Origin of the sequence: Pseudofrankia sp. EUN1h (assembly GCF_001854645.1) — a bacterium.
Classification (GTDB): Bacteria; Actinomycetota; Actinomycetes; order Frankiales; family Frankiaceae; genus Pseudofrankia; species Pseudofrankia saprophytica.
The window spans coordinates 57,672-104,220 of record NZ_MBLN01000079.1; the positions used below are offsets into that span (position 1 = coordinate 57,672).

31 protein-coding genes (1 of these 31 running past the window's edge) are annotated in these 46,549 nt (G+C 72.2%); 17 read left to right on the forward strand and 14 right to left on the reverse strand.

Annotation, left to right across the window (positions count from 1 at the left end; translation table 11 throughout):
* Together BCD49_RS32240 and BCD49_RS32245 are read left to right on the forward strand one after the other, a co-directional pair.
* A protein-coding gene (locus BCD49_RS32240) for an aldehyde dehydrogenase (RefSeq protein ID WP_007511927.1) crosses the window boundary here: on the forward strand, positions 1-791 show its 3' portion. 649 nt of this gene lie to the left of the window's left edge; the window shows 791 of its 1,440 coding nt (coding positions 650-1,440); its start codon lies beyond the left edge, outside the window; the stop codon is at positions 789-791.
* Positions 792-1,032: 241 nt separating this feature from the next.
* Complete coding sequence (locus BCD49_RS32245) at positions 1,033-2,181, forward strand: isopenicillin N synthase family dioxygenase (RefSeq protein ID WP_007511925.1); 1,149 nt, start codon at positions 1,033-1,035, stop codon at positions 2,179-2,181.
* Here the strand turns inward: BCD49_RS32245 and BCD49_RS32250 are convergent.
* Positions 2,159-2,791 (reverse strand): TetR/AcrR family transcriptional regulator, encoded by a 633-nt coding sequence (locus tag BCD49_RS32250; protein WP_083401836.1) that lies wholly within the window; start codon positions 2,789-2,791, stop codon positions 2,159-2,161. The two genes, BCD49_RS32245 and BCD49_RS32250, sit on opposite strands and share 23 nt — an antisense overlap.
* Before the next feature lie 60 nt (positions 2,792-2,851).
* Here BCD49_RS32250 and BCD49_RS32255 point away from each other — a divergent pair, with 60 nt between their 5' ends.
* Positions 2,852-3,715, forward strand: a complete 864-nt coding sequence (locus tag BCD49_RS32255; protein WP_007511920.1) for an alpha/beta fold hydrolase — start codon at positions 2,852-2,854, stop codon at positions 3,713-3,715.
* A gap of 144 nt (positions 3,716-3,859) precedes the next feature.
* On the opposite strand, the gene BCD49_RS32260 is transcribed toward BCD49_RS32255, so the two are convergent.
* Together BCD49_RS32260 and BCD49_RS32265 are read right to left on the reverse strand one after the other, a co-directional pair.
* Positions 3,860-4,462 carry an acyl-CoA-like ligand-binding transcription factor gene (locus BCD49_RS32260; protein ID WP_007511918.1) on the reverse strand — a complete coding sequence of 201 codons (603 nt, stop codon included), beginning with the start codon at positions 4,460-4,462 and terminating at the stop codon, positions 3,860-3,862.
* Complete coding sequence (locus BCD49_RS32265; protein WP_007511916.1) at positions 4,446-5,999, reverse strand: DHA2 family efflux MFS transporter permease subunit; 1,554 nt, start codon at positions 5,997-5,999, stop codon at positions 4,446-4,448. Before BCD49_RS32265 ends, BCD49_RS32260 begins: the two co-directional genes overlap by 17 nt.
* Positions 6,000-6,212: 213 nt before the next feature.
* Between BCD49_RS32265 and BCD49_RS32270 the strand changes: the two genes are divergently transcribed.
* The 4 genes from BCD49_RS32270 to BCD49_RS32285 all read left to right on the forward strand — a co-directional run bounded on the left by BCD49_RS32270 (position 6,213) and on the right by BCD49_RS32285 (position 16,661).
* On the forward strand, positions 6,213-7,628 hold the full coding sequence (locus tag BCD49_RS32270; RefSeq protein ID WP_007511914.1) for an FAD-binding oxidoreductase: 1,416 nt from the start codon (positions 6,213-6,215) through the stop codon (positions 7,626-7,628).
* 186 nt (positions 7,629-7,814) lie between these two features.
* Positions 7,815-8,609: a VOC family protein gene (locus BCD49_RS41310; RefSeq protein WP_007511913.1), complete on the forward strand. Its 795-nt coding sequence runs from the start codon at positions 7,815-7,817 to the stop codon at positions 8,607-8,609.
* 1,099 nt (positions 8,610-9,708) lie between these two features.
* On the forward strand, positions 9,709-13,083 hold the full coding sequence (locus BCD49_RS32280) for an AAA domain-containing protein (protein WP_027140666.1): 3,375 nt from the start codon (positions 9,709-9,711) through the stop codon (positions 13,081-13,083).
* Between the two features lie 32 nt (positions 13,084-13,115).
* Entirely contained in the window at positions 13,116-16,661 is a 3,546-nt protein-coding gene (locus BCD49_RS32285; RefSeq protein WP_083401830.1) for a BTAD domain-containing putative transcriptional regulator, read from the forward strand.
* A gap of 121 nt (positions 16,662-16,782) precedes the next feature.
* On the opposite strand, the gene BCD49_RS32290 is transcribed toward BCD49_RS32285, so the two are convergent.
* Entirely contained in the window at positions 16,783-17,043 is a 261-nt protein-coding gene (locus BCD49_RS32290) for a hypothetical protein (protein WP_007511906.1), read from the reverse strand.
* 198 nt (positions 17,044-17,241) lie between these two features.
* Here BCD49_RS32290 and BCD49_RS32295 point away from each other — a divergent pair, with 198 nt between their 5' ends.
* The 4 genes from BCD49_RS32295 (at position 17,242) to BCD49_RS32310 (ending at position 26,758) form a co-directional block, all read left to right on the forward strand.
* Positions 17,242-17,985, forward strand: a complete 744-nt coding sequence (locus tag BCD49_RS32295; RefSeq protein WP_007511904.1) for a class I SAM-dependent DNA methyltransferase — start codon at positions 17,242-17,244, stop codon at positions 17,983-17,985.
* 169 nt (positions 17,986-18,154) lie between these two features.
* The gene (locus BCD49_RS32300; RefSeq protein ID WP_131803602.1) at positions 18,155-23,404 is read left to right on the forward strand and encodes a caspase family protein; all 5,250 of its coding nucleotides are present in this window, start codon (positions 18,155-18,157) and stop codon (positions 23,402-23,404) included.
* A 370-nt stretch (positions 23,405-23,774) separates the two neighbouring features.
* Positions 23,775-24,875, forward strand: a complete 1,101-nt coding sequence (locus BCD49_RS32305) for a phosphotransferase (protein WP_007511902.1) — start codon at positions 23,775-23,777, stop codon at positions 24,873-24,875.
* A 140-nt stretch (positions 24,876-25,015) separates the two neighbouring features.
* Entirely contained in the window at positions 25,016-26,758 is a 1,743-nt protein-coding gene (locus BCD49_RS32310) for an FAD-binding dehydrogenase (protein WP_007511901.1), read from the forward strand.
* Between the two features lie 40 nt (positions 26,759-26,798).
* Here the strand turns inward: BCD49_RS32310 and BCD49_RS32315 are convergent, their stop codons facing one another.
* Positions 26,799-28,058 carry a TIR domain-containing protein gene (locus BCD49_RS32315; RefSeq protein ID WP_007511900.1) on the reverse strand — a complete coding sequence of 420 codons (1,260 nt, stop codon included), beginning with the start codon at positions 28,056-28,058 and terminating at the stop codon, positions 26,799-26,801.
* A 146-nt stretch (positions 28,059-28,204) separates the two neighbouring features.
* On the opposite strand from BCD49_RS32315, the gene BCD49_RS43780 reads away from it, so the two are divergent.
* On the forward strand, positions 28,205-28,369 hold the full coding sequence (locus tag BCD49_RS43780) for a hypothetical protein (protein ID WP_007511899.1): 165 nt from the start codon (positions 28,205-28,207) through the stop codon (positions 28,367-28,369).
* Here the strand turns inward: BCD49_RS43780 and BCD49_RS41315 are convergent.
* Positions 28,366-29,892: a toll/interleukin-1 receptor domain-containing protein gene (locus BCD49_RS41315; RefSeq protein ID WP_007511898.1), complete on the reverse strand. Its 1,527-nt coding sequence runs from the start codon at positions 29,890-29,892 to the stop codon at positions 28,366-28,368. The genes BCD49_RS43780 and BCD49_RS41315 overlap by 4 nt on opposite strands.
* 109 nt (positions 29,893-30,001) lie before the next feature.
* Complete coding sequence (locus BCD49_RS32325; protein ID WP_007511896.1) at positions 30,002-30,427, reverse strand: cupin domain-containing protein; 426 nt, start codon at positions 30,425-30,427, stop codon at positions 30,002-30,004.
* 540 nt (positions 30,428-30,967) lie between these two features.
* Between BCD49_RS32325 and BCD49_RS32330 the strand changes: the two genes are divergently transcribed.
* A complete protein-coding gene (locus BCD49_RS32330) occupies positions 30,968-31,333 on the forward strand; it encodes a YciI family protein (RefSeq protein WP_007511894.1) in 366 nt (121 codons plus the stop codon).
* A gap of 78 nt (positions 31,334-31,411) precedes the next feature.
* A complete protein-coding gene (locus tag BCD49_RS32335; RefSeq protein ID WP_083401837.1) occupies positions 31,412-32,785 on the forward strand; it encodes a DUF6596 domain-containing protein in 1,374 nt (457 codons plus the stop codon).
* Positions 32,786-32,825: 40 nt separating this feature from the next.
* Here BCD49_RS32335 and BCD49_RS32340 read toward each other — a convergent pair whose 3' ends face one another.
* On the reverse strand, positions 32,826-34,949 hold the full coding sequence (locus BCD49_RS32340; RefSeq protein ID WP_007511890.1) for a hypothetical protein: 2,124 nt from the start codon (positions 34,947-34,949) through the stop codon (positions 32,826-32,828).
* Between the two features lie 73 nt (positions 34,950-35,022).
* Positions 35,023-35,706: an FkbM family methyltransferase gene (locus tag BCD49_RS32345; RefSeq protein WP_241832438.1), complete on the reverse strand. Its 684-nt coding sequence runs from the start codon at positions 35,704-35,706 to the stop codon at positions 35,023-35,025.
* A 433-nt stretch (positions 35,707-36,139) separates the two neighbouring features.
* Between BCD49_RS32345 and BCD49_RS32350 the strand changes: the two genes are divergently transcribed.
* The 3 genes from BCD49_RS32350 to BCD49_RS32360 all read left to right on the forward strand — a co-directional run bounded on the left by BCD49_RS32350 (position 36,140) and on the right by BCD49_RS32360 (position 39,415).
* Complete coding sequence (locus BCD49_RS32350; RefSeq protein ID WP_007511887.1) at positions 36,140-37,039, forward strand: LysR family transcriptional regulator; 900 nt, start codon at positions 36,140-36,142, stop codon at positions 37,037-37,039.
* A 362-nt stretch (positions 37,040-37,401) separates the two neighbouring features.
* Entirely contained in the window at positions 37,402-37,989 is a 588-nt protein-coding gene (locus BCD49_RS32355; protein ID WP_007511885.1) for a TetR/AcrR family transcriptional regulator, read from the forward strand.
* Between the two features lie 157 nt (positions 37,990-38,146).
* Positions 38,147-39,415 carry a nucleotide disphospho-sugar-binding domain-containing protein gene (locus BCD49_RS32360; RefSeq protein WP_071042263.1) on the forward strand — a complete coding sequence of 423 codons (1,269 nt, stop codon included), beginning with the start codon at positions 38,147-38,149 and terminating at the stop codon, positions 39,413-39,415.
* Between the two features lie 39 nt (positions 39,416-39,454).
* Here BCD49_RS32360 and BCD49_RS32365 read toward each other — a convergent pair whose 3' ends face one another.
* From BCD49_RS32365 to BCD49_RS32385, 5 genes are all read right to left on the reverse strand, one after another.
* Positions 39,455-39,814, reverse strand: coding sequence for a VOC family protein (locus BCD49_RS32365; RefSeq protein WP_007511882.1), 360 nt, complete (start codon positions 39,812-39,814; stop codon positions 39,455-39,457).
* A complete protein-coding gene (locus tag BCD49_RS32370; protein WP_007511881.1) occupies positions 39,811-41,883 on the reverse strand; it encodes a hybrid sensor histidine kinase/response regulator in 2,073 nt (690 codons plus the stop codon). The genes BCD49_RS32365 and BCD49_RS32370 overlap by 4 nt, the downstream gene beginning before the upstream one ends.
* Before the next feature lie 172 nt (positions 41,884-42,055).
* Positions 42,056-43,876: a sensor histidine kinase gene (locus BCD49_RS32375; protein WP_106410465.1), complete on the reverse strand. Its 1,821-nt coding sequence runs from the start codon at positions 43,874-43,876 to the stop codon at positions 42,056-42,058.
* A 172-nt stretch (positions 43,877-44,048) separates the two neighbouring features.
* Positions 44,049-45,650, reverse strand: coding sequence for a bifunctional aminoglycoside phosphotransferase/ATP-binding protein (locus tag BCD49_RS32380; protein ID WP_007511879.1), 1,602 nt, complete (start codon positions 45,648-45,650; stop codon positions 44,049-44,051).
* A gap of 262 nt (positions 45,651-45,912) precedes the next feature.
* Positions 45,913-46,549: response regulator (locus BCD49_RS32385; protein WP_241832439.1), on the reverse strand; the 637-nt coding region annotated here is incomplete at its 5' end.

The following is a 46,549-nucleotide window of genomic DNA, read 5'->3' on the forward strand; positions in this document are numbered from 1 at the left end:
ACCCGCAGGTCGACAAGGTCGCGTACACGGGCAGCGCCGCCGTCGGCCGGCAGGTCGCCGCCTGGTGCGGCGAGCGCCTGGCGCGGGTGAGCCTGGAGCTGGGCGGGAAGTCGGCCGCGATCATCCTCGACGACGCGCCGCTGGAGCGCACCGTCGCCGACCTGCTGCCGATGGCGTTCCTGAACTCCGGCCAGGCGTGCGTCGCGCAGACCAGGATCCTCGTCTCGCGGCGGCGCCATGACGAGTTCGTCGACGCGTTCGCGGAGGCCGTCGCGGCGATGACGGTCGGGGACCCGGCCGACCTCGGCACCCAGATCGGCCCGCTGCTCGCCAGGCGCCAGCGCGACCGGGTCGAGGGCTACCTCGACATCGGCCGGGACGCCGGCGCGAAGATCGTGACCGGGGGTGGCCGGCCGGCGTCGCAGCCGCGCGGATGGTTCGTCGAGCCCACGCTGTTCGTGGGCGTCGACAACAGCATGCGGATCGCCCGGGAGGAGATCTTCGGTCCGGTGGTCTGCGTGCTCGACTACGACCACCCCGACGAGGCCGTCGCGATCGCCAACGACTCGGAGTACGGCCTGTCCGGCTCGGTGTGGACGGCCGACGTGGCCGCGGGCGTCGACATCGCCCGCCGGGTGCGGACCGGCATGGTCAGCGTCAACGGCGCGTTCCAGTCACCCGACGCGCCGTTCGGCGGCTTCAAGAACTCGGGCATCGGCCGCGAGTGCGGTACGGCGGGCTTCAGCCTCTACCTGGAGACCAAGTCCGTCGGCCTTCCTCCCTTGGACTGAACCACGCCCGCCGTGCCCAGCGGGCCGGAACTCACCCCACCGGCCTCTGGACACGGCGTACGGCGACCGGCGCCGGCAGCCGGCTGGTGGGCGAAAACCCATCCTCCCGCCGCCGGCGGCGCCCATCTCCATCAGAACGCGTGCCCGTTTCACGGAGGTTTCCTGTCCGGCCATGTTCGTTCGCCGAACGACCTCCGGGCGGTATTAGATCCGAAACAATGATCGTGCGACCATCGAGGATGTGGGAGACATCGACCGGCCACGGCGAACCGATCAGAGGAGTTCCGCGGCCACCGTCCGGGACGAGCTCACCGCGCCGACATTGTCACTGCGCGGACTAACCGAGTCGGGTTCGGCGTTCGCCTCCATCGTCGCCGCGGTGGACGCCGCCTGCCAGGGCGCCGGCTTCTTCTGCGTCGTCGACCACACCGTCGCGCCGTCGCTGATGGCCGACGCGATCAGCGCCTCGGCGCGGTTCTTCGACCTGCCCCAGGAGATCAAGGAACGCAGTCGGGCGCGCAGCCATCCGACCCTTCGGCGCGGCTATGTCCGGCTCGGCGGCGAGAGCCAGGCGGCCACGGCCGCGGTGACACCGATGATGGCAGCCGGGACGCCACCATCCCGGCTGGATACGGGCCACGACGAGGGCGAGGAGGCCGGCGCCGCCGGCACCGCCCGCGTGCCGGATCTTTCCGAGACCTACTGCCTGGCCCCGCACGGCGGATCCACCCACCCGGGCCCGTGGTCGGCCGCCGATGTGTGGCCGGACCATCGCGTGGCGTGGTTCCGGGCGGCGCTCGAGCCGTTCCGGGCCGCGGTCGACGGGTTGGGCCGGCAGTTGCTGCGGGTGTGCGGAGCCGCCCTTCGCGACGATCCGAACGCGTTCGACGAACTCTTCCGACAGCCGCTCGGCGGGCTGCGCGTGAATCACTACCCGGCATTCGACGGCCCGCCGAAACCGGGTGTCTGGCGGGCTGGTCCGCATACAGACTATGGGTTCTTCACGCTCGTCGCGGTGGACGGCCAGCCTGGTCTGGAAATTCTCCGGAACGGAACCTGGCTACCTGTCGACGTCCCGGCCGGTGCATTCGTCGTCAACGTCGGCGATCTGCTCGCGGCAACCAGCGCCGGCCGCTGGAACAGCACCTGGCACCGGGTGGTCGCACCGACGGGGCCCGGCCCCCAGCCGGCCCGGACGAGCCTCAGCTACTTCCAGTACCCCGACCACCGGGCCCCGGTCGCCGCTCAGTGCCAGACCACCGCCACCGCAGCGGGCACCACCGCCGCGGGAACCGCGGGATGGACCGCGGGCGACTACCTCGCGGCGAAGATCGGACTGCTGTTCGGCACCGGGGACACCGACACCGTCAGCGCATCAGACCGTCGATGACGAGGTCGAGAGCGTCCATCATCTCCGCGCGGGCCGTCTCGGTGTCGGCGGCGCGGGCGATGTAGAGGGCCGCCTCGTCGCTGGCGCCCATGAGGACGTGGGCAAGCGGGCCCACCGGTTGTTGCCGGATGCGGCCGATCTCCATCCCCCACGAGAGCACGTCCCTGATGAGGCCGAAGACGTGGCGCTGGCACAGTTCCCGCCACTCGGCCCAGCCCAGCACCGACGGGCCGTCGAGCAGCACGATCCGGTGGACCTCCGGCTCGACGCAGATCCGCAGCCAGGCACTCGCCGCCAGCCGCATCGCCTCGATGGGGTCGTTCGAGCCCGCGTCGGCGACCTCGCTCGCGAGGCGGGCCGCGACGTCCGCCTCGACGGCCTCGACGACCGCCGCGAACAGGGCGGTCTTGTCGACGAACTGGTGATAGAGCGCCCCACGGCTAACCCCGGCCGCGGCCACGATCGCCTCCGTCGCGACCGCGGCGAAGCCCTCCGCGGCGAACAGCCGCCGGCCGGCGGCCACCAGCGCCGCCCGCGTCGCCGCGGACCGGTCCACCTGACGGCGCCGGGCGGGCTTCGGCTCTGGGCCTGGCATCTCCGGGCTTGGCATCGCGGGCACAGCCAGATTCTCCCCCCTTCTGGACCGTTGTTTTACATACAGGCTGTCGGTATGTTCCTTCGTGTGGAAGCCTCACCTCCCCTCGAAGTCATCGATCTCCCCCAGGGCCAGGTCTCCTACCGCGCGGCCGGGCCACAGGCATCGGACCGGCCGCCGGTGGTCTTCCTGCACGGCCTCCTCGTCGACGGCCGGCTATGGGCCGCCGTGGCCGACCTGCTCGCCCAGCACGGCGTGCGCAGCTACGCGCCGGCCCTGCCCCTCGGCGCCCATCCGGCGCCGATGCGTCCCGACGCCGACCTCACCCCACGCGGCGTCGCCCGCCTCGCGCTCGACCTGATCGCGGCCCTCGACCTGCGGGACGTCACCCTCGTCGGCAACGACACCGGCGGCGCGATAGCCCAGTTCGTCCTCGACACCGACCCGGCCCCCATCGGCCGCGTCGTGCTCACCAACTGCGACGCCTTCGACGCCTTTCCCCCGCCGCCCCTCGTGCCGCTGATCCGCGCCCTTCGCCACCCGGCGCTCGTCGCGGCGATGGCCCCCGGGCTCCGGTCGGCTCGGCTGCGGCACGGGCGGTTCGGTTTCGGCCCCCTGGCGAGCCAGCCCTTCGACCCCGAGCTGACCGGAAGCTGGGTCAGGCCGCTTGCCGACGGGAGGATCCGCCGCGACCTGGCCAAGGTGGCCCGCGGCATCGATCCGAACGACCTGCTCGACGTCTCGACCCGGCTCAAGCAGACAGCCGGCCCGGTGCGCGTCCTCTGGGGCGACGACGACGGTTACTTCCCCGTCGACCTCGGTCGGCGCCTGGCCGGTGCCTTCGCCGACGCGACCTTCGAGACCGTCGCGGGCGGCCGGACGTTCCTCCCCCTCGACCACCCCGACCGAGTAGCCGCCGCCATCCTCGCCACGACCTGAGACGAGGCCGGCGATCACGTCGCCCACCTCGTCGCGGGGCCGGCGGCGTTCAGGAATCCCTGGGCGCCCGCGGCCGAGCTGTCGGCGGAGAACCGGCAGGTGACCCCATCTCCGGACGCCCGCCTGGCCGGATCCGGCGCCGGGTCACACCGGTAGGCCGGCCTCCAGGTGGCCGAGTGCCTGGTCGACGAGGTCGGGCAGGTCCGCGTCGGAGTTCTCGGCCAGGGCCGGCAGGGTCGCGAGCATGGCACCGATCGCGCTGCCGGCGACGGTGCGCACGGCGAGGTCATCCCTCGGGCGGCCCACCCGGTCGGCTATCGCGTCGGCGAGCAGGAGCATCGCCTGGGAGATCTGGTCGAGCATGGCGGCGCGTAGGGCGGGCTCGGCGACGATGAGCGAGGTGCGCTCCTGTACCGCCCGCCGCTGGTCCGGGGTGAGCAGGTCGAACTGCAGGCGGATCGCCGCCCGGATCGCCTGGATGGGCGTGAGCTCCGCGGGCTGGTTCTGGAAGGCCTCGATGATCAGGGGGTCGAGGTCGTCGTGCAGGACGACGTCCTCCTTCGTGCGGAAGTAGCGGAAGAACGTCGTCTCCGACACCTCGGCGGCGTCGATGATCTGTTCGACGGTGGTGGCCTGGTAGCCCTGCTCGTGGAACAGCCGCAGGGCGTGGGCCTGGATGGTGGCTCGTGTCCTGGCTTTCTTGCGTTCTCGCAGGCCGGGTGTGGCCGGGTCAGTGCGCGGCGGCATCGGCCGTCCCTTCCTCGATCGACTGGCCGGACTCCGTTCTACGGGATCGCCGGCCGGGAAGGAGGGCCAGGGCCGCGAACGCTCCGAGCGTGGCGATCGCGGCCGCCGCCAGGAACGCGGCGCTCATGCCGTCGACGAACGCCGTCCGGACCGCCTGTTCCAGTCCGGGCGCACCGGCTGCCCGCGCGGCGGCCGTGCCGTCGTAGAGGCTCCGGTGCGCGGGCGCGGCCACCGCCGTCGGCAACGCGGCGTCGCCGAGCCGGGCGTGGTAGGCCGCGACGAGGACGCTGCCGGTGATCGCCGTGCCGAGCGGGCCGCTCGTCTTGTTGAACGCCTGCACGACGGCGGACTCGGTGCCGCTGCGTTCAGCCGACAGCCCGGCCAGCGCCGCCGCGGTCGACGCGGACAGGGCCAGTCCTGTGCCCGCGCCGACCAGTGCCGTCCAGCCGGCCGTGAACGCGAGGCCGGAGGTGGGCGCGGAGGCGGCCCCCACGGCGAGGCCACCGGCCAGGAGCAGGAATCCCAGCGCTGTCACCGACCGCGCGGGGACCGCCGACGCGAGCCGGCCGGCGAGCCCGGCGCCGACGACCATGCCGGCGATGAGCGGGAGCAGGCGCAGGCCGCTGCCGAGGGTGCCGGTTCCCTGCACGCCCTGGAAGTACTGGGGCATCGTGAACAGCACGCCGATCATCGCCAGGCCCGCGACCGCGGCCAGCGCCGATCCCCACAGGAACGGGCCCGGCCGCAGGAGCCGTGGGTCGACCAGTGGCCGGCCGGTGGGCAGCCGGCCGAGCCGGTGCTCCCACCAGACGAACCCGGTCACCACTGCGGCTCCGACGGCCGTCGACAGCACCGCGTCCGGGCTGCCCCAGCCGCGCTCCCCGGCCCGCACCAGGCCATAGATCACCAGTGCCAGCCCGGACGCCGACGCCGCCGTGCCGACCGGGTCCAGCCCCGGCCGTTCCGTCGACCGAGACTCCGGGATCAGGATGAAGCCGATCACGGCGGCGAGCACGACGACCGGCACATTGAGCAGGAACACCCAGCCCCACCAGAACCGCGACAGCATCCAGCCGCCGAGGATCGGGCCGAGCGGCAGGGCAAGGAAGGTCACGGCCTGGTAGATCCCCACCGCCTTCGGACGTTCCTCCTCGTCGAACAGGACGACCAGGGCCGACAGCGCCATCACCGTGATGCCGGCGCCGGCCAGCCCCTGGAACAGCCGTCCCGCCAGGAACGCCCCGATCGATTCCGCGGTGGCGCAGAGGACGGACCCGAACGCGAACACGGCCAGGGACGCGAGCAGGACGCGGCGGCGGCCGAACCGGTCACCCGCCAGGCCGACGGGCAGCACGGCCGCCGCCAGTACGAGCAGGTAGCCGGCGGAGAACCAGACGAGGTCCGACTGCGACGCGCCCAGTGCCGTCGACAGCGTCGGCTGAGCCACCGACAGGACCGTCCCGTCCAGCCCGACGGCGAGCACGCTCAGGTTGACCGCTCCCAACGCCCACCACCGCCGCGTCCCCGGTCCACGCATGCGACAGCCTCCTCCTAATAAATGCTTCCTCCAAAAGAAGGTAACACCCATTTTTGGGAGGACGCCAAGCGAGCCGTCGCCGGGTCGAAAGGCCGCGCCAAGCGGGCCGCAAGGACGGCGGTTGCGGTCCCAAGTGGCGCGCAAGCGCCGGGCGACATGGTGGCGCATTCCACTTCGTGACCCCGCAGGTCACCGCCCCATCAGGGAGCCACCATGTCGACGCTCGCCTCCGACACCCCGTCCCTCGTCGTCGCGCTCGCCGCCCTCGCCGAGAAGATCAACGGCCAGGTCCTGCTGCCCGGCAGCGACGCCTACCTGGCGGCCGCGACCCCGTGGAACGTGGCGGTGCCGACAGCGCCGGTAGCCGTCGTCGCGGTCGCCGACCCCGCCGACGTCGCCACGGCGGTGCGCTTCGCGGACGCCCACGACCTCGACGTCGTGGTGCAGGCGACCGGGCACGGGGCTCTGGCCCAGACCCGCCCGAGCCTGCTGGTGCACACCGGCGCCCTGGACGAGGTCGCCATCGACCCGGTGCGGCGGCTGGCCCGGGTCGGCGCCGGGGTGCGCTGGCAGCAGGTGCTCGACGCCGCCGCCGTGCACGGCCTCGGCGCGCTCGCCGGCTCCGCCCCGCACGTGGGCGTCGTCGGCTACCTCACCGGCGGTGGCCTGTCGCCGGTCGCCCGTAGCTTCGGCTACGGCAGCGACCTGGTGACGGCGTTCGACGTCGTCACCGGCGACGGCGTGGCCCGCCGGGCCACCGCGACCGAGAACCCGGCGCTGTTCTGGGGACTGCGCGGCGGCAAGGGCGCGCTGGGCGTCGTCACCGCCGTGGAGTTCGAACTGCTGGACGTCCAGGAGATCTACGGCGGCTGCCTCTACTTCGACGGCGCGGACGCCGACCGGGTCATGTCGGCGTGGAAGACCTGGTCGGCGGCGCTGCCGGAGCAGGCGTCGACGTCGATCGCCGTGCTGCGGCTGCCGCCGATGCCGGCGGTGCCGGCCCCGCTCGCCGGCCGTTGCACCGTCGCGGTCCGGTTCGCCTGGGTCGGCGACCCGGCCGACGGTGAGCGGGTGATCGACCCGATCCGCGGCCTGGCACCGGTGATCTTCGGCGGTGTCGACGTCCTGCCGTTCCCCGCGCTCGGCATGATCCACGCCGATCCGGTCGACCCGATGCCGGTCCACGAGCAGGCGGTGCTGCTGCGCGAGCTGCCCGACACGGCGGTGCGCACCCTGCTCGCGCTGACCGGCCCCGCGGCCGACTGCCCCCAGGTCATCGTCGAGCTGCGGCTGCTCGGCGGGGCGCTCGCCCGCGAGCCCCGTCAGCCGAGCGCCGTCTGCCACCGCGACGCCGCCTACTCGCTGCTGACGATCGGCATCGCGGCGCCGCCGCTGGCCGCGGCGACGACCGGCCACGCCACCGAGGTGATGGCCGCGATGGAACCGTGGTCCGGCGGCCTCGGCGCGCCGAACTTCGGCGCGACCACCGACCCGGCGCTGGTCGCGCGCAAGTACGACGCGCCCGCCCTGTCCCGGCTCGCCACGCTGACCGCCAGCTACGACCCGAACGGCCGGATCGCGTCGGCACACCCGGTGCGCGCGGCCGCCGCCGCCCGCGCCCGCTCCTGACCACACACTCGCCGGTCCGCGCGAGCAGCCCAGGCACCGACCTGGGCTGCCAGCCACCGCCCTCGTGATCAAGGCCCACATCTGTGACTTCGCACAGACGATCACTGCCCATCGGAGCCCGCCCGCATCGCGGCCGACGATCGGCGTGCTGGACACTCGTTCGTGTGCTTGGGCGGGAGGCGTGACATGAGCGGCGTGACGACATCCGGGACGGGAAGCCCGGTTGGTTATCTGTGGATTCCGGCGGTCGACCTTTCCGCCGCCGCCGCGTTCTATCGGGATGTGTTCGGCTGGGAGGTCGACGAGCCTGGCCAGGGCACGGGCGCGGTCGGCTTCCGCGCGCCGGGCCTCATCGGCCAGCTCACCACCGACCTACCGGTCGGGCCCGGCGGGCCGTTGCTATGGCTCATGGCCGACGACCTCTACAAGGCGCTGCGCCTGGTCGAGCTGCGTGGCGGCCAGGTACTCGGGCGGCCGCGACGGCAGGGCGGCATCCGCTACCTCGTCCAGGTCAGCGATCCGGCCGGCAACAGGCTGGGCATCGCGGTGCCGGCCGGCCCGCCGCGGCCGCAGCCGCTGGTCGTCGCGCGCGACGTCGAGGCGTCCAGCCGCTGGTACCAGGAGCTGCTCGGGCTGCGCTCCGACCACGGCGGCAAGGACTACGAGCGGCTCGTCACCGCCGACGGCACCCTCGTCCTGCAGCTGCACCGCTGGGACGTCGAGCACGGCCACGGCCAGCTCGCCGACCCCGACCAGCCGATCGGCAACGGCGCGGTGCTGTGGTTCGGGGAGGTCGCCGACTTCGAGGGCGCCGTCGAGCGCGCCGGACGGCTCGGCGCGGCGGTGGTGCACCCGCCCATGCGCAACCCGCCCAGCGGCGAGGGCAACGGCCCGGCACACCGCGAGATCTGGCTGAAGGATCCCGACGGCTACACCGTCGTGATCGCCAGCCCGGACGGAGAGGACCACGAGCCAAGCTGAGCGCCCACGCCGCTCCCCGCACCGCCGGGCATCGCCCAGGCCCCGCATCGCGGCACCCGGGACTCCGTGCCCCCGCGCCGACAGGGCTCGCAATGCCAAAACCCCTGGTCAGCCTCGCTGGATCGGCCAGTGGCTGGTCGTCTATGCCGGCGAGTCCAATGCCCCGGACCAGCGCTTCAAGCGAATCGGCCTCTTCACGGACAGCGCCGCCGCCGGACCTCTGTCCTTCGTCAGCGCCAACAACGGCGTTCTCACGCTGACGGCGGACGCGACATCGCCAGGCGGAGCCCCTGACGGTAAGACAACGGTGACGTTCGACCTGTCGACCGACACATTCAGGTAGCCACGAGGCCGAGTGCCGCCGATGGACTTCTCCTTCTGATTGTCTGGCGGGAAACCCACGAGCAGCGCGCCGAGCCGCACCCAAGATCCCACCAGATCCTCGGCCTGTTCATGATCTGGTGAGATTCTCGGAGTCCCAGCTCCGAAAATCCCACCGGATCATTGACTGCCATCGACGGCCACCGCTGCCGGCAGGCTCCACCTGTGACTTGGCGACGACGACTACGACCTGCGGGTCTGCCTCCCATGGCCGCCCGGCCGAGCGAGCGTGCCGGTGATCTTTGACCACGCGGCTGCCAACGTACATAGAGCTGCACCCACCGGTGCTCGCTGTGCCTTTGCACCGCCAGGATGATCTCTTCATCCGGAACGGTGTCGAAGAACTTCTCGATGTCCAGGTCGATGACCCAGGACCGTTCCCAGCACCGCCTCTGGCACACCGCCACCGCCTCGAGCGCCGACCTGCCGGGGCAGTAGCCAGGACGTCGGCCCGCCGGGCACCGATCGGCCGCCCGTCGCCGAAGAAAATGATCACCCAGCTCGGCAAGCCGGTCGTTCGGCGAACGGCCCAGGTCGGGTCACGACCGTCGACGACCGAGGCACGCTTCGATCGATCTTGATCCCGAGTCGGTACTCCACCCTGGCCACGTACGAGGGCACCCCTGTCACAAACAGCCTTCCACGGCGACACATCGACCTACGATTGATCCCTATAGTCACCAACTGGTACCTCGGCGTTCTGCCGCCAGAGTCAGCAGTGCTCCGTTCGATGCTGGAGGCGCTCGTGCGGCCGAGCTGGGTCGAGCAGGTCACCACCGCCGCGCAGACCCTGGTACCGCCCGACCGCCGAGATCGGCCGCGACCGCGACCGCTTGCGCAGGCACGCCGCGTAGACGAGGGCGTGTACGCCGTATCGACGGCCCGGGGCCCGATCGGCGTCGATGCCATGATCGACCTGCACCTCGCACCCCGGGGAACGGACGCATCGGACCGGATGACGTACCGGGTGACCGCTGTAGAGGAAGGGCGAAGTGAACTGCGTGTGCGCGTCGCTCCGCACGCGCCGCACACCGGCCTGTGGCTGTGGGGAACCGCGAGGGCCGCGGGCTACCTCGAGCGCAACCTCGTCGAGTGCTGGAAGAATCTGGGCGACCCTGGACTCGCCAGCCAGATAGTCGACGGCATTCTCACTCCCGTACTGGCAACGGTGAACCAGGCCCCCGGACTGTCCAGCGACCAGGCGCGCGCCTACCACGCCTGTACGACCAACGGTGTACGGATGGTCTGGGGTCCTCCGGGCACGGGTAAGACAACCGTGCTCGCGAGAGCCATCGACGACCTGCTCACCCGAGGAAAGCGGGTGCTGCTGGTCTCCGCGACGAACATCGCCGTCGACAACGCACTACTCGGCGTCGTCCTCGCCCGCGACCCGCCGGCCGGAGAACTGGTCAGAGTGGGCCCGCCCGCCCTCGCCAGGATCGCTCAGGACGACCGGGTCTCACTCCCCCGCCTCGTGCAGGCACGCCTGCGGACACTGACGGGCCAGCTGGCGGAACTGGAGCAGAAGATCCGCCAGCTCGAGGGTGATCCCGCGCTGGCGCGACTTCAGGAGCTGGACGAACGCCTCGACGGCTTCGAGCTCGTGGCTCACCGCGCCGCCCAGGCCCGCGTCGAGCGGGACCGTGCCCTCGCGGCGCGCACAGACCAGCTGAGCGCCGCCGAGTCGCGGCTGCGTGCTGCCGAGGGCGCGCGCGACGAGCTGCACGCCGCCTGGGTGCGCGCCTGCGACGAGCTGGGAGCGATCAGCGCGGTGAGTGAACGGCTGGCCGAGGCCAGCCGCCTTCGCGCGGAGACGGCCCGGTTGGATGCCCACGCCGTCGCGGCGGCCGGCTCCCTCCGGGCCGTGGGAAGACGGCTGACGTCCCTACGCGAACGACGCGCGGCACTTCCGGGCGGCACGCCACGAGCCTGGCTGCGTAACCGAGCCGAACAGGCCCGCCTCGGCGCGGCCGTGGCCGAAGCCGAACGTTCGCTCGCCGCCGCGACGTGGGAGCACGACGAGGCCCGGCGGCTGGCCGACGAGCACCGTGCGCTGGCAACGCCCCTGGCCGCCGAGCATGAGTCGGCCGCCGCGCCGGTCACGGCCGGCGAGGTCACCCGGCGGCAGGGCGCCGTGGCCGATGCCCGGAAGGCCCTCAGGCGGGCACAGGCCTCCCTTGATGCGGCCTACCAGGAGGTCGAACGGCTTCGGGCGGTTCGTGCCCAGATTCTGGCGCGCGCCGGGGCGTCCGACCGGGATCGAGCCGTCATCGAGGCCGCCGAGCGCGCGGGGCTTCCCGCCCTGGCGGACGAACGCGCGGTGCTGTCGAAGACAGCCGCGTCTGTGCGGGACGAGCGCAGTGCGCTCGAACGACGCTACGAGCAGGTCCTGGAAGCGCTGGAGAAGTCCCGAACCGAGACAGAGCCCGCGATCATCAGAAAGGCACGCCTCGTCGCGGCGACCCTTACCCGGTTCCGGATCCACTCGGCCGTCTACGACGGCCCGTATGACGCCGTGTTCGTGGACGAGGCGGCGGCCGCGCTGCTCCCCGACCTTCTGCTCGCCGCGGCGAAGGCCCAGGAGACCGTCGTCCTGCTCGGTGACTTCCGCCAACTTGGCCCCGTCCGGCCGACCGTGGACGAATCCGCGCCGCATGCCCCCTGGCTCTTGCAGGACTGCTTCGCGCTGGTGGGCGTGACCGAACCCGCGACCGCGCTGGCCATGCCGGGTTGCGTGGCCCTGCGGACCACGCGCCGCTTCGGCCCGCAGCTGGTCGAGCTGGCCAACAGGATCGCCTACGACGGGGTGCTCGTCGCCGGTCGGCCCGCGCCGGCCTCGGCCGACGACGCCCAGATCGTCCTCGTCGATACCGACGGCCTTGACGGCCTCGGACTCGACGAGCTCGGGCGGGTGCGCCTGCCGGCCGGCCAGGCCGGGCGATGGTGGCTGGCGGGCAGCCTTCTCGCCCGTGCACTCGCCGAGCATCATCGCGAGCGCGGCGAGAGCTCCGGAATCATCACCCCTTACCGTGCGCAGGCCCTCGCCACCGTCGACTACCTCGACGATGTTGGCTCGCTGGGCGGCGACCCGCCCGTCGAAGCGGGAACAGCCCACACGTTCCAGGGCCGAGAGTTCGACGTCGCCATCGTCGATCTGGTCGAGGACGGCGGCGTTCCGGGCTGGGCGGCCCGGGCGTCGCTGCGCTCCGCGCGGCCGATGGACCGTGAGGGGGCGAAGCTTCTCAACGTCGCCATCACCCGTGCTCGGCATCGGGCCTACCTGCTGGTGAGCCGGCGCGCGGTCGCCGCCGCGTACGCCCGTTCCACGCTCGGCGCGGTCGGGCAGCTGGTCCGCGACGGCACGATCCACGTTGTCCGTGCCGTCGACCTCCTCGGGCTCCCCGACCCGGACGGGAAGGACGCCCCGCCCACGGACCCGCTGGTCGGTGAACTGTGGGAGGCGTTCCAGGGGCACGTCGTCGTGGAGAGGATCTACGACGAAGCCGGCTACGTCACGGCGGTGCGGGACGCGATCCAGGACGCCAACCACTCGGTGTGGATCTGGTCGCCGTGGTTCGGAGCCCGCCAGGACGCGCTGGTGCCCCTGCTCGCCCGGGCCCGGGACCGTGGCGTGACGGTCACGGCCTTCGTCGTCGACGAGAAGGACTGGGTGCACCGGCGCCAGCGCGCCAGCAGCCGACACCAGGACCGCCGGCTCGGCGAGCTTGCCGGCGCCGTGAGCCGTCTCGTCCGCCTCCGCCAGATGCACCAGAAGATCGTCATCGTCGACGACGAGACCGTCTTCGTCGGCAGCTACAACACGCTCTCCAGCACCGGCCGCCGCGAGATCATGATTCGCCACCGGGGACGGCGGTTCGCCGCGCAGGTCCTCCGCCACGAACGCGCGGCCCAGCTCGCCGAGCCACCCTCCTGCCCTAAAGAGGGCGCCGTCATGGACGGGGCCCGATCCGCGAGGGCGCAGGGCGACGGCTGGCACTGGGTGTGCCCCGCGTGCGGCACGCAGCAACAGCTCCCCCGGGATGACAACGCCACGAGGAGGACGCCGCGCGGTGGCGCAGGCTCCAGCGCCTGACGGCGGGCGAGAACGCTCCGGCGGCGGGCATCATGAGACGCGTGCCGTCCTACCGCCTGTTCGGCCCGGTCGAGGTGGTCCGCGACGGGCGGCCGGTCGCGCTGGGCGGGCCCAAGCAGCGCGCCGTGCTTGCGGCGCTGCTGCTCGACGCGGGCCGGGTCGTCTCCGTCGACCKCCTGGCCGACGCCGTCTGGGGCGACGAACACCCGCCGAGCATKCTGTCCAGCCTGCACGCCCATATCTCCAACCTGCGCCGGCTGCTGCGGGACGACGAGCGGGCGACGTCGCCGATCGTGCGCCGCAACCCCGGCTATGTCGCGGACGTCGCCGCCGACGAGATCGACCTGCGGCTGTTCGAGCGGGAATGCGACCGGGCGCGCGCCGCGGCCGAGACCGGTGACTGGCCGGCGACCGTCGAGGCCACCGAGCGCGCCGCGGCGCTGCGGCGGGGACCGTTGCTCGCCGAGTTCGCCGACGAGCCGTGGGTGCTGGCGGCGGCGGCGTCCGTGGAGGAGCGGTGGGCGCAGTGCGAGCAGCACGCGATCACGGGCCTCCTCGGCGTCGGGCGGGTCACCGCCGCCGTCTCGCGGTCCCGTGAGCTGCTGCTCGCCACGCCGCTCGCCGAGCAGGCCTGCTGGCTGCGCATGGTCGCCCTCTATCGAGCGGGACGGGCCGCGGAGGCGCTCGACGTGTTCCGCGAGCAGGCCCGGCGGATGGACGAGGAGCTGGGCCTGGACGTCGGCCCGGCGCTGCGCGACCTGCAGGGCGCGATCCTGCGCCAGGATGGCGAGCTCGACGCGTGGCCCGCGACCCCGGTCTCGTCGGATCCGACCAGCCGCGCCGGCACCGCCGGTGTCGCCGGTGTCGGGCTGGCCGTCGCCACCAGCGGCATCGCTCCTGGCGCGGCCGGCGCCACCAACGCCGGCGCCACCAGTGCCCACGCCGACGCGACCGGCGGCACCATGACGGACCGGGCGCGGCCGCCATCGGTCGACGACGACCTGGTCGGCCGGGCCCGGGAGGTGGCGGCGCTGGAGTCCGCGCTCGCCGAGGCGATCGCCGGCCCCGGCCGCTGGATGGTCCTGACCGGCCCGGCCGGAATCGGCAAGAGCCGGCTCGCCGAGGAGGCCGCGGGCAGCTGGCAGCGGGCCGGCGGGGTCGTCTCGCGCACCGGATGCCCCGACGACGTGGTGCCGCCATGGTGGCCCCTGCGCCAGCTGCTGCGTGACCTTGGCGCCGATCCGGACGACCTGCTGACCCCGCCGGCCGGCGTCGACGCCGACGCGGCCCGGTTCGTCGTCTACGACCGGGTGGCCGACGCGCTGGCCGACGCCGCCGCGGCCCGGCCGTTGCTGGTCGTGGCCGAGGACGTGCACTGGGCGGATCCGGCGTCGCTGCGGCTGCTCACCCATCTCGCGGGCGCGGCGGCGTTCCCCGGCCTCGCCGTCGTCGCCACCGCCCGGGACGTCTCCGGGAACCCCGAGCTCGCCCGGCTGCTCGCCGCCGTGTCCCGCCGGCACGGCTCCCGGCGCCTCGCCGTCCCGCCGCTCACCGAAGCCGAGGTGACCGAGCTCGCCGGCCGGGTCAGCGGGCAGGCCCTCGACGCCGCCGAGGCGGCCCAGCTCACCGACCGGACCGGCGGCAACCCGTTCTTCGTCTGCGAGTACGCCCGGCTGCCCGCCGAGGAACGGGCCAGCGGCCAGGTGCCGGTGGCCGTGCGCTCGGTGCTCGGCCAGCGGCTCGCCGGGCTCGACCTGGCCGTCATGCAGGTGCTGCGGGCCGCCGCGGTCATCGGCGACACCCTCGACATCGACCTGCTCGGACGGGTCACCCGGCTCGACCGCGACGAGCTCGCAGACCTGCTGGACGAGGCCGCGGACGAGCATGTCATCGTTCAGGCCGCCGGCACCGGGCGGTACATGTTCGCGCACGCCCTGCTGCGGGACGAGGTCGTGGCCGGCATCTCCGGCCTGCGCCGCCAGCGGCTGCACCTGCGGGTCGCCGAGGCGCTCGGCCCGGCCGGGGGCGGCGAGGCGCTCTCCCGGCGGGCGGCGCATCTCGTCGCGGCCTGGCCGCTCGCCGACGCCGCCGACGTGTTCGACGCCTGCCGGGCGGCGGCGCTCGACGCGGAGCGCCGGTGGTACTCCGAGGCGGCGGCGCACTGGTGGGGACAGGCGCTCGACGCGCTCGACCAGACCACCGGCGGTCGCGGCAGTGGTTCCGGCGATGGTCCCGGCGTCGACCGGGACGAGGTCGTCGTCGCGCGGGTGGCGGCACTCGCCAGGGCCGGCCGCGGGCAGACCCTGCTCGACGTGGTCGACGCGGGCCTGCTCGACGCGGTGCGCCGCGGGCGGCTGGACTCGGCGGGCAGGCTCGCCGCCGCCCTGCTGCGCACCAGCGGCTCATGGCCGTGGCCCGCCTACGGCGACGACCCGGCGCCGCTGCTGGCCCGCCTCGCCGGCCTGGAGACGCTGGTCACCGCCGACCCGGTCGCCCGCGTCCGGGTGCTGGCCGCGCTCGCGGTCGGAAGCTGCTACGACCCGGACGGCTCGGTGCCCGACCTGCTCAGCCAGCGGGCGATCGACCTCGCCGAGCAGACCGGTGACGACGAGGCCCTGGCCGACGCCCTGCTCGGCCGGGCGCTGGCGTTCTCCGGAATCGCCGAGCGGGCCGCCGAATCCCTCGACCTGCTCGACCGGCTCGCCGCGGTGCCGCACGCCAGCGCCCAGCTCGATGAGGTGATCGCGCACGGCCTGCGATACCTGGCGAAGACGGCACTCGGGGACCCGACGGCGGCCGACCACGTGCGGCTCGGCGCCGTCGGCAGTGACCTGCTGCGGCTGCCGGCGAGCCGAGTGCAGTTCCGCTGGGCACAGGGCTCTCTCGCGCTGTGGCGCGACGACGACCTGACCGCCGCGGAGGCGACCTACCGGCACGCCTCCGAGCTGCACCGCGAGACGGAGCTGTACCAGAGCGGCGCCTACCAGGCTGCCCTGCTGACCCTGCGCTGGGAACAGGGCCGGCCGCACGAGCCGGACGAGACGTTGCCGGTCGACATGTCCGCCCCGTGGACCGCGGCGCTGGCCGCGATCACCCAGGGCGGTCCCGGCACAGACGAGCTGGTAGCGGCCGAGATCGCCCGGTTCGAGCCGGTCACCTGGACCACCCACGGCCGGCTGACCATGCTCGCGCATGCGGTGGCCGACCGCGGCCTGCGGGAGCAGGTGGAGATCCTGTCGGCCCGGCTGGCCCCCGTCGCGCACTGCGCCGCCAACATCGGGCAGTGCGGCATGGTGGGCCCCGTCGCCCTCGGCCTCGCGCGGCTCGCCGCCCTGGCCGACGACCTGCCGGCGGCGCGGGCCCACCTGCGCACCGCCGCGGAGCTCGCCGCCCGTACCCACGGCATCGGCTCGCTGCTGCGCTGCCGGCTGTTCGCCGCCCAGCTCGCGGCGCGGGCCGGCGGGCCGGTCGACGACGCGGAGCTGCGCGACGTGGCAGAACGCGCGGACCGGCGCGGCATGGCCGGTGTCGCCCGGGACGCACGGGCGCTGCTCACCGAGCTCGCCACCGCGCCCTGACCACACCACGCCCTCACCACACCACGCCCTCACCACACCGCGCCCTGACCGCACCGCGCACCGGGCGCCGCCGCGCGCTGGCCGCGCCGCGGCTAGCCGCGCCGCGCGCTGGCCGCGGCTATTAGTGGTGGTGTTCTGGTTCCTGGTGCGCGGCCCGCTGGCGTTCGCCCCCCTGGCTTGCCACCTTGGCCCGCCGCTGCCGCCACTTCCGCTGCGCCTTCTCCTTCTTCAGCGCGGGGTCGTACTTCGTGCCGGTCAGCGGGCCGTTCTCGCCGAGCTCGGCCGGGCCCATGGCCTTGATCAGCATGGCGCGGAAGAAGTTGACGTGCCGGTAGCCCTTTTCGTCGGTGTCGCGCGTCTCGTCGGTGTCGCTCGTCGCCACGTCCCTCTCCTCACCTGGTCGCCCGGCACCCAGCTCGCGTGCCTGTCTGACGCAGATCGCCCGCGGACGGGGGCGGTAAACCTCGCCGGCGCGGCGCCCGCCCGTGACCTGACGGACACCGGTGAGCAGGCGGGAACCGAACCACGAGGTGGCCGAAATTCGTTCGCGCGGCCAAAATCCCGCCGATACGGTTCCTGGGTGCTTGATGAGGATGGCTACTTTCCGGAGGCGGTCGCGGCCCGGTACGACGCCACGGAGGCATCTCGGTTCGCGCCGGAGGACGTCGATCCTGCCGTAGACGTCCTGGCCGAGCTTGCCGGCGATGGCCGCGCGTTGGAGTTCGGCGTCGGTACCGGACGCCTCGCCCTCCCCCTCGCCCGCCGGGGCGTACCGGTGCACGGCATCGACCTCTCCCGGGCGATGGTGGCCCAGTTGCGGGCGAAACCGGCCGGAGACACGGTCGACGTGACGATCGGCGACTTCGCGACGACGACCGTCGAGGGCTCGTTCACCGTCGCCTACCTGGTCTTCAACACGATCAAGAACGTGACGACGCAGGATGGCCAGGTCGAGGTCTTCCGCAACGCCGCCGCGCACCTCGAGCCGGGCGGCTGCTTCGTCGTCGAGGTCAACGTGCCAGCGCTGCGCAGCCTGCCGCCCGGGCAGAACGTCCTGCCGTGTGACGTCGGCTCGCAGAGCTGGTCCTACGACGTGTTCGACGTCGCCACCCAGCGGATGAGCTCCAACTACGTCGAGATCGTCGACGGCCGCGGCACGGTCCGCTCGATCCCGTTCCGCTACGTCTGGCCGGCGGAGCTCGACCTGATGGCCAGGCTTGCGGGGCTCCGTCTGCGCGATCGCTGGTCCACCTGGTCTGGAGCCCCCTTCACCAGCGAAAGCCGCCAGCACATCTCGATCTGGCAGAAGCCGACCGCGCCGTAGCCTCGCCCCCGGCCACGCTCGCCCGGGAGTACGCGACTGATTGATCACCGCTGTGTGCCGCCGTGGTCGCGACCTGATGGGGTCAGTCGCGGCAGGGTCAACGACAAATCCTGCCCATCCGCGCATATGAACGGGGCTGCCGCGCGATCGGCGCACGCTAGGATCCCTCGTGATCGTTCGCCGCCCGGTCGGCGGGAATGGCGAATTCGACGTCTCGGCGGGAGTCAAGGGCCCGTCAACGGGGGCAGCCATGACCAAAGCGCCGACCGGTCGGCGGTTTCTTCTATGCGTCGGCGTCGAACGCTACGCCCACCTTCCACACGGTGAACTCCCCGCCGTCGGGCAGGACGTCGCGAGAGTGACCCGGCTGTTCACTGACCTCGGCTATGAGGTGCCTCTGCCTGGCCTCGGGCAGTATTCGTCCGCGTCCCACGTGAAGGAGGTGCTGAGCCACTGGTGCCGGGACGCCGCGCTGGGCCCGGAAGACCTGGTCACCCTTTACTACGGCGGCCACGGCGTGACGGTCGACGGCGACCGGCACTACCTGCTGTGCTGGGACAGCCGGTCGGATGACCTCGCGGCGAGCGCGCTCGCCACCGAGGACCTGGTGCGGATCCTCACCGGCGGCCAGCTCGGCAACGTCCTCCTTCTGCTCGACGCCTGTTACGCAGGCGCTGGTGCCGCGGACGGCGCTACCCTCGCGCTCCAGTCCCTGAGCCGCCGGCTTTCCACGTCGAACGCGAGCACCGGAATGTGGTTCCTGTCGTCGGCCCGAGCCGCGGACCAGGCGGTAGACGGCGCGTTCGGTGCATTGCTGCCTCGCGCCGTCGACGCGGCGGCTGTGCGCGCCGGCCAGCGGCAGCGTTTCATCGACCTGGCCGAGCTGGTCGACACGATCAACACGCTGTTCCGCGAGCACGGCCTGGACCAACGGACGGAACTGGCGGCCGGGCTGGTAACCGGCCTTGCTCCGTTTCTACCGAACACCGGCTACCAGGAGACACTTCCGCCAGTTGGCACGGATCTCGAGACCCAACTGCTCGCCGCGAAGCGCGACCTCGTCGACCACTTCGGCCCACGCTCCCGCGGCGTCGAGTACGAATCCGAACGAGGACTGTACTTCCGAGGCCGCGAGAAATTGCTGCGCGAACTGGTCTCCTGGCTGACCGACGAGCAATCGGATGGCAAGGGACGCATCGTTACGGGCAATCCCGGATCGGGCAAGTCCGCAGTGCTCGGACGCGTCGTCGCAATGTCGGACCCGGTGTACCGGCGTTCGCTCGATCTCGACGACGTCGATCCCGAGCTGACGTTGCCGGCCGGCGTGGTCGACGTCGCCGTCCATGCCCGGCACAAGCGGCTCGAGGAGGTGGTGCAGCAGATCGGCACCCAACTGGGCGCGCCCGCCGACGGCACCAGCCGGCTGCTGCAGGAGGTGAGCCGGCGGGCACGCGAAGGGTGTGTCGTGGTCGTCGTCGACGCGCTCGACGAGGCAGGCTCCGGCACGTACTCCGACACCGCCGCGCGCAGAGAGCCCAGGCGCATCGCACGCGAGCTGCTGCGACCTCTGTCGGAGATTCCCGGCGTGCGGCTACTCGTCGGCACCCGACGTGACCTGCTAGGCGCGCTCGGGCCCACATTGCGAACGCTCGACATCGACAGGTCCGGATACCTGGGGGCGGACGACATCGCCGGTTACGTCCGGGCGGTGCTGCTCTCCGAGGACCAACCGGAGGTCTCGACGCCCTATCGCGGTCAGCGCGACCTCGCGGACGTCGTCGGGCAGGCCGTGGCCCAGCGCGCGGACGGTGTGTTCCTCGTGGCCCGGATGACGTCCCGCAGTCTGCGCTCCGCGCCGGTGCCCATCGACGTCACGGACCCGGACTGGGCGGACCGGCTGCCGACGGAGATCGGCGAGGCCTTCGACGACTACCTGGCCCGGTTCGGGCCGGACGAGGAGCGGGTGCGCCGCATGCTCGCCCCGCTGGCCTTCGCCGAGGGGCACGGCCTGCCGCGAGGAATCCTGTGGGCGCAGCTGGCGACCGTGTTCGCCGGATCGGTCTGCACGGACGAGGACATCGGCGCGTTGCTGCGGGAGGCCGCCGCCTACATCGCCGAGGTCGTCGACCCCGCCGGCCGCTCGGTGTACCGGCTGTACCACCAAGCGCTCGCCGAACACCTGCGGTCGGATCCGCGGTTCCCGCAGCGGGACGCGCAACGGCGCATCTCACGGTCGCTGGTGAGCGGGGTGCCGCCCCGAGCTGGCAACTCGGATGGTGTGACGGCATCCGACGACCACGCGGCTCGCCGCGACTGGTGGCGGGCCAGCGCCTATGTCCGCGAGCACCTGCCGACCCACGCGGCCGCGGGTGGCGTACTTGACCAGCTCGTCGAGGACCCTGGATTTCTGCTCGCGGTCGACCAGGGCACGCTGCTGCGGGCCTTCTCCTCGGTCCAGTCGGCGGCGGGACGGGCTGCCCGCAAGGCCTATGAGCAAACTGCGAACCGGCTACGGGAGACCGCACCGCTGCCCGAGCGAGCCGCATACCTGCAGCTGTCCGCTCGCCGCTGCGGTGCCGACGAACTCGCCGGGCTCCTCGAGCGGCTAGACGTCGACCTCCCATGGTCGACGCTGTGGACCTGGTGGTCGCCAACCGGTGTTCATCGGCAGATTAGCGGCCACACCGAGCCCATCACCGCCGTCGTCCTGGGAGACCTAGACGGTCAGCCGATCGTGGTCTCTGGGGATGCTGGCGGCAACGTGCGTGTCTGGGATCTTCTCAGCCTGGAGCCGCTGGGAGGTTCCTTCAAGGCCGACGACCGGCGCATCACTGCGCTCGCTCTGGGTGAGCTGGATGAATATTCGGTACTTCTCGTGGGCGGGGCAGAGGGCTGTGTCCGCATTCTCGATCTCTCGACGCGGGAGGAGATCCGCCCGCCGCTACGTGGACACACGAATGGCGTCACGGCGATCGCCGTCGGGTCATCCGACGGCGAGGCGATTGTCGCCACCGGCAGCCGGGATGGCGCAGCGTTGGTTTGGCGGCTGYGCGACGGCGCCCGGCTAGGGCCGCCGATCGTGGGGCACCGTAGCGTAGTCCACGCGGTCGCGCTGGGTCGGCTCGACGGCGCCGACGTGCTGTTGACCGGCGGCGCCGACAACCAGGTCAGGGTATGGCGGGTCGGTTCGGGTGAGGCGATCGGCCGGCCCTTCATCGGCCATTCGAACAGTGTCAACCAGGTTGGCGTCGGTCTATTGCAGGGCAGGCCGATCGTCGTGACAGGCAGCTCCGACGGCACCTGGGGACGGTGGGACATCGCCAGCGGGCAACAGATCGGCGAGCCGGTCGGCGCCCACCGGCGAGGGATTAAAGGCCTCGCGCTCGGCTACCTTCGCGGTCGCGCGATCGTCGTGACTTGCGGTGACACGGCGCGCATCTGGGACCTGGAATCCGGCCAGCCAATTGGGCAGCCGCTCGTCGGCCATTCGGGACCGGTTTTTGCCGTAGCGGTGCGCGATGCCGGCAGCCGGCCAGTGGTGGTCACCGGCGGCGACGACCGTGTCGTACGGATCTGGGACATCGCGGCCGAACAACCTCCGGACGAACACACCCAGACCGTCAGCGCCCTGCAGACCGGGAGCGTCGCAGGCAGGCCGGTCGTCGTAACGGGAAGTCGGGACACGACCGCACTGGTCTGGGACCTCCTAACCGGAGAGCCCGTGACGGCACCGCTGCGCGGCCATCGCCAGGACGTGACCGCCTTGGCGCTCGGTTACGCCCGGGGAACTGACGTTCTCGCCACTGGCAGCCCCGACTGTGAGGTGCGCGTCTGGGACCTGGTGACCCAGCGCCAACTTGGTCCGACGCTGGTCGGGCACAGCAACAGCATCTCCGCCCTGACGTTCGCGCAGGTGGCCGGCGAACAGGTGCTCCTGACAGGCAGCGTCGACGGCACGGTGAGGGTGTGGGAAGTGGRCACCGGCAGGGCTGTCGTAGAGCCGTTGACCGGGCTGAACGCGGACCTGGATTTCCTCATGGTCGCGGAGGCCGATGGTGGCACGGTCGTCATTGCGTCTAGCGTTACCGGATCGAGCTACCTGTGGAAGCTCGCTGCGGAGATCTCAGGCCATGCTCTTCCGAAAATCCCCGAGCACAGTCGAGTTCTAGCGGACGCGTGCCATGGTGGTACACCGATCCTGCTACTGACTGACCGAGCCAACAACCTGACGCTGTGGGACGTGGTTACCGGCACACCTGCCAGTCAGACCGCGCCCGGACCGGGTAGTGTTCTTAGTGCCCGCCTCGTTCACCACGAAGGACGTGAACTTGCGATCCTCCGATGCTTCGACCGGGCCGTCGTCTGGGACATCGCCGATGGYCGACAGGTCGGACGTCCGCTGATCGACACTCTCTATGACCGCCGCACCTGGGTTACAGCGATTTCCTCCCAGGGCCAACTAATAGGCGTGGTGACCCGATCACAGGGCGACCAGGTGCAGCCGTGGGACGTCGAGAGCGGCAGACCCACGACTTATAGGATCGGCAGCGGAGATATGAGCGTATCCGGTCTGCAGGTGTCATCGTACGGAAACTCCCGGAGGTTGGTTGGCGCCTTCGGCACAGATGTCGTTCGAATCTGGGATCTGGAAAGCGGAAATACATACCTATCGCCAATTCTGGCCTACTACGCGACAGGTGTGCACTTCTTTCCCGACGACGATCCGGAGTCGATTTTCGTGGCCGACATCAATGGATGCTGGATTCACAACATGAGGCACGTATCTGATCCCCGAAAGATCTTAGGAAGATTTCAAGGGATAGTCCTACTGACAGCAGACGGCAAGCCTGCGCTCGCCACCGGAGACGACGACAACATCGTTGTACTCGATCAGATCTCTGGAGCTAGACTTCGGTCTTTGACAGGTCATTCTGGAAGGATCATGGAGCTGGCCGCAGCGGTGGTCCAAGAGCGGTGCCTGCTGGCGAGCGCCGCCGGCGACGCGACCGCGCGGATCTGGGACGTTGAGTCTGGCGAGGCGATCGCGACGTTCGCGGGCCACGGCGGGGAAGTCAACACGGTCGCGTTCGGCCGACTCGCCGAGGCGGACGTCGTCGTAACGGGCGATGACGACGGCGCGGTCCGCATCTGGAACCTGGCGACGCGGGAGCAGGTCGGCCATTGCATGACCACGCATGCAAGCTGGATCAGCGCCGTCCGCTGCGTCGCCGACGGCCCCAACCTGCTGTGCGCCACTGGCAGCAACGATGGTCTTGTCCGAGTATGGGATGTCTCGGATAAGAGGCTGCTCGCCGAGATCACGATGGCGACCGTAGTCCGGGATCTCGCCATTACCTCGGATCGCCGCCTTCTTGTTGCAACCAACTCCGGGCTGGCTGCCTTCCACGTTCGCCAATGACGTTCGCTGTCCCCTAGCATCGAGCTCGCTCGCGGCTATCGCCTAGCCGCACGGATGGGATACTAAGGTTGATCGGGTCGATGCAAGTTCGCCAGTGCCATCAGTCCGGTCACGCCGAGCAACATCCGGGAGACCATCGAGGGTAACACTCAAGGGTCGGCTCTGATTCGTCAAACTGGCGCCGCAGATGAGATGTTACCTGCCCCGTGCCTGGCACCAGCGCCGCGCCATGAACAGGACGCGGTTACAAGAGGGCATCGCGGTTCGACAGTACCGTCACTGACCGAGATTCTATCGATCTGGGACCTTCGCCGCCGCGGCGCCGGCTACGGTTGACCCAAAGAGGTGAGTAAACACATACTCCGAACTCATGTCGTCTGCAGAGATCAGCGCCTCGGAAGGGCTCGCGCCGTTACTGGTGCCTGCCGACTGGGCCGAGGTCACACCCGCCTGGTTCACGGCGGTCCTGGCCGAGAGCTGTCCGGGCGCCGTGGTCGAGGACGTCGTCCTGGTGGCGCGGGATGACGGCACCAACCGCCGGGCGCGGTTCGACCTCACCTACGCCGCGGGCTCCGGCCCGGACCGGGTCTTCCTGAAGGCCGAGGGCGTCCATCGGGCGGTGCACGCCCGCAACGGCAACCTCTTCAACGAGCCGGACCTGTTCGCCTCGGGCGTCCCGCTTCCCGTGGACCACCCACGCTCCTACAAGGTGATCATCGACCGCCCCGGGCTGGACTACCTCATCGTCATGGAGGACGTGACCAGGCGGGGTGGCGACCCACGGGACTCGACCCGCCCGATGACGGTGGATCAGGTCGCGAACGGCCTGCGCGGCCTGGCCAGGCTTCACAGCCGGTACTGGGAGTTCTCCGCGGCCACCGAGCCGGACCTCGCCTGGGTCCAGACCTGGGCACCGACCGAGGGTTTCCAGGCCGGGCTGCGGACCTACACGCCGAGAGGCCTCGAACGCGGCGGCGACCGCCTCCCGGGCGCCGTGACCGCGCACGACGGCGACGCCCACGTCGACATCTGGGCCCGCTACGTCGCCACGCTGGACCGCGAGCCAGTCACCCTCCTGCACGCCGACGCCCACATCGGCAACACATACGTGCTGCCGGGCGACGAGGTCGGCTTCCTCGACTGGCAGGTCGTGCGCCGCGGCGCCTGGCCGCAGGACGTCGGCTACTTCCTCGTCGGCTCACTCACCGTCGAGGACCGCCGCGCCGCCGAGACGGATCTGATCAAGGAGTACCTGACGGCGCTCGACGTGCCGGACGCGACCCGCCCCGCCTTCGACGACGCCTGGCTCCAGTACCGGGCGTCCGCCGCCTACGGGCTGACGATCTGGCTGTCGACCCTCGGCACCGACGGCTACCAGAGCCAGGAGATCTCCCTGAACCTCGCCGAGCGCTATGCCGCCGCCTACGTCGAACTGGAGTCCGAATCGGCRCTGGCCGCCCTCGAACGGTGACCTTGGTCGGGCCGCCGGGATCACGGRCTCGGAGGATCCGCGGCGAAGGGGCTTGTGGCCGGTCTGGAGGGTCGGCCAGGCGCCGGGGCGCGCCGGTTGACGGACCGATTGGCCCGGACGGAAGGTAGCCGGGGCGAACGATGCCAGTCATCGGGCCGAAGGCGCGGCCCGTCGGCGACGCGTTGTGGACGGGAGTACACGTGGTGGATGGCCGAGGCGGTGGCGACGCGGACGTCATCGTCGTCGGGGCGGGACTTGCCGGGCTGGTGGCGACGGCGGAGCTCGCGGACGCCGGGCGGCGGGTGATCCTCGTCGAGCAGGAGAACGAGGCGAACCTCGGCGGCCAGGCGTTCTGGTCGCTGGGTGGCCTGTTCTTCGTCAACTCTCCCGAACAGCGCAGGCTCGGCGTGCGCGACTCGTTCGAGCTCGCCTGGCAGGACTGGCTTGGCACCGCCGGCTTCGACCGGGAGCGTGAGGACCACTGGCCCCGGCAGTGGGCGCGGGCCTACGTCGAGTGGGCCGCCGGCGAGAAGCGCGCCTGGCTGCACGCGATGGGTGTCCGCTGGTTCCCGATCGTCGGCTGGGCGGAACGCGGCGGCTACGGCGGCGACGGGCCGGGAAACTCGGTGCCGCGCTTCCACCTCACCTGGGGCACCGGCCCGGGTGTGGTCGAGCCGTTCGCCCGCCGGGTGCGGGCCGCGGCGGACGCGGGGCTCGTGACGTTCCGCTTCCGCCACCAGGTCGACGAGCTGACGCTCACTGCCGGGCAGGTCGACGGCGTGCGCGGCACCGTCCTGGAACCGAGTGACACCCCCCGGGGCGTCGCGTCGTCCCGCACGGGTGTCGGTGAGTTCGAGCTGCACGCCCAGGCCGTGATCGTCACGTCCGGTGGCATCGGCGGCAACCAGGAACTGGTGCGCGCCAACTGGCCGGCGCGCCTCGGCGAGCCGCCGAAGCACATGGTCACCGGGGTGCCGGCGCACGTCGACGGCCGGATGCTCGCCATCAGCGAGGCCGCCGGCGGCAGCATCGTCAACCGCGACCGGATGTGGCACTACACCGAGGGCATCACGAACTGGGACCCGATCTGGCCGAACCACGGCATCCGGATTCTTCCCGGCCCGTCGTCGCTCTGGTTCGACGCGACTGGCGCCCTGCTGCCCCCGCCGCTGTTCCCGGGCTTCGACACGCTCGGCACGCTCGCGCACATCCAGCGCACCGGCCACGACCACACCTGGTTCATCCTCACCCAGAAGATCATCGAGAAGGAGTTCGCGCTCTCCGGCTCCGAGCAGAACCCCGACATCACCGGCAAGGACATCCGCCTTCTGCTGCGGCGCCGTTTCGGCGAGGGCGCCCCCGGCCCGGTCGAGGCGTTCAAGAAGCACGGCGTCGACTTCGTCGTCCGTGACGACCTGCGTTCACTCGTCGACGGCATGAACGCGCTTACTCCGACCCCGCTGCTGAGTTACGAGGACATCGAGCGCCAGGTCCTCGCCCGCGACCGCGAGATGGCGAACCCCTACACCAAGGACCTGCAGATCGCCGCCCTGCGCGGGGCCCGCCGCTACCGGGGCGACAAGCTCATCCGCGTCGCCACGCCCCACCGGATCCTCGACCCGAAGGCCGGCCCGCTGATCGGCGTCAAGCTGCACCTGCTGACCCGCAAGACCCTCGGCGGCCTGGAAACGGACCTCGACGGCCGGGTGATGCGCCCCGACGGCCTCGAGCCGCTACCCGGCCTGTACGCCGCCGGCGAGGTCGCCGGTTTCGGCGGCGGTGGCGTCCACGGTTACCGCGCCCTCGAGGGCACCTTCCTCGGCGGCTGCCTCTTCTCGGGCCGCGCGGCCGGCCGAGCCGCGGCCGCCGCCACCGGCGGGTGAGCTCTGCGCCATTCCGCGTAAGGCGCCCGCAAGGCCCAGCTCATCCCGCGTCGGGCATCTCCGGCGTCCTCGGCTGGCCGTTTGGCCGATCGATTTTTCGCACCCATCCTCGGGCGCTTTCGATCAGACTTGTCCTTACAGCATTCTTGTCGAGTCCGAAGAGATCCACGCCGGGAATCTTCGCCAGCACCCCCGTCGGCTCGCACCCCCGAACACGGACAGGGACGAGGGTGCTCCACAGGTGGTCTGGATCCCGCTGCCATCCACGCTTCCACACCGAACCGAACGGGTCAGACTTCAGATAGGCGGGCGAGAGTACGGCGAGCCACCGCCTCGACAGCTTCATCACACCTGTCAGATCGTCGGTGTGGGCGTAGCTCGAATCGTCCAGATGGACCCGATACCCCTCCTCCGAAAGAATCCAGGCGATCCATTGAGCCCAGCTCTCGTCCTCCCGCACGGCTGAGATGAAGAAGTCGTAGCGCGCCAGCTCAAGAATCTTGCGGCGCCCCTGTGGCAGGGCTCCACTCCTGAGGCTGTCGTTGACCCCGCGCCAGAACTCCATCGACGACAAGGGCCGCTCCCAGGGATTCACCTGAGCCGGTGCGAGCAACGAGACATCGATCCCGGCGTCCCGGAGGAGCTGGGTCGCGCTCCCACGCCCATCGTAGATGTCCGCAAGCGTCGCCACCTCGGTGTCGGCGAGGGAGTCCACCAGCTCGGCGGCGGCCGCGCCGCCCGGGATTCCGAGCCAGGCGGAGCTCCTGAACTCCTTTACCTTCACCTCCACTTCCTGGTAGTCGTCCACCCTGACACCCTGCTCGCCATCGACAACCGCGCCCTTGAACATCTCCGGCGAGATGATCACGGCGAGGCCGATCGACGGGTTATCCTCGAGCGCATTCCTGACCGGACTGGATTCCAGCAGCCGCGAACATTCGTTCACCGCCAGCCCGGTCCAGCTGTCCGCGAAATAGACATCGCCGCAGTGCAGCGCGACGCGCAGCCTTATCCGGCCGTCACCGAAGCGGTAGCGGTTGTAATATTCGAGCTGGATGCCCATTTTACGGACGAGATCGGCCACGATGAAATCCTTGTGAACACCGGAGGTACGAAACGCGACGAAACCTCCGTCTCCGCGCTCCTGGCTCCGCGGGTTCGTGTGGTCGTCCTCCGCGATACGCGCCTTCCGGCATGCCTCCTCGACGATCTCGGGCCATGCCTTCTGGATTTCCTTCTGCACGTACGGATCGCGGTCGGTGAACCCGGCCACGTCCAGGCCCAGGACGACTACCGGCATACGCCGATCACCGCCCGGGCTGAACCAGGAGTCCGGAGCACCGCCCTGCCTAGACAACCACATCACCGAACTGGTAAGGCGGCCCCGGCCATCCGGTCGCCCGGTATGTCCGCGACCGTACTGAGAAGAAGGCAGGTTGCTGGCTGATGTATGAGCTGGCCACGATCGCCGACGTCACCCCCGCTGCCGCTCGCCATCACTGTCGAACCGATCTGGGCACGTATGGCCAGATCGGCCACCGAGCCTTGCTCAACCAACTGGCCGCGAACCTGACCTGGTCTTCCTGGCTCCACACCCGTCAGGTCTTCTAACTCGGGCCGGGGAAGGGTGGCGCGGTCGTCGGACGGTAGCGGCCGTCGACCGCACGGCGGATTTGCTCGACGAGATACTGTCTCGCCGCGTCCTCGCGAAGACCGACCAGGTCGATATAGCGGATACCGCGCAACAGGCCACCCGGTTCGCACGGCGCCACCCGCACCGGGATCAGTGTGCGTTCCAGACCGGCGGGATCGTCCAGCCACGCGTTCCCCCAGGCGGTCTGGACCTGCTTCGACGCGAGGTAGGCGGGTGACAGCACCGCGATCGTCCGCTTCGAGGACTCGAGCGCCTCGTTCAGCACCTCGACCGACCTGCTGCCCGCGAGCAGAGCCCAGGACTCAAGGCGCACGGTGTACCCCTCTTTGGTGAGGTACCAGGCGATCCAGGAGCCCCAGCCCTGGTCGTCCTCCGCGGCCGACACGAAGAAGTCCCGCATGGCGCTGTTCGGCCTGCTGGGCGTGCCGGGGTCCCTCCCCGCCTCGGCACCGGAGGCATCGACGCGCCGGCCCGCGGAGGCGTCGGGCGTAGGAGACGGTTCTTCAGTCTCCAGGCCGAAGCTGACTCCCAACTCGGGGATCGTCAGCCAGGCACGCTCCTGAAATTCCTTCACCGTCGCCTTCACCGCGCGGAAAGCCCGTATGTCGAGCCCGCGCCGGCCCTCCACGACCGCGGATCTGTACATCTCGTCGGACACGATGAGCCCGAGATCTGCGTTCGGGTACGCCTCCATCGCCTTCTTCAGGGGGGCGGCGTCGACAAGCCGGGCCGCGACGACGATCGGCGCGCCGGCCCAGCCGCCGCGGACGTCGGGAGCGACGTGTCCTTCGTGCAGGGCCACGCGCAGCCGGATCCGTCCATGGGCATCCCGGCCCTCCTGGTTGTACTCCCGGAGCGCGATCCTGAGCTCGTGGACGAAGTCCGCCGCAATGCGCTCCACCGGCACGACCGAGGGGATCAAGACGATGTAGCCGTCTCCTCGGTCCTGGTCCTGGACCTGCTCGGGAGGGATCCCAGCTCCTCTGACAGCGCTCCAGAGAAGCTGAGGCAGCGCCTTTCGCACCGCGCGCTGGACGGCCTCACCGCGGCCGCTGTACCCGACGACGTCCATTGCCACGACGGTGCCGTGAACCGATTCCCGCGACGCCCCGCCGAAGTCTCCGGCCTGCTTTGGTCCGGTGTTGCCGACCGACGCCCCGCGCGCCTCGTAGTACGCCCCGGGTGGCGGGAACATGCCATCCTGGCCGGCTCTCCGGAGTTCGGCCACCCGTCCGGGAAACAGAATGTTCGCCGGGTACAGCTCCGCTGCCCGGGTAAGAATCCTGAGACGCCCGCCGGCCAGCGCCCCGCGGTCGAGGATCTCGTCGACCGCCTGCCAGTACATCAGGGAACTCCTGACGTCAATAGGCAGGTCCAGCTCGTCCATTCCCACGTACAGGAGTAGCTGGTCGGCCGCCGTCCGATCGCGAAACACCTTCGCGAGCTCCCGGACCTCGTCCTTTTCGAGCTTCTCCGACATCCACGACCCCCGCCACGACGTGCCCGATGGCGCGATGCTACCGGGTCGCCCGCGCCTGTCTCGTTTCCATCGCCGAGCGGACAGGTCGCGCCGGGCCGATGCGGCGCGATCAGCCCAGCGGGTGGCCCGTGGTGGCGTCGACGTGGTCGGGGACTTCCTCGTGACGGTCACCGACGGTGGAGGTTCCCGTTGGTTCGAACATGAGGATCGATGCGCCGCCGGGCGAGGAGGGCTTGTGTTCGACGCCGCGCGGGACGACGAAAACGGCGCCCTTCCCCAGGACGACCTCGCGCTCCCCCGCCTCGCCGTCGGGCGCGGCGGCGCCGGGGCCGCGCAGGGCGATCCGCAGCTCTCCGTCGATCACCAGGAAGAACTCGTCGGTGTCGTCGTGGACATGCCAGATGTGCTCGCCGGCGACCTTGGCCACCCGCACGTCGTAGTCGTTGACCTGGGTGACGATGCGCGGGCTCCAGAGCTGCTCGAAACTCGCCAGCGCCGCCGCGAGCTCCACCGGACGGTTCGGTTCGGTCCCCATTTCCTCATCATCCCGCCTCCTCGCTTCGGGTCGCGCACCCGCGACATCGGCACAGTGAGCCCACCGCCCGCCGCCCGCCGCCCGCCGGCAGGTGGACGCCGGCCATCGACAGCTCTCCATGGCGCATAGAGCGCAGAGGTTGTCCGGAGCACTGCGGCCCGAAGCGRCACCGCCCGGGGTCGATCCCTCAGCCCCACCCACAGCCCGATGGCGGATCGTGTCGGATGAAAGTGCCCAGCGACACCCTCATCCGACACAGCCCAGCAAGGCACCGGCGATGTGTGTCGGGTCCGGGAGCCCATAGGCACGACCATCTGACACGGTTCGCCAGAGGCGGGTCGGAGAGGGGTCCGCGCGGCGGCCGACGCCGGACAGGCGGCAGGCAGGCAGGCACGACGGGCGGTTCGATGCGGAGGACCGATCACACGCAATGTGACGCGCAACACATCTCGGCCCCGATGTAGAGAATGCTGCGGCGGCTCCGACCGGAGGACGTCGGCGCCGGTAGACCGCGCCGGAACCCGAAGGGGAGATGCGACGATGAAGTACCTGGTGACGATCTACGGGTCCAAGGAGACGTGGGAGTCGATCCCGGCCGAGGAGTGGCCGGCGGCGATCGCGGCACAGGAGGCGTTCAACCGGAAGTACTTCGACTCCGGGGAGCTGATCGGCGCCTACGGCTCGGGCACGGAGGCCGAGGCGAAGGTCATCCGGGTGCGCGACGGCGTGCCCGCCGTGACCGACGGCCCGTACCTGGAGACGAAGGAGTTCATGGGCAGCTTCTACATCCTCGACGTCGCCGACGAGGCCCGCGCGGTCGAGATCGCCGCGGACCTGCCGTGGGCGTCGCACGAGGCGGTGGAGCTGGTCCCGCTCCCCCACGAGTCGCCGGCGCCCCAGCGCTGACGGCACCGGGGAGGCGGCGCGGTGGCGGACGAGACGGGACCGGCGACCAGCCAGGCCGGCGGCTCGGGTGGCCGGGCGGTGGGTGCCGGCGCCGCGGGCGACCCGGCCGTGGGCGACCCGGCCGTCGGTGACCTGCTGCGCACGCTCGCGCCGGGGGTGCTCGGTGGGCTGCTGCGCCGCTACCCGGGACAGTTCGACCTGTGCGAGGACGCCGTCCAGGAGGCGCTGCTGGCGGCGGCGACCGGCTGGCCGCGCGACGGGGTTCCGGACAACCCGCGCGGCTGGCTCGCCGCCGTGGCCGGCCGCCGGATGATCGACACGATCAGGGCCGAGGCGGCCCGGCGGCGCCGCGAGGAGGGGCTCGTCGTCGCGACCCCGGCGAGCGAGCTGGTCGCCGGGGCCGCCGACGCCGAGCGCCCGGCCGACCACGACGACTCGCTGCGGCTGCTTTTCCTGTGCTGCCACCCGGCGCTGTCCCMGCCCAGCCAGGTCGCGCTGACGCTGCGCGCCGTCGGCGGCCTGACGACCGCGCAGATCGCCACGGCTTTCCTCGTCCCCGAGGCGACGATGGCGCAGCGGATCAGCCGCGCCAAGCAGAGCGTGCGCGCCGCCGGGCCTGAGTTCCGGATGCCGGCGGCCGGCGCCGAGTTCGGTGACCGGCTGCGCGCCGTGCTGCACGTGCTTTACCTGATCTTCAACGAGGGCTACACGGCCTCCGAGGGGACCGACCTGACCAGGCCCGGCCTGTCCGACGAGGCGGTCCGGCTGACCCGCTGGCTTGCCCGGCTCCTGCCCGAGGGGGCCGCGGAGCACGCGGAGGTACAGGGGCTGCTCGCGCTGATGCTGCTCACCGACGCCCGCCGGCCGGCCCGCGCCGACGCGGACGGCCGGCTGGTGCCACTCGACCGGCAGGACCGTTCCCGCTGGGATCGGGCGCTGGTCGCCGAGGGTCTCGAGCTGCTCGAGAAGGCGCTGCCGGTGGGACCCGTCGGGGCATACCAGGTGCAGGCGGCGATCGCCGCGGTGCACGCCGAGGCGTCGGACACCGAGAGCACCGACTGGCCGCAGATCCTCGGGCTCTACGACGTGCTGGAGCAGATCGCGCCCAACCCGATGGCGGCGCTGAGCCGGGCGGTCGTGCTCGCCCAGGTGGCCGGGCCGTCGGCGGCGCTCGCGGTCGTCGACATGCTCGCCGATGCCGACCGGCGGATGTCGACCCATCACCGTCTGCTCGCCGTCCGCGCRCACCTGCGAGAGATGGCCGGCGACCACGCCGGCGCCGAGGCCGCCTTCCGCGCCGCAGCCCGCCGCACCGCCAGCGAGCCGGAACGCCGCTACCTCCTGGACAAGGCCGCGAGCCTGGGCGACGGCACGAGCCAGGACTTCGACGCGAGCCAAGAATCGGACGCGAACCAAGAATCGGACGCGAGCCACAACTCCGGCGCGAGCTAGGACTCCGACGCGAGCCGAGCCGATGGCGAGCCCGTCCGGGTCACTCCCGCCGCATCGTCACGGTCAGCGCATCTCCCGGACGAACCGTCATCCGGGCGCGCGCGAGGTCGTCGCTGACCGAGCCGACCATCTCGATCCGGATCGCCCCGGGGCTGGTCGGCTCCGCGCCGCCGCTTCGGTAGAACGCCGGGTCGGCCAGCAGCGCGCAGCCGGAGGGATCGGCGCCCACCGGCAGCTCGGCGTCGAGCACCAGACCGTAGACGTCGTGGGGATAAGCAGGGCCCGAATCGTCCAGCCAGGTCGCGGCCGACCCCCGGTAGTGGACAGGACAGCTTCCCGAGGTCTCCATGGCGGTGAACCGCTCCTGGCCGCCGACCATCCCGTCGTCGACGATCTGCAGGCCGAATTCGGCGCGGGGGGCGGCGCCGACGCCCCGCCATTTCCCAACCCAGGGCCACCGCGCCGCCCGCGCCGACGCCGGCGGGCTGCTCGTGGACAGGAGGGGGACGCCGTGCGCCGACGCGCCGGACCCGCTGTCCTCCGCGGCGCCGAGGTCACCCTCGGGCAGCTCGTTCACGGTGCCGAGCGCGATGAACACGACCAGCGCGGCGCCGAGCAGGCACAGCAGCGCCATGGCTACCCGGGAGGCGAGACGCCGCGGTGCCGACCGTGAGCCCGGGCGCCCCCGCCGGCGAGCCTTCGGAGCCTCCCCCGCCGGCGGCTGGGCGGGGATGATCCCGAGCGGCTCCGGCGCGGACGGCGGCCGCGAGGTCCTCAGCGGGCCCACCGGCGTCGTGGCGCCGGCGGCCGCGGCGCCGCCGCCTGGGATGGCGCCGCCGCCCGAGACAGTGGTCCCGGCCGTGGCCGGGACACCCGGCCGCGCGGGCGGCGCCGACACGACGGACGTGCCAGGAGCCAGCGCCAGCCACGGCGCGGTGGGCAGCGTGGACGGGGGTGTGACGGGTGTCGCGCGGGGTGCGCGAATGCCGGTCTGCTCGTCCAGGACACACCATGGGCAGTACGGCAGGCCCGACCGGAAGTGATGCGTCGGTACCCGCGGGCAGCCACGCAGGCCGGTGGCGAGCGCCAGGAGCGCGTCCTGCCACTGCGTCGCCGTCGGCCTGGGGTGCTGGCTGCCCGCGCCGGGGCCGAAGGCCTGGCCGAACATCGCCCGGGGGCCCGGCGGGAGGATGTCCGCCGGCGGCAGGTCCAGCGGCGGTCCGAGGTCGCGGTGCCCGCCCAGGGCGTACAGGCCCCGGCGGGCGAGCTCCAGCTGGCCCGGCGGCGCGCCGTCGCCGCGCCAGCGGCCCGTGTAGGGCCGGTGGCCACCCATCAGCAGCGCGAACAGGTGGACGGCGAGCGCGTACTCGTCGGCGGCGGCCGTCAGCGGTCGGCCGCGCTGCGCGAGCAGCTCCGCCGGCGTGACCTCGGGCCGCCCGACCGGGGACAGGTGCACGCCCGCGTCCGTGGTCACCTGCATCGCGTCGCAGTCGACGAGCGTGACCCGGCCGGTGGAGGTCACCCACACGGCGTCGTCGTGGAAGTCGCCGATGACGTAGCCGCGCGCGTGCAGCACGGCGGTCGCCGCGGCCAGCCGGGTGGCCGCCTCGAGGCGCACACCCCAGTCCTCGAACCAGCTGGGACGGAAGAGTCCAGCCGGGTCGACGAGCGTACGCATCGTGACCCCGACGGGAGGGGCGGCCATCGTGTAGCCCGCCAGCGCGCCGCTGCCGTCGACGACCAGGTCGCGGGGCCAGGCTAAGGCCTCGTACCCGCCCGTCGGCGACCCTGGGACAGGCTGCCCTGAGACAGGCTGCTCGGCGGCGGGCGGGCCGCCGACGAGTGGCTCGGCGGTCAGCGGCTCATCGGCGGTGGGCTCATCGGCGCGCGGCGCGCTCGACGGCGGCTCACCGGCCGGCAGACCCTCGGCGGGGGGCCCGGCGAGCGGTGGATGCTCGATCATCCAGGTCAGCTTGGCCCGCAGCTCGGTCGCCGAGCGGAACAGGTGGGCCGGGGCGAACACCTTGACGGCCGTGTCGGGGACGCCGTCACGCAGGTGCAGCTGACCCTGGCTGGCCACTCCCAGTGGGCGGCCGATGTGGATGCGCGCTCCATCGAGGCCGAACAGATCGGCCAGATCCACCGAGTCCTGCTCGTCGCCCATGGATTCCTCTCAAGCGCGCTCTGCCAGGATCCCACAAACCGGTTCGAGGCGGGCGCGCATGAGAGGAACCGGCTCAGTCGCGGTAGGCGTAGTCGTCGTAGCCCGCCGGAAAGACCTGGTAGCCGGCGTCCCGCAGGATCGCCCGCGCCTTCTCCAGCGAGTCGCCGAGGTGGCATGCCTCGTAGATCAGGTGACGGGGCGCCCAGGTCCTGGAGAAGTCGATCTGTTTGAGGATCTCATAGTCGTAACCCTCGGTGTCGATTTGCAGCAGATCGATGTGGTTGATCTGGTGCTTCGCCAGGAGGGTGTCCAGCCGCATGACCGGGACCGTGACCTCCTCGATCCGCTCGGCGATGTCCGGCATCAGGTTGGCCGACTCCAGGATCACGTCGCGGCGGAACGAGCTGAGACCAATCGCCCACACCGGGTCGCCGGGCTTCCAGGGGACGGTGTACATGGTCATCGAGCCGTTCTCGGTGCCGACCGCGGTCTGCTCGCAGGCGATGCCGGGGGTGTCGCGGTAGGTGTTCCGCAGCGCGGTGAACAGGTGCGGCAGCGGTTCGACGAGCACGCCACGCCAGCCGTAGCTGACGATGACGTCGTGCAGGGGGTCGCCCATCTCGCCGTCGTTGGCGCCGATCTGGACGACGGTCAGCGGATGGTCCGCCTGGTCGGCGATCCGCTTGACGATGGACACCGCGTCGATTCCGGGGCCGGCGGGGCCTCCCCAGAGGCCGGCCCACATGGTCAGCGGCATGCGAGCATTGGCCGGCGGGATCCGGCGGACCACGTTACKGGCAACCCAGCGAGGACTGGCCTTCACCATGCCCGCACGATAGGGGAACCGCTCGGACGTCGATGAACGGGGCGCTCCCGGCTCGCGATTCACCGCTGATCGGTCACTCCCCGCAGCACGTTCACATTCGGCGGGCTTTCCAGGATTCCGCGGCGCGCAGTGACTCCGTTGTCCGGCCACGACCCGGCGACCCGGCGTCGAGGTGGCGCTCCGGCGCAACGCGGACCGGTGGAGCGACGTCTCACCAGGCAGGCCACGGCGTGGTGGCGTCCGTCGCGGGTGCTGTCACGCTTCCGGCCCGCGCGCGACCCATCATGGTCCGACATTGATCTTCGCCGGCTTCATCACTGATAGTGATTACTGGCGGGGACCTGGAGCAGAACCGGGACGGAACGTGGAACCTCGCAGGCTGGAGCACTTCCTGGCGGTCGCCGAGGAGGGCGGCTTCACCAGGGCCGCCGCGCGACTGCACATGGTGCAGTCCGGCGTGTCGGCGTCGATCCGGTCGCTGGAGCGCGAGCTGGGCGTCGACCTGTTCGAGCGCACGACACAGCACGTCGAGCTCACCGAGGCCGGCCGGGCGCTGGTCCCCGAGGCGCGCCGGGTGCTGGGCGCGGTCCGCCAGGCGAGGCAGGTGGTCACCGAGGTACGCGAGGGCGCGCGCGGCACGTTCTCGCTGGGGATCCTGCACAGCCTCACCCCGGGCTCGGTGCTCGCGGCCCTGGCGGCCTTCCGCGCCGAGCACCCGTACGTCCAGGTCCAGCTGGCCACGCCCGACCCCGCGGCCGCCACGTCCCACGCCGCGATGGTCCGGGCCGGCGAGCTGGACCTGGCGGTGCTGATCACCACCGGGCCGGTGCGGGACCTGCGCCTGCACGCGCTGCACACGGGGACGGTCGCGCTCGCCTGCGCCGTCGACCACCCGCTCGCCGCCTCCGGCCGCGCCGCGCTCACCCTCGAGGAGGCCGCCGGGCTCGACCTCATCGAGTTCCCCACCGGCTGGGGCGTGCGCGCCGCCGTGGACAAGGCGTTCGCCGCCGCCGGCCTGGCCGAGCGGGGCACCCAGGTGGAGTTGAGCGACCTGGCGACCGTCGTCGACCTCGTCCGCTACCGGATCGGCTGCGCCTTCGTCCCCGCGTCGCTGGCCGAACGCACCCGCGACATCCGCTTCCTCGCCATCGAGCCACACCCGCCTCGCTACCAGGTGGTGATCGCCACTCGACCCGGCGGTCCCCCGTCCGCCACCGCCGCGCAGTTCCTCGACCGCTGCCTGCGCCTCGGCCGCGCGGCATAACCCACGCGGGCACGGCCCGGCAGGTGGGACCCGGCGGGCGCGGGCCAGCCGGGCTGGAGTCCTTCTCCGCTACCCGGGCCGTTCCGCGCTACCCAGGGGTATGGGGAGCCGTCACCGGCATCCCCATACCTCCTGCCCCCGCGGTCCCCCGTAATCCCCCGTGCTGACCATGATTCCAGCTCGGGCCCCCTCGTCGAGGGCGTGCCGGTATCTGTCCGGGAGCTGTCCCTCCCGACGTCCAGAACCGGCCGATGACGCGCGGACGACAGGGGGCGGCGATCCGCGCCGGGATATTTCGCGGTATCGTAATTCCCGTGAAAGAAGCGGGAGCGGCCCGGCCGTATCGGCAGCGGGAGCGCGCGGTGGCGGCGGAGGCCACCACCCAGCGGATCCTGACCGTAGGGCTCGAGCTGTTCACCGACCGGCCGATCGACCAGATCACCCTCGCCGCGGTCGCCGAACGGGCCGGTGTCGGACTGCAGACGGTGATCCGCCGGGTCGGCACCAAGGACGGGCTGGTGGCCGCCGTGAACGCATGGGTCGGGCCGATGATCGGCGCGGCCCGCGGCGCGCCGGACACCGCGGAACCGGCCGAGGTGGCCGCCCGCGTCGCCAGCCAGTACGAGCGGTGGGGCGCCGTCATCCGCAGGTCCCTGAGCCAGGAGGACATCTCACCCGCGGTCGCCGGGACCGCCACCGACGGCCGGCTCGCCCACCGGGCCTGGGTCGAGGCGGCGTTCCACGACCAGCTCGCCACCCGCCTCGCCGCCGCGGGGCCACCGGCGCGCGACGACCTGCTGGGCCGGCTGCTCGCCATCACCGGCGTCGAGTTCTGGCACGTCCTGCGCCAGGACGCCGGCCTGACGGTGGAGGCATCCCAGGCCGCGGTCGCGGACCTCATCGCCGCCTGCCTCGCCACGTCGACAGCGGCGACCGGCCGCCGCCCCTGAACCAACGCCGAACCACGCCCGAGCGTCCTCGTCGCGACGCGCGGACCATCCGTCACGTCCCACCTCGCCGGCCTCGGCCGGCGCCCACCCACACCAGCTGACCCGCGGCCCGCGTGGCCGCGTCCCACCCTGCCCTTCCCCCTGAACGGAGCCAGCGATGGCGCGCGTCCTCGTCCATGTCACCACCGCCCCCGGGCACCTCTTCCCGCTCGTCCCCGGCCTGCTGGAGCTGGGCCGCCGGGGCCACGACGTCCAGGTACGCGTCGGCGCGGAGCTCGTCGGCGTCGCCCGGGACGCCGGCCTCGACGCCGTCCCCACCGATCCGCGGATCGACGCGATCCCGGTCGCGACGCCCGCCGAGGAGACGGGTCCGAACGGTCTGCGACGGGCACTGGGCGGGCTGATGGCGCGGGGCCCCGCCGAGCGCGCAGACCTCACCGCGGCCATCGAGACCTTCAACCCGGACGTCGTCCTCGTCGACATCAACGCCTACGGCGCCGCCGTCGCCGCCGAGGCGGCGGCCCGCGCGGGTGGGCCGCGCTGGGCGACCACGCTGCCGTCACTGCTGCCGCTGCGCGGGGCGGGCATTCCGCCCTACGGGCTCGGCCTCGCCCCGGCCCGCGGCCCGCTCGGCCGGCTGCGCGACCGGGCGCTGTGGCCGGTGGTGATCCGCCAGTTCGGGAAGGCGATGCTTCCGCCGCTCAACCTGATGCGAGCCGAAGCCGGGCTCGCGCCGCTGGCCAGCCCGTTCGACCATGTGCTCACGTCCGACCGGCTGCTGGTACTCACCGGCGACCCGCTCGAGTACCCGAGGGCCGACCTGCCGGAGTCCGTGCGCTTCGTTGGCGCCCAGCAGTGGGACCCGCCGGCCGAGACGCCGGACTGGCTGGCCGAGCCGGGCGCCCCCTGGGTGCTGGTGACGACGTCGACCGACTACCAGGGCGACGAGCGGCTCGCCGAGGTCGCCGTCGAGGCGCTGCGCGGCGAGCTGGTAGGGGTGCTGGTCACCCTCGGCGGGGCGTACGACACGGCGCGGCTGGAGTCCGCCGGCAACGTGCGGGTGGAGCGGTTCGTGCCGCACGGGCCGGTGCTCGCGCACGCGGCCGCGGTCGTCTGCCACGGCGGCATGGGGATCACACAGAAGGCGATCGCCGCCGGCGTGCCCGTCGTCGCGGTGCCGTTCGGCCGCGACCAGCCGGAGGTCGCGCGCCGGGTCGCCGAGGCCGGCGCCGGCCTGGTGCTGCCCGCCAAGCGGCTCACCGCCGACCGGCTGCGCGCGGCCGTCCACGCGGCGATCGAGGCCGCGCCCGCGGCCCGGGCCGCGGCCGAGCGGATGCGCGCGAACGGCGGCCCCGACCGCCTCGCCGACGCCGTCGAGGAGCTCGCCGCTCCCTGCCCGGCCCCGCTTACAGGCGCGGCCCGCTGACCCGCGTCCGCCCCTCCGGCCGGCAGCGCAGGGCAGGGACTACTCGGTGACCAGGCAGAACGGGTGGCCGGCGGGGTCGGCGAATACGCGGAAACTGTCCGGGGACTGGTCCCTGGACAGCAGCGTCGCGCCGAGCTCCAGCACCCGCCGCTCGCCCTCGTCGAGGTCGTCGACCTCGATGTCCAGGTGCATCTGCTGCGGGCGGGCCGGGTCCGGCCAGCTCGGCGGGACGTGGTCGGGCGCGAGCTGGAAGTCCAGGCGGGCGCCGGCCGGGCCGCCGAGCACCACCCAGTCCGCCTCGATCTTGGTGACCGACAGGCCCAGCAGCGCACCGTAGAACTCGGCGAGCGCGAGCGGGTCGGGGCAGTCCAGGACCATCGTCTGCAGCTTCCCGATCATGATCCTCCCGTCGTGAGACCGGTGGGTTGAGGACGCAGGCCAGGGACGCGGCGGGTTGTCTTCGCGGCGGCGAGCAGCTCGCTGACCTTCTCGGTGAGCACCGCCGGCGAGCACGGCTTCTCCACGTGGGCGACGCCGTGCGACGCGACGGGCGTCGGGTTGATCATGCCCCGGTGGTAGGCGGACACATACAGCACCGGCAGGCCGGGGCGGGACGCGCGCAGCAGGTCGGCGAGCTGGCGGCCGTTCATCCTCGGCATCATCACGTCGGTGACCAGGATGTCGAGGGCGGGCGCGTTCTCGGCGAGCTCGAGCGCCTCCGGGCCGTCGGCGGCGGTCAGCACGTCATAGCCCGCCATGAGCAGGATCCGCTCGGTCAGCCGGCGCACCTGCCCGTCGTCCTCGACCAGCAGTACCGTCCCGCGCCCGCCGGAGATCTCGTCGGTGTCCCGCCGGGGGCTGGCCGCGTTCGGCGCCGACGACGTGGCCGGCAGGTAGACCCGCACGACGGTGCCGACGCCGCGCACCGAGTCGACGAGCACCTGGCCGCCCGCCTGGCGGACGATGCCGTAGACGGTCGACAGGCCCAGCCCGGTGCCCTGGCCGGCCTCCTTCGTCGAGACGAACGGCTCGAAGATGAGGCCGCGGATCTCCTCCGGGATGCCGACGCCGGTGTCCGCGACGGTGAGCAGCACATGCTCCGCCAGGCCGCCACTCGCGCCGTCGACGCCGATGCCGGCCGGCGCGTGCGTGGCCGGCGTGAGCAGGGCGCGCGCCGTGCTGATCGTGAGCTGGCCGCCGTCGGGCATCGCGTCCCGGCTGTTCACCGCCAGGTTGATGAGCACCTGCTCGAGCTGGCCGCGGTCGGCCCAGACGATCGCGTTCTGGGCCTCGGCCCGCACGACGATCTGGATGTTCTCCCGGATCAGCCTGCGAAGCATGTCCTCGACGCCGCCCACGAGCTCGTTGACGTCGACGGCCTGCGGCTGGATCGCCTGGGTGCGGGAGAACGCGAGCAGCTGGCGGGTGAGCGCCGAGGCGCGCGCGGCCGCGTCCCGGATCGCGACGACGTCGCGGCGGACCGGCCCCTCGACCTCGCCGAGCAGAAGGGCGGCGTAACCGTCGATCACGGTGAGCAGGTTGTTGAAGTCGTGCGCCACGCCGCCGGCGAGCTGGCCGACCGCGTCCAGCCGCTGCGACTGCCGCAGCTGTGCCTCCACGTTGCGCCGCTCGGTCACGTCGGCGACCATCGCGAGCGCCCCGCCGAAGCTGTCCGAGGGCGTCGCGCCCCCCGGGCCGTGGCCGTCCGCCGGCGGGAGGGCGGCGCGTTGCGTCCCGGCCGGTCCGGTCTCGCTGTCGGCGCGGGCGGTGAGCGCGATCTGCGCGTGCACCCTGTGGCCACGGCCGTCACCCGGCGAGCCGCCGGCGGGGGCGAGCTCGACCTCGATGCGCTGGGTGCCGCGTTCACGAACCGCCGCCAGCGCGGCCAGCAGCGGCCCCCGGTGGCTGGGCAGCACCAGGTCGGCGAACGTCATGCCGTACACCTCGCGCGGCGTATGACCGACGAGAGCGGCGAACTGGGCGTTGGAGTAGTCGATGGCGCCGGTGGCGTCGATGAGGACGACGCCCTCACTGGTGGTCTCCACAATTCCGCGGTATCGCTGTTCGGACAGCCGCAGCTTGCGTTCCGCGGTCTGGCGCAGCCGCAGGTCCTCGAACACGGCCGCGCCGCGGACAAGCGCCGGGAAACGTCCACGCAGTGACCAGTACCAGATACCGACGAACGCCGTGACCACGTCCCAGACGGCGCTGGCAAGCCCGAGGCCGCCCAGCTCGCCGCCGTGTATGTGGAAGGCCCCTGCCGACGGGTTCGCGGCGACGCTGAAGTACAACACGGCATGCAGGCCGTGCCCGACCGCGCAGGTGAAGAAGATCGCGGCAGTTGCAGTACCCAGCTTGTTGTTGCGCCACTGGCGCGATTTCCAGAGGCCGCGCGCGATCGTCAGCGAGATCGCCAAGTAGGTCGACAAGATGACGGTGTTCGCGAACGCCGCGACCTGGCCGGTCATAGCGAATATTCCGTCGGCATGACGACTATCCTGCCCCTAGTGGCACCCTTCCAGGAAGAACACGATATTCGAAAGCTGTCGGTATCACCCGGGATCGCCGGCTCCGACACGCCGGGGCACGGGTAGCACGGGAGACCCGGCCTACACGTGGGACACGGCCGGCACTCCCCCCTCAGGCCTGGTCTGGGATCGGTGCCGGCAGGGCACAGGGGGCCGCCCACGCGACGCGGGTCCCGACGCCGTCGGGGCCGGGACCGATCTCGAACGAGCCGTGCAGCTCCTCGGCGCGGCTGCGCATGTTCGCGAGCCCACTGTGCCGGCTCGGCTCGCCGATTCCGACCCCGTCGTCGACGATCTCGGCGCTGACCCAGCCGGCCGCGACGGTCACCGTGACCGACGCCCCCCGGCACTGGGCATGCCTGGCCGCGTTCGACAGGCCCTCCCGCACCACGGCGAACAGGTGGTCGGCGACGGCCGGGTCGACGGCGCTGTCCAGCGGGCCGTCCACGAGCAGGTGCGGCTCGAAGCCGAATGCCCTGGTCGTCTCGTCGACGATGCCGCGCAGGGCCGTCCGCAGGCCCGCGCCGCCGACCGCCGACCGGCCTCGCAGTTCGAACACCGTCTGGCGGATCTCGCGGATCGTCGAGTCCAGGTCGTCGACGTAGGTCGCCAGCCGCTTCGCCCGGTTCGGCTGGTCCTCCGCCTCGGCCAGCCCCTGCAGGCCGAGCGCGACGGCGAACAGCCGCTGCATGACGTGGTCGTGCAGGTCGCGGGCGATGCGGTCGCGGTCCTCGAGCACCGTCAGCCGGTTCTGCGCCGCACGCGACTCGGCGAGCTGCAGGGCGATCGCGACGTGCCCGGCGAACGCGGCCGCCATCTCCAGGTCCGCGTCGGTGAACGGCTCCGCGCCCCGGCCGCGCCCGAGGATGACCGCGCCCGCGCTGGTACGCGAGGTGATCAACGGGACGACCATCACCGGGCCGAGGTCGGGCTCGCCAGCGAGCAGCTCGGCGATCTCGGCCGGCGCCTCCGCGGCGAACAGCGGCGCGTGCTCGCGGATCGACCGCCCGGCCAGCGACTCGTCGACGGCGAGTACCCCACCCGCCAGCCGCGCCGCCCCGGCGCCGGCGGCGATGTCCAGGCGCAGGTGCCCCGCGTCGTGCGCGCCGAGCGCCAGCGCGGCCGTGTCCGCCCGGGCGACCTCGCGCGCGCGCCGCACGATCAGCTCCAGCGGCCGGTCACCGTCGCCGAGCAGGTGCCGGGTGATGTCGGCGGACGCCTGCAGCCACTGCTCACGGTGCTGCGCCTGGCCGAAGAGCCGGGCGTTGTCGATCGCGACGGCGGCGCTCGCGGCGAGCGCCAGCACCAGCTCCTCGTCCTCCGCGGTGAACGCCCGCCCACCGCGCTTCTCGGTCAGATACAGATTGCCGAACACCTCGCCGCGCACCCGGATCGGCACACCGAGGAAGGTGCGCATCGTCGGATGGCCGGGCGGGAAGCCGACCGCGCCGGGATGATCCGCGATGTTCTCCAGGCGTACCGGCCGCGGGTCGTGGATCAGGGCGCCGAGCACGCCCTCGCCGCGCGGCAGGTGCCCGATCTCGGCCACCAGCCGAGGGTCGATGCCGACGTGGATGAACTGCTCCAACGCGTCGGCGCCCTTCGCGGTCACGCCCAGGGCGCCATACCTGGCGTCGACCAGCTCGCAGGCGGCCTCGACGATCCGGCGCAGCACCACGTCGAGGCTGAGGTCGGAGGCCACGGTCCTGGTCGCGCGTAGCAGCCCGCGCAGCCGGCCCTGCGTGGCCATGACGTCCTGCGCCCGGTCGACGAGCTGCAGCAGCAGCTCGTCGAGCTCGAGCCGGGCGACGCCGGGGAACTCCAGTTCCTCACCCGGCCGCTCCTCGCTCGGCGGCTCGGATTGCCGAGCCCCGACACGCTGCGCCGGCGCGGCACCGCCAGGCGCCGGCCGGGCGGTCGGATCGGGTCCCATGTCCCCGACACCGTAGCCGATGCCCCCCTGGAGGTGGGGGTCAGTCAGCGCTGCTCGCATCACTTTCCCGGTGGTCGGCCGGCCAGGTCAGGCCGCGCCGCGGGACCGGGACCGGCGCGGGCGGGGCAGACGCGGGACGGGCGGGGACGGGGCAGCCACAGGGTGGGGCTGGCTAGCGCAGGCGGCGGCGGGCCATCGCGGCCGACTCGGTGGGCGGGGCGGTCGTGTGGATCACCGTCGCCGTCGGCCACGGGTCCGCGCGGGCCGCCATCGCGGCGTGCACCGCCGCCGTCGCGTCGGAGGCGTCCCGCCCGCCGGCCGCCCGCCGGGCGATCCTGGCGGCCGCCACCTCGGGCGCGGTCACGCAGCGCAGCTCGACGAGGTCGACCGCCGCGGCGGTGGCGAGCCGCGCCGCGGCGGCCCTGGCGGCGGCCGACGACCACGAGGCGTCCAGCAGCACGTTCTCGCCGTGCGCGAGCGCGTGCCCGGCGCGACGCAGCAGCTCGGCGTAGACGGCCTCGGTCGCCGCCGGCGCGTAGATCCCGGCGTTCATGCCCGGGTTGAGCTCCGCCGGCGCCGGCGCGTCCACCGGCAGGCCGGCGAGCTCCTTGCGCACCACGTCCGAGCGCAGCAGCGCCCAGCCGTCCTCGGCCTCGGCCAGCTGGCCGGCGAGCGTCGACTTCCCGGTGCCCGGCAGGCCACCCACCAGCACCAGGCGTACCCGGCCGCGGCGCAGGTGGTCGAGCGTGAGCGCGGCCAGCCGACGGGCGAGGTCGGCGGCGTCCCCGTCCCCCTGCCCGGACCGCACGCAGGTCACCTTGGCGCGGACGAACGCCCGGTAGGCGATGTAGAGGTGCTCCAGCGACGGCGGGTGCGTCTCGCCGGAGAACTCCCGGTACCAGCCGACGAACCGCTCGGCCTCCTCGCGCGCGCCGAGCCGTTCCAGGTCCATCGCGAGGAACGCCACGTCGCCGAGCACGTCGCCGACCCGAAGCCGCTGGTCGAACTCGATGCAGTCGAGGATGCGCGGGCCATCCGGCAGGCAGAAGATGTCGTCGGCCTGCAGGTCGCCGTGCCCGTCGCGGACCCGGCCGGTGCGGATCCGCTCCGCCAGCAGCGGCGCCCGCCCGGCCAGGTAGCGGCCCGAGAGCTGGTCGATCTCGTCGATGACCTGGCCGTCCAGGATGCCGTCCCGGAAGGGCGCTACTCCCTCGACGCCCTCGCGCCACAGGCCCGCGAGCGTGTCGAGGCTCCCCGCCGCCTCGATCTGCGGCGACGTCGCGCAGGCGGCGTGGAAGGCGGCGAGCCGGCGCGCGACCGCCCGCAGCGCCTCGTCGAGGGGCTGACCGCGCCGGACCAGCGTGGACAGCCGGCGTCGCTCGGGTAGCCGGCGCATCACCACGGCGTGGTCGACGAGCCGGCCCTCGCCGTCGCGCAGATCGGCGACGCCGAGGTAGACGTCGGGGGCGAGGCGCCGGTTGAGCGCGACCTCGTCCTCGCAGGCGGCCAGCCGGGCCTCGCGGGTACGGAAGTCGAGGAACCCTAGGTCGAGAGGCTTCTTGACCTTGTAGACCAGGTCAACGGCGAAGGTGAGCGTCGCGCTGTGCGTCTCGGTCGTCTCGCCGCGCGGTACGGCGTCCACGTCCCATCGGCCGCGGCTGGGGCCCGCGGCCCGTTCCCGTTCGGGCCGCCCTGACCGCCCGGGCCGGCCGGCTCCTGCGGGACCCGGGCCGCGCGCGGCCGCGGGGGCGGTGACGGTGTCGTGCCCGGGCATCGGGCCTCCTCGGCGCGGTCTGGTTGCGGCCCGTCCAGCATCGCCGTCGCCAGGGGTGCTGTCGGGGCGCCGGACGTAGCCGGCGGCGGGGCCGTTCGGACCGCCGTCCGGCGGCGTTTGGCGTGTCCGGCTCGGGACGGTTGGACCCATCGGAGACTCCTGCCCACGCGCGCACCGCCGCGAAACGGGCAACCCGGCATCGTCCTGGCCGGTTTCGCCCGGCGGACGGAGGGAGGTGGTGGGTGCGCGGGAGGGCGCGCCGTCAGCCGCGGGAGCCGGCGCCGAGCCGGGTCGCGAAGACGGCGGCCTGGGTGCGGCTGGTCAGGCCGAGCTTGACCAGGATCGAGGAGACGTAGTTCTTGACGGTCTTCTCGGACAGGTGGATCCGGCCGGCGATCTGCCGGTTCGTCAGGCCCTCGGCGACCAGCCGCAGGATCTCACGCTCCCGGACCCCCAACGTGGCCAGCTTCGGGTCCCCCGTCGACCCCTCCCGCAGACGGGTAAGGACCCTCTGYGTGACCGCCGGGTCRAGCAACGACCGGCCCGCGGCGATCTCACGGATCCCACCGACGAGATCTGTCCCCCTGATCTGCTTGAGCAGGTAACCCGCCGCACCAGCCATGATCGCGGAGAACAGGGCGTCGTCGTCGTCATACGACGTCAGGATCAGACAACCGATCTCCGGATGCGCCGAACGGATCTCACGGCACACATCGATACCGCTGCCGTCCCCCAACCGGGCATCCAGCACGGCCACATCCGGCGACACCGCCGGAATCCGCCGCAACGCCTCCTCCGCCGTGGACGCCTCACCCACCACCCGCAGATCACCCGCGTCCTCGAGCATCTCCCGGATACCACGCCGAACGATCTCGTGATCATCCAGGAGGAACACCCGC

Excerpts from the sequence above, each read along its gene's own strand:
- BCD49_RS32250 (WP_083401836.1), bottom strand. The coding sequence starts at position 2,791 with ATGCCAAGCCCGGAGATGCCAGGCCCAGAGCCGAAGCCCGCCCGGCGC.
- BCD49_RS32255 (WP_007511920.1), top strand. The coding sequence starts at position 2,852 with ATGTTCCTTCGTGTGGAAGCCTCACCTCCCCTCGAAGTCATCGATCTC.
- BCD49_RS32260 (WP_007511918.1), bottom strand. The coding sequence starts at position 4,462 with ATGCCGCCGCGCACTGACCCGGCCACACCCGGCCTGCGAGAACGCAAG.
- BCD49_RS32265 (WP_007511916.1), bottom strand. The coding sequence starts at position 5,999 with ATGCGTGGACCGGGGACGCGGCGGTGGTGGGCGTTGGGAGCGGTCAAC.
- BCD49_RS32270 (WP_007511914.1), top strand. The coding sequence starts at position 6,213 with ATGTCGACGCTCGCCTCCGACACCCCGTCCCTCGTCGTCGCGCTCGCC.
- BCD49_RS41310 (WP_007511913.1), top strand. The coding sequence starts at position 7,815 with ATGAGCGGCGTGACGACATCCGGGACGGGAAGCCCGGTTGGTTATCTG.
- BCD49_RS32310 (WP_007511901.1), top strand. The coding sequence starts at position 25,016 with ATGCCAGTCATCGGGCCGAAGGCGCGGCCCGTCGGCGACGCGTTGTGG.
- BCD49_RS32315 (WP_007511900.1), bottom strand. The coding sequence starts at position 28,058 with ATGCCGGTAGTCGTCCTGGGCCTGGACGTGGCCGGGTTCACCGACCGC.
- BCD49_RS43780 (WP_007511899.1), top strand. The coding sequence starts at position 28,205 with ATGTATGAGCTGGCCACGATCGCCGACGTCACCCCCGCTGCCGCTCGC.
- BCD49_RS41315 (WP_007511898.1), bottom strand. The coding sequence starts at position 29,892 with ATGTCGGAGAAGCTCGAAAAGGACGAGGTCCGGGAGCTCGCGAAGGTG.
- BCD49_RS32325 (WP_007511896.1), bottom strand. The coding sequence starts at position 30,427 with ATGGGGACCGAACCGAACCGTCCGGTGGAGCTCGCGGCGGCGCTGGCG.
- BCD49_RS32330 (WP_007511894.1), top strand. The coding sequence starts at position 30,968 with ATGAAGTACCTGGTGACGATCTACGGGTCCAAGGAGACGTGGGAGTCG.
- BCD49_RS32340 (WP_007511890.1), bottom strand. The coding sequence starts at position 34,949 with ATGGGCGACGAGCAGGACTCGGTGGATCTGGCCGATCTGTTCGGCCTC.
- BCD49_RS32345 (WP_241832438.1), bottom strand. The coding sequence starts at position 35,706 with ATGCCGCTGACCATGTGGGCCGGCCTCTGGGGAGGCCCCGCCGGCCCC.
- BCD49_RS32360 (WP_071042263.1), top strand. The coding sequence starts at position 38,147 with ATGGCGCGCGTCCTCGTCCATGTCACCACCGCCCCCGGGCACCTCTTC.
- BCD49_RS32365 (WP_007511882.1), bottom strand. The coding sequence starts at position 39,814 with ATGATCGGGAAGCTGCAGACGATGGTCCTGGACTGCCCCGACCCGCTC.
- BCD49_RS32370 (WP_007511881.1), bottom strand. The coding sequence starts at position 41,883 with ATGACCGGCCAGGTCGCGGCGTTCGCGAACACCGTCATCTTGTCGACC.
- BCD49_RS32375 (WP_106410465.1), bottom strand. The coding sequence starts at position 43,876 with ATGGGACCCGATCCGACCGCCCGGCCGGCGCCTGGCGGTGCCGCGCCG.
- BCD49_RS32380 (WP_007511879.1), bottom strand. The coding sequence starts at position 45,650 with ATGCCCGGGCACGACACCGTCACCGCCCCCGCGGCCGCGCGCGGCCCG.